Source organism: Agromyces excoecariae (genome assembly GCF_051715505.1).
In the GTDB taxonomy this organism is placed as follows: Bacteria; Actinomycetota; Actinomycetes; order Actinomycetales; family Microbacteriaceae; genus Agromyces.
In genome coordinates this window covers 1-57,671 of sequence record NZ_JBPSLA010000008.1, presented here as the reverse complement: position 1 = coordinate 57,671, position 57,671 = coordinate 1, and the positions used below count along the sequence as shown (strand labels likewise).

Here is a 57,671-nt window from a genome sequence, read left to right as displayed (position 1 = left end):
TTCAGGGATGCGCGGCGAACGCCCTTCGGCTGGGAGGCATCCGCGGCGATCGCTTCGAGTTCGGCCAGTGACATCCGCGCCCCCATGCGCTGGTGGGCCGGATGCACGGCCCCGCCGTGGTCGATGCCATCGAGCTCCGACTGTGCGGCTGCCCGGATCGTGGCATCCACATCGCCATTCGCGGCGATCCGCTGCAGGTCGTTGATCTCCTCCAAGCGGGAGTACGCGCGATTCCCGGTGACGACGCGGGCAGCTTGGGACCGGCTGTCCCCGTCACCCCGAATCGATGGTGCCGCTGATTCGGCGGCACCGTCTGCACCGTGGCCGGCGTGGAAGCGCGTCGCGGCCTGACGGCGGGCGGCTTCCTCGGCCAGCAGCACCTTCAATTCGCGGTAGAGCGTTGCCGCCTCCGTCGCGGTGAGCGGCTTGTGGAGCAGGTTGTCGTCCTGCTCGGCGAGCAGCTCGGTGAGTCGATCCGAGATCCCCGACCGGACCCAGACGTTGAGCTTGCGCACTCCCAGTTGCCGAAGCGCTGCCAGCCGGCGCGCGCCGCACACGAGGACTCCGTCGGGTGTGACGGTGATCGGCTGCAGGAGGCCCTGCTGCTCGATCGAGTTGGCGAGCGCATCGATGTCACCGAGATCGACCCGATGTCGCGTTCCGATGCGGATCGAGTCGATCGAGCGTTCCAGCTCGATGTGCGCAGCCGAACCTGTCATACCCGTGACCCCGGCAGGTTCACCACGATCTCCGACACCAGGTCGTCATCGCCGAACAGTGAGCGCAGCGACTCCCCGACAAGCAGGCGAAGCAGGATGCCGCGTCCCGCTGCGGTGTGCGCCTGCGTCGGGTCGGCGCATCCCAGCACCGTCCGCAGCATCGAGAGCCACGCACCCTTGGGCACGTCGAGCAGGGCCCGCGCGGCGTAGTCGCGACGAAGGGACTCGTATGCGGACGCGCGCGACGGTGCGTCAGCCAGCCGTCCGCAGATGTACTCGACGCTGCCACGAGCACGATCCGGCGGCCATCCGAGCAGGGTGAACAGGGAGATGGCGTCCTCGACCGCCGACTCGACGCCGGGCGGGACGGTGTCCGATTCGACGTCCGCAGGCTCGGCCCGGAAGGCGGGGTGGTAGTCGGGGAGGGCGTGCTCGCGATCGCTGAAGCGTTCGGCATCGTGGTAGCCCGAGAGGCGAGGGCGGCGTGCCTGGTGGACGGAGCAGAGGAGGCCGTGTGCGCGTTCTTCGGCGATGCAGGTCACCTGCACGGCTCGGGTGACGACGCCCCACGGGTCATCCGCTCGCAATGTGGCCGGTGCGCGCATCGCGTCGAATGCTGCGGCCGCCGCCTCCCACGGGTCGAGGCCGTGCTTGCGGGCGAGCGCGGCATAGCGGTCGGCTGCGTAGCGCATGAGCTCGGCGGCCTCGGGATCGGTGCGCCATCCGCGGCCGCCGTCGGACTGCAGTCGGTCGAGGACGGTGCGGAGGCCCTCGGAGTCACGGAACGCCTCCGGGCGTGCTCCTTCGTCGTCGATCCAGTTCATCGCGGCACCTCCCGACACGGTGATGTGCGTCTCCGCGGTCACCACGATGCGCATGATCAGTGCCGTCCGAGGTCGTGCCGGATGAAGGTGGGATGCGCCTGCGAGCGTCCGAAGGCGGAGAGGGGAGGAAGGCGGTCTGCCCGTTCGCGGATCGCTCGTCGGGTCGCGCCGGCGGTTCGTCGTACTCGGCGCGCCAGCTCGGTCTCGAGATCCAGCCCGTGTCCGGCGACCCGGCCGGTTCCGGTGTTGAGCAGGTCCGAGGCGCGGACCCAGATGATGCCGGGGTGCTCGGGGGCGTCACCGAGAAGGTCGCGTCGGACCTGCCGGTGAGGCAGCGCGGTTCTCGACGGGCGACCGAAGGCCGTTCGTTCGCCGGTGACCTGGCCCGGGTGCGTGTGTTCGCGGGGCTGCGCTACTGGCTCAGCGTCGCGTGTCTTCTCGAAGTCGTCCTCATCCATCGCTCGCGCCCTCCCTCACGGTGTTGGCCTGCACAGCAGGTGTGACGACCCGATCCCGGAACCAGCGCCCCACCGTCGACGGGTGTACGCCCAGGTGCTTGGCGATCGCCGAGTTCGACCACCCGAGCGCACGGAGCGAGGAGGCATCCGACCTGCCGCCACTGACCGGGATCGCGGTCGCCGACCTCGAAGGCGCCCCTTGTTCTGCAGCTCGCGTCGCGACCGCAGCTGGCGCCGTCGCCGTGCGCGCCACCTCGTGGCGCATCAGCACGGAGGTGAGATGCGTGATCGAGAGCAGCACGAGCGGGGGCACTGCCGAGACGGATGCCGCGAGCACGAGCGGCACGTCCGTGGCCTCGGCGACGACCGCGTGTATCGCGTTCGCCGTGACCGAGATGGCGGCGCCGGCGACGAGCAGCGCCCACGGGTACCAGGCGACGCGCGATCGAGCGAGCGCCACGGCGGCGACGCTCGCGACCACGATGATGCCGTCGACAATGAGCGGCCACACCCATGCTTGCGCCGGGTCGAGCCCCGACCGGCGGGCGAGGTCGCTGAGCGAGGTGAACGAGAGCCAGAAGGCGCCGGCCGCGATGAAGACCGTGCCGATCACCGCGGTGATCCTCGCGAGGCGTACGCCGTCGATGCGGGAGCGATTTGTCACGGCAGGCACCGTGCATCGCCTCCCGCGCGGCGCGCCACCGGCCGTCCGGCACCGGTCGGGCCCAGCGGCTCGGAGGTGTCACCCCTCGCCTGTCTGACCGCGGAGCGGATCGTCGTTGCGATCTCCCATTCGGGCAAGCCGATGCGCGCCGCTGCCGGAGCGAGCGCCGCCTCGACGTCTGCCGATCCGAATCCCGCCTCGGCCAGTCGGCACGCGGCCCAGAAGAGGCCGTGGTTCCGCTCGCCCTCCCGAAGCCGACTCACCCAGCCGGCGAGCCGCTCGGGGTCCGGCGACGCACCCGACGTGCCCCACGACACCTCGCGTTCCGGCCGCGGGTCGACGAAGTTCCGCAGCGACTCGGCGTCGACCGGTCGAGCGTCGGCGGCGGAGAGCGAGAAGAGCCGATACGCCACTCGACCGCGATCGGTACTCAGGGTCGACGGCGGCACGAGGACGTACCCGCCTTCACCGCGGAAGTCGATGTGCGCCACCGCCGACTGCCAGCAGCGTTGGGGACGGGACAGCATCGACGGGAAGTAGACATGCAGCCCACCGGACGGTGTGCGGACTCGCGCGAGACCACGTTCGACGTGGCCCGCCGCGACGGCACGCTCGAACATGTCGAACCCGGATGTCTCCGCAGCGACATCGATGTCCACGACGTCGACGCCCGACGTGCTTCCCGTGGGCAGCCCGAGATTCGCGTTCGGCCACCGTGACCACCATCCGCGCACGAGCTCGACGTCAGCACTCGCGTCGTGGAATCCGGCGCGCGTCAGGGGGCGCTTGCCATCCGCCGCGCACGGGAAGACCGGGATGCCGGCGCGCGCGAACGCCACGGCGGCCTGAGCCGGTGGCATCCGCCCAGTCGTCAGCAGCAATTCGGCGATGCTCATCGGAGGCTCCTCGACCGCAACTCACGTACGTCGGCTGGTGGCGCCGGCATGGTCGTGGATGCGTCGATCTGCCTGACGGGCGAGGGATGCTCGAGATTCCAAGGATCGGCCGCACCGGTCTGCGCGGTCGGGAGCCGGTCGAGGATCGCGACGGCAGCACGGCGCACGCGCTCGCCGGTGTCTTGGACGACCTCGACCGGCGTCCTGTCCTTCACGGATGTCGCCCATGTCGAGACGTACGGAATCGTGTAGTCGCTCGTGTCCATCCCGTGGGCCGAGGCGATCATCAACGCGACCGACTCCGCCTCGACCTCGCCGATGCCGCGATGCCGAACCGCGTCGGTCGTTGGATCGTGCATTCGGATGTGTGCGAGCTCGTGGGCCAGCGTCTTCGCCTGAGCCGCGGCATCCATGTCGGCTCGAACTTCGACGAGGCGGGCACCGAAGTCGGTGACGCCGTTCGCGCCGTTGAGTGTGGAGGCCTCGACGGTCGTGAGGCGGTATCCCTCGTCTCGGACGATGTCGGCGAGCCCGTCCCACAGTCCGACTGGCGCCTCGCCACTGAGGAGTCGTGGCTTTGGAAGCGCGGGGAGCGGAATACCGTCGGTCTGCGAGACATCCCACACATACGCAGGTCGCACGCCGATCATTCGCGGTCGCACGACTTCGCCTGGCCGCGGGCGCTCATTGCGCTCGAGCCGGCGCCAGGACGTCGGGTCGGTGGGGGAGGAGGTCGCGAACCGCGCCGTCCGAGGGGCGAGGATCATGTAGCCCGACTGGCCGGCCAGCACGCGTCGTCCGAACGACTGCCACTGCTTGAAGCCCGCGACCTGCGTCGGGGATGGCTCCGGAACCTGGCCACGGCGATAGGCCGCCTCGTGCTGCCAGCAGATCAGCATCGTGTTGTTGAACGAGCGAGTCCGAAAGCGGCCGGCGAACTCGAGAGCCCGTCGCCATTCGTCCCCTGACACGAGTGCCTCGACGGATGAGACGAGCTGGTCGTGGATCTCGTCGAGCTTCGAGTTCCAGCCTTCCTGCGGGTGCGGCTTGGTCGGCACGTCGTTCACCTTTCCCGTGGAGTCGTCACCGGTCGTGCGCGGTCGATGCATAGGTGTGCGTGCTCGGCATGTGCGTCCTCCGGGCATGACGAGGTGGGCGCCGACGGGACTGCGTTGCGGCGTGCTCGGTGCCGTTGAGTGCGGCCCGGCGATTGAGCATGCTCAAACGGCGACCTGCTTCGTTCTTAGCACCGAATTTGAGCATGCGCAACGGTTGTGTTGAGCATGCTCAAGGCGTAGATTGAGCATGCCCAACTCTGGCCCGGAGTTGGAACCGCCATGACGATGCCTCGCCTGACCCGAGCGGGTGGAAGGTGTTCCGACACATGATCGAAGATGAGAGCAACACCGCAGCCGAAGACCTCGCGAAGCGACTCCGGCTCCTTCTCGATGTCGCCGTCGCGGAGACCGGTTCAGAGCCCACGTACTCCCAGATCGCGGCGTTCCTCCAACGGCGCGGCACGAAGCTCTCCCGGTCGCGATGGACGTACATGGTGAACGGCCATCGCTACGTGCAGGACCGTGCCCTCTTCGACGGCCTGGCTGCGTTCTTCGACGTCGACGCGGAGTTCCTCATGGGCGCCGAGGGCGCTGAGACCCCGGCGAAGGTGAGCGCGCAGCTCGACCTCGTGCGTTCCATGCGGGCCGCGCGGGTCAAGTCGTATGCGGCGCGCACGTTGGGAGACATCTCGCCCAACGCGCTGCAAGCGATCAGCAAGTTCCTCGACGAGGAGATCGCACAGACGTAACAGGTCACCGGGGTGCAGCGCAGGAGGCGCCCGGTGAGGTCAAGGGGGTGGCCGAGACGATGAACAGCGAAGTGAGCGTGTCGACAGCGTTCCGCGAGCTCGCGCTCGGGGATACCTTCAACTTCGATGAACTGGTCGGCGCGGTACAGGGGCGGCGTCAGCGCGGCATCCGCATAGTAGAGCTTGCCGAACTCAGCGACCATGACGGGCTCTGCGCGATCTGGCTGATGACGGACACCGAGGACATCGTCCTGCATGCGCACAGCGATTCGGTGCTGCACCGGCAGCAGTTCGTGCTGCACGAGCTGGCGCACATGATCCTCGATCACGGAACCGACGATCACCAAGAGGCACCGGACTTCCTCCTGCCCGACATCCCGCCCGAGACTCGCCGCCGGCTGCTCCGCAGGCAGGACATCGACACCGACGACGAGATCTTCGCCGAGTCCCTCGCCGACCGGCTCGCCGCGGCGATCCGAGGCTCGGCGATGCACGAGTCGCGATTCCTGGAGATCTTCGGGTGATTCCCGTCCTGGTCTCCACGCTGATGTGGATCCTCCTGGCCTGCCTCGTCATCCTGCGCCGCGGTCGCGAGGAACGCACGATCACCTACGCCACGCTCACCATCGCGATCTCGATGACCCTCAATATCGACCCGCTGTACGAAGCGCTCGACGCGGCGTTCGGCGGATCGAACCTCGTGACGCTCCTCGCCGACCTGGCGTTGATGGTCGGCGTGTTCTTCCTCGGCCGTGGAGTGATGAAGGCGTCCGATCGACAGCCGCGCATCGTCCAGGTCGCGCTCGGCCGAATCGTGCTCGCCGCTGCGCTCGTGTGCTCGATCGTCGCGTTCGTCTTCATCGACCAGAGCGGGACGACGACGACCTTCATGCTCGACCTCGGCGACCAGCCGGCCGCCGCGACGTACTCGATGATCCACTTCGCCTACTACGCCGTCGTGCTCGCTGCGATGGCGGTGCTGGCCGCCCAGCGCATTCGCGAGGCGCGCGGCAGCCAGCGATTCCCGCCGACATCCCTGCTCATTGGCAGCCTCCTCGGCATGATCCTGAGCGCGGTCGTCATCACGATGGACGTCGCGCACATCGTCGGTAACCTCGACCTCATGGCCACCGTCTCGGCTGCCTATGGTTCGCTCTACCTGGGCACCTTCGCGTTCCTCTGCGCGGGATTCGCTTCGCAGCCGGTGCTGCGAAGTCTGGAGTCGCGATCGCGCGCTCGGACGACCCGAGCGCTCATCGATGAGCTCGAGCCGACCTGGCGCCGGGCGATCGGGGTGCGCCCGGGCATCAGCCAGCGAGCGGATGCCGCGTTCGACGCGTCCGAACCGGAGACCGTGTTGCACCGCGAGATCGTCGAGATCCGCGACGCGCTGATCGACAGCAGGGTCTCATTCGAGATCACCGCGAGGGAGCGCGAGCTGGTCGATCGTGCCGAGCGTCATCTGGTCGGCGGCGATTTCTCCGATGCGACCGCTCAGCCTGCTGAAGCCCAGTCGGCTGGCGACTCGCGGAAGCCGGCGCGATGAGGGCGGGCTGGTCGGTCGCAGCGATCGGGGCCGCTGCGGCGGTTTCCCTTGGCGGGCTTGGACTCGTCATCGCGCGACGTCTGACTGCGCCGGCCCCTCCGAGGCGTTTCGACCTGGTCATCCGCGAGGTGACGGCGAGTGGCGACGAGCGAACGGTCGTGCTGGACCGGACGCGGCAGACAATTGAGCCCGGATGGTACAGCCTGCTCCTGGAGCGCGGCGGGCTGGTGCGGCTGGGAAGCACCGTACGCGACATGGGGCTGGGCCTCGTCGGGCGAAAGGTGGTCGGTGGCGGCGGCGCGGCCGGCCTCGTGGCGGGGGATCGCGCGTCGTGGAGCGGGATCTACTACTCGGAGCCGTCCGATGCGGGCCTCAACGCCGTCGACGTCGACGTGCCGACTAGCGCCGGGCCGGCCCCTGCATGGCTCATCGAACCGGCCAGCGAGGCGTCGTCGACGTGGGCGATCCACATCCACGGGCTCGGAAGTCCCCGAGCCGGAACGCTTCGCGGGGTGCAGGTCGCGTCCGAACTCGGGTTGACGTCGCTGGTCGTCACCTATCGGAACGACCGCGAGGGGCCCTGGGTCGGGACGAGGCGGTCGACCCTCGGGGCGACGGAGATCGATGACGTCCGGTCAGCGCTGGACTTCGCCCGCGCGAACGGCGCGCGCCGATTCGTCGTCTTCGGCTGGTCGATGGGTGGCGCAATCGCATTGCAGCTCGCCGCCGACCCCAGGGTGCGGCCGGAGCTCGCCGGACTCGTGCTCGAGTCGCCCGTGCTCGACTGGGTCTCGACGATCAAGGCCAATTGCGTGCGCGCTGGGCTGCCTGGTTGGGCCGGGCTTCTCGCGATTCCTTGGCTCGACCTGCCGCTGCTCGCCCGACTTGCCGGCCTGCCGAGCGCCCCCGGCCTCGACCACTTTGACTGGGTCACGCGCGCCGCTGAGATCGCCACTCCCATACTGGTGCTACACGGCGCGGCGGACACATCCTCGCCGTTCGAGGTCGCCGCTCGCCTGGCAAGACTTCGCCCCGACCTGGTGACGCTCGAGTCGTTCGAGGCCGACCACACGATGACCTGGAATTCCGATCCGGAACGCTGGCGTCAGACCGTCCTCAACTGGCTGACTCCTCGCGTCTGAGCGCACGGCGCTCCACGGGCTCGCGCCAGCGGGCAGGCAAGGGATTCGTGCCCGGGGGAATGACTGAGCGTGAAGTGCAGCGCGAGGTCGAATGGAGCGACGCGGAGTTGGCTCACGTCGCGAAGCAGCTCGACGCAACGCTCGCTGCGCCGACGGTGGCAGACGTCCTCGCGAACGGCCTCGACTGGCAGAGGCGGCACCCCAGTCTCCGACTGTTCATCGACCGCGTGATCGTGAACGGCGGGGCCGAGGGCATCGCGCGCTCTCCCCTTCCGCGAGAAGGACGAGACCGACGAGCAGTTCGCCGAGCGTCACGATGCCCGGATGCAGGCCATCGCTGACGAGCTCGTCGAGATCGTGTGGAGCCGGAAGGCTGATAGTGGCCGCAGCAACCGCACTTTGAGGCTACTTCCGCATCTCAGCGCACAAGTGGAGCGGTTAATGCTGTGGAGCCCGGAAACTTACGATCCGCAGATGTGGATGCGCAAAGCCCCTGATCATGGCGAATTCGCTAAGACGTTTCCACACGAGTTCCGCGGCGCTCGCAGTAGCTCTACACAGGGAGAACGTCGTTTCACACGGATTGTCCACATACTTATCCACAGGCATGGTTGCAAGGTGGCGGGGGGTCCGGCGATCCTTGTTCTTAATCGACACCGAGTCGGCAGAAACGATGAAGAGGTCCGGGACTCCTACCTCCCGAACCTCTTCCAAGTCCCTCCCGCTTGCGAGCATTGGAGCAACTTTGTCCCACCCTACCCAACCTGAAGGCGGCACCGTCAAGGCCTTCCTCGCCCTCCTGAAGAAGGATCATGAGGCCCTCGATCGCCTCGATCACTACTACGTGCATCTCTCCTTCGACCGAGGCCTGATGGTCCACGAGATCGCCGAGCAGATCGGGATCGACATCCTCGAGGTACAAAGGATCCTCGCGAAGCCTCCTGCGTTCTAGTCTGCTGTGATGGCCGACCACGACCAACGCGAGATCAACGAGGTCGGCGCACCAAACTGCCCGAGAGACCTCGTGACGATGGAGGCCGTCGAGCGGCACGGCGCGCACTTCTGGCGATGTCCGCAGTGTGGCTTCATCCGGCTCTAGGTTGAAGCACCAGGTGACCTGTAGAGGCATCGAGGCCACCGGCGATTTCGGATATCGACCGGGTGCCTAGAGTGTCGAAGCGGGCGCGGCGTGGCCTACGCGGGCGCGTACGGTTCCCGTCCTTCGATAACCTGCCGACGTGACGGAAACGCAGCCTAAGAAGCGCCGGCTAAGCCTCGGCATGGAGCTAGTGGTCGCTGCTTTGGTCGGTGCCGTCCTCGGTTGGCCAATCACGAAGGCGCTCGACGGTCTCACGGCAGACAACACTCTGCCCTGGTGGCTCTATCTCGTTGGCATGGTCGTTGGCATTGCCGCCGTGCTGCTGATCATGAGCTTCTTCCTCAAAGAGTGGCGCAGCACGGTCTGGGGCGGCCTAGGGAAGATGCTCGGCTGGATGTGGTCGTGGCATCCCGTAAGCGCGCGACGCCACCAGGCCGAACTGATTGAACTTGAGCGTCGGGTCCTCGACGACCTCGACAAGGTGGTTGAGGGCTTGACGAGAAAACACATCGAGAGGGCGAGGTCCGTAGATCGCGACATCGCCCTGCTCGGCAAGATCCAGATCGATCGCGGGGCCGAAATAAGGGAGGCGGTCGCTGCCGAACTCAAACGCTCGGCGGCGGCTGCGCCCAAGGCTGCGCCCGAACTGCCTCCGCCAGATCCGCGCTGGACAATCACTCAACCGGACGAAGGAGATCGGGAGCACTTCAGGATTACCAACCACGTACTCCGAAGCGTCGCAAAAGAGGTGAGGGTAGACGGAGAGGCCGACGAGGATGGGTACACCGAGATCGACATCCTCGATGCGGCCCACTTTGAAGACCTCTCGGGAAGCAGGTCAGGAGACTTCCGTGCCCGATTCAGCGGTCAAGCTCGTCAGAATGGTGCAAGCTTTCAGGTCTCTTGGTACGACGAGAACGGAGCTCGCATCGTTGAGTCCTTGTTTCTCCGTGGCTGGGAAGAAAGGGCTCCGCGACCAAGCCCGTGGAACCAAGGGCCAAACGACGAAACGCCGTTCTAGAGCCCGTGGCAGACCCAGGCCAATCCACTTCCGCCCCAGCTTCCGAGCGGCGTCGCTGGTGCCGCAGCCGCAGGAGCGGTCAACCATGACGTCGCCTTGATCGACGCGGCGAGGATTCGCTCCATGAGACGTCGCCACTAGATCGGCACGCTTCGGCGGGGCCACGCCCCTGGCGCGACCTGGATCCGACCGGGCATCCGGCTACCATTCGGACGTGTCCGAAACCAGCGGGCCTGCATTCTGGGCCGCCTCAGCTCAGATCAGTGCCGTGCTTCTCCTAGCGATGGTGCTCGAGGTGAGGCTACTCGGCAAGCGGTGGAGTAGGAAGCGCTTTTACTCGAAGCGCGTGCTGAGGTGGGCCACGGCCCTCGGATACCTACTCGGACTAATTGGCGCGACCTTCGTGCTCTCGTACTCCCTCATCTACGTTGTGCGAGGAAGCACCACCGTGCCCGCAGGACTGGCCATCGCGATACTCACGTACGCTGCCCTGATTGTTGGCGTCGGTCCAGCGATCGACCCTCTCGCGACCGGTCTTCTTGACGCAGTTTTCTTCCTCTTCACGCCACTCATAAAGGGCTCCTTGCGCTACTACAACGCTCGCTACGAGGAATCAGAGGTCGCGCGTCTAAGGCAACAGCGCAGCGAGCGGTTGGGCGTGCTCGGGACGTACTCGGACATCATGATCATGGAAGCCCGCGCCGGCGCGGCGCTTGACCGTGACCCGACGAACCCAGATCTTCGTGAGAGATGCGAGCACATGCAGCGTGAAAGAGTCCGGGTAGAGGATCTACTGACCGCTCCCGACGAGCCCCGTGATCCTAGGAATCGACCGTATCGGGACGTAAACGAGTACCGAGCGGACTTCGATCGGATGATGAGGAAGTTTCTCGCTGATTCATGATCAGGACGACGCGTGCCACCCGTCACCGCCCCCGGCGGCGAGAGCACGGAGTCGGCGCTAAAAATCGATCGGCGATGGCGCGGCGCGTCCGATCGCGCGCGGTCGGGGGCGACTGCGACCTTGTCGTCGTGGGACGCGACGAACGGCGAGACTCTCCGCTGCGTGCAGGAGTAGGAACGGGACCCATCCGCCGAAGAGCATCTCCCGTGCACCATCCAGAACGCGTACGGCCGGTTCCGGACGAATGGACGACACTGCTCCGGAACCCTCCAGCAGTGGGGTGGTATCGCTCTCCGGCGCCGCGTGCACCGCCACCTCCTGGCGGATTTCCTCACATCGACCTGTCTGTGCAAAATTTGATGCGATCGGGCCATGCGCACGTGTGGATCGCCGCTTCTCCCCTCCGTAGAGGGCTGGCGACTTCCCACCACCAATGCCGCCACGCCTCTTGCAGATCGAGGCGCACCTTCTCGACGGCGGGGGAGGTGAAGGCGATGACGGTCTCCATGCGGGTGATGAGCGCTGGCGACGGCTTCAGATACCTGCTCCGCACCGTCGTGGCCGGCGATGGAGATCGTTTGCTGTCGACTCCACTCACCCGGTACTTCAGCGCCGAGGGCACCCCGCCAGGACGCTGGATGGGAAGCGGCCTCGCCAGTCTGGCTTCGGCCAGCGTCGTCGAGGGGAGCGAGGTCGCCGAGGAGCATCTCCAGCGCTTGATCGGTCTGGGGTGCGATCCGGTTTCGGGACAGCCGCTCGGCCGCGCATACCCCGTCTATGAGAAGTCGGCCGGCCACGAGACATCCCGCCGTCGCGCCGTCGCCGGTTACGACTTCACGTTCTCGATTCCGAAGTCCGCAAGCGTGCTCTGGGGCATTTCGGATGCGACGACGCAGGCGCTCATCGTGCAAGCTCACCATGCAGCGGTTGCAGAGTCCCTTGCCTACCTCGAGCGCGAGGTTGCAGCGACGCGTACCGGGGTTGCGGTGCGCGATGGCGCGGTTGCGCAGGTCGAGGTCTCGGGGGTCATCGCAACCGCATACGACCACTTCGACAGTCGCGCCGGCGATCCGCACCTGCACACGCACGTCGTGATCAGCAACAAGGTCATGACCGTGCTCGACGGACGGTGGCGCTCGCTCGACGGCCGGCCGCTGCATGCGGCGGTGGTTGCGATCTCGGAGCTGCACGAGGCGCTCTTCGCAGACGCACTGAGCCGCCTGATCGGCGTGCAATGGGAGCAGCGGGCGCGCGGGCGTGACCGCAATCCCGCGTGGGTCATCGCGACGGTTCACGACTCGCTGGTCGCCGAGTTCTCGACGCGATCGCGGCACATCGACCTCGAGACGGACCGGCTGATCGAAGCGCACACCGCAACGCACGGGCGTCGTCCCGGTCGGGTGACCATCATGAAGCTGCGCGCGCAAGCCACTCTCTCGACTCGACCCGTGAAGCATGTGCGTTCGCTTGCCGATCTCACGGCAGGTTGGCGTGAGCGCGCTTCGCGCGTGCTCGGTACGGATGCCACGAGCTGGGCGAGCACGGCGACGGCGAACCGATCGCGGGGCGTGCTCAGCGCCCACGATCTCCCGCTCTCTGAGATTCGAGCGCTCGGGGCAGTCGTCATGCACGGCGTGAGCGAGAAGCGCTCCACCTGGAGGCACTGGAACCTCGTCGCCGAGGCCGCGCGCCAGACGATGGGACTCCGATTCGCCTCGGCCGCCGATCGCGAGGCGATGGTGGGGATGATCGTCGATGCCGCGGAACAGGTGTCGCTGCGTCTGACCCCGCCCGAGCTTGCATCGAGCCCGGCCGGCTTCCAGCGAGCCGACGGGACCTCCGTGTTCCGACCGAAGCACTCCGCCGTGTTCACATCGACGGATGTGATGGCGGCCGAGGCGAACCTGCTTGAGCGTTCAGAACGCGAGACGGCGCCACGTGTCGCGCCAACCACGGAGCGGGCGACGCTAGGTCGCCGCCGAGGCACGTCGCTGGTCGACGCTCGACAACTCGAGGCGATCGCCAGGATCGTCGCGTCGGGACGCGTAGTCGACGTGCTCGTGGGGCCGGCCGGCACAGGGAAGACGACCACCATGAGCGCACTTCGACGAGCTTGGGAACGAGCACACGGCGCCGGCTCGGTCGTCGGGCTCGCGCCATCCGCCGCGGCAGCCCACGTGCTCTCGGAGGACCTGGGCATCCCGACCGAGAACCTCGCGAAGTGGTGGCACGACCACCTGGCCTCGGGCACATCGTTCCGGCCCGGTCAGCTCGTCATCGTCGATGAGGCATCCCTCGCCGGCACCCTGCACCTCGACCGAGTGACCGCGCTCGCCGAAGGCGGGGGAGCGAAGGTTCTCCTCGTCGGCGACCCGGCGCAACTGCAGTCCGTCGATGCCGGCGGCGCATTCTCGATGCTCGTTCACCACCGAACGGATGTCGCCGAACTCGCGGAGGTGCATCGCTTCGTGCATACGTGGGAGAAGGAGGCATCCTTGTCGCTGCGCAACGGCCAGGCCGACGCGATCGACCAGTACGTCGCACACAACCGCGTGGTCGAAGGCAGCACCGAGTCGATGGCGGATGCCGCCTATGCAGCGTGGCGATTGGATACCCGCGCCGGCAAGGCGAGCCTGCTGATCAGTGAATCGAACGAGGCGGTCCGGGCCATCAACATCCGGGCACGCAGCGAGCTGATCTTGGAGGGGCGGGTCGACGCAAGACGCGAAGTCGCGCTTCACGACGGGACCGCGGCATCCGTCGGCGACACCGTGATCACGCGCCGGAACGATCGACGCCGGCGCGCGGGCGGGGGATGGGTGCGCAACGGCGACCGCTGGATGGTTGCAGCGGTGCGCAAGGACGGGTCGATCGAAGTGCAACGGCGGGGCCGTTCCTGGAGCGGGACCGTTGTGCTGCCCGCGTCGTACGTCGCAGGTCATGTCGAGCTCGGGTACGCCGTGACCGCTCACCGTGCGCAGGGCATCACGACGGACACCGCGCACGTCGTGGTCGCGTCGGGCACGACGCGAGAGAACTTCTATGTGGGGATGACGCGTGGGCGGGAGTCGAACGTCGCGTACGTCGCCGTCGACCGACCGGATGTCGCGCATGCCGGGCCTCGACCGGGTGATGCGGAGACGGTGACGGCGCGGAGCGTCCTCTACGGGGTGCTGCAGCACGTCGGCGCCGAACCGTCGGCGCACGAGACGCTAGAGGCGGAGCAGGACGCGTGGGGGTCGATTGCGCAGCTCGCAGCGGAGTACGAGACGATCGCGGCGGCGGCGCAGCGCGATCGTTGGGCTGGGCTGGTGCGCGCGTCTGGCCTTCGCGACGACCAGGCCACTGCTGTGATCTCGTCTGAGGCGTTCGGGCCGCTCGGCGCCGAACTGCGGCGCGCGGAGGCGGCCGGCTTGGACGTCGATCAGGTGCTTTCGGCGGCCGTCGGCGCGCGGGGTTTCGATGATGCGCAGGATGTCGCGGCGGTTCTTCGCGCGCGGATCGTCGTGGCGGCCGCGCATGGTGTCGGTGCACGAGGTGGAACGTCTCGCCGGGAACCTCATTTCATCGCGGGTCTGATTCCGCCGGCGTTGGGGGCGATCGACCCCGACGCGCGGCGTGCGCTCGACGAGCGGCGCGATCTCATGGAGGCGCGCGCGGATGCGCTGCTCGATCGGGCGCTGGCAGCCGAGGAGCCGTGGGCGCTTGCCCTCGGGACACCCGGGCGCCAGGCAATGGCGGCATGGCGTCGGCAGGCCCGCTTGGTCGCCGCCTATCGGGATCGGTACGGCGTGGCGAGCGAGTCTGCCTTGGGATCGGAACCCGTCACCGACGTGCAGCAGGCGGATGCGACTCGCGCGCGGCGTGCTCTGGGTCTCGCGCGGCAACGGTCGTCGCGTGACGCCGAACTCGGACGCCAACGGCCGACTGTCCCGACACGCCTTCCGGCTGTCGGTCCGCAGTTCTAGAATGCCGCCGAAGGCGACCTCGTTTCGTTGCACCGCTCGTCGCGGTGGCATGACCTCCAATCCTCGGCGGTCCTTCCAGGTTCTCGTCGCCGAACACGTGGAGGGCTGCAGCATGTTCGGACTCATCTGGGTGATCGTCGCCCGCACTCGCCTCGCGTTCCGGCGCTTCATGCCGACGAACCTGCTGCTCGACGCCATCCACACGCGCCGCGGGCTCAAGTGGGGTGTGCCCGCGATGCTGCTTGCGGCTCCCTACGGGCTCGGAGCGCTGCTCTGCTTCGGGCTGGCCGAAGGCGGCGCTCCCGGATGGCTCAACCTCGTCGGGCTGCTCTGCATCTGGAACGCGCTCAAGTTCGTGGTCGCCGGACCAGCGACACTGATTCGGCTTGCTCGAGTGCGGACCCAGGAGGCCCGTGCGCGTCGCGCCGCGGCGGGAGTGCGCGAGGCAGATGAGCACCTTGGGTACGGCGTCCCTCCGGGCCGCACCGGCGACCGCGCGTCGGTCGAGCTGGTCAGGTAGAGATGCTCATCGCCGGATGACCGGCACGGCACTGTCGGCGCACCTGTTCTTCGCGTAAGTCTTGTGGCACGAGGATGCCGCAAGCAGGAGGTACAGCCATGACGGTCCCGCCGGAGCAGTTCGACGACCTCCTCAGCCGAACTGCGCTCGCGGCGCTGTTCTACTACCCGGAGATCGCGATCGACGATGACGATTACGACCTCCAACGGGACATCGCCTACTGCCTCGAGCCGATCGACGGACTCCCGACCGAGGACCTCGAGCGCCTCCGCACCGTCGTCGGACACGTGATCACCAATCCGTCGGCGCATCGCTCCGAGCTCCTCGCCCTGGTGATCGAGCTCGCGCCGCCACCGCGTGAGTAGGTATCTGCCGTGCCTGACCGCGATCACGACGACGAAGCCGCTCGGGCTGCAGCGAAGCGCGAACACACCCGCGAGGTGAAGCGACGCTGGCGAGAGGCGAACCTCGATCGCGTCCACGAGCAGAGCCGGGCCTGGAAGGCAGCCCACCCGGAACGCGTGCGGGAGCTGAACCGTCGCTGGCGGGAGGAACATATCGACCGTTCACGCCAGCAGAATCGCGACTCCGCTCGCCGGGCGGCCGCTCGGAAGCGCCGCGAGGCCGAAACGAGGCGGAAGGCGAGGGAACGATCGAAGCGCTGGCGTGAAGAGCATCCCGAGCGGGTCCGCACGTACCAGCGGCAGTGGGTCGAGGCGAACCGCGACAAGGTGCGCGAGTACTACAACCGCTACTACGCGACGCACCGGGACGAGGTCAGCGCTCGCGCAGCTGCCCGCCGCGACGCTCACCCGGAACGAACCAAACGCGCGTCGAAGGAGTGGGCCGAGCGAAACAAGGACCGGAGGGCGGAGCTTCAGCGCAAACGGCGGCGCGACCCTGAGATCTACAAGACGGAACTCGAGGCGAACGCGGCGGCCCGGCGGCTTGCGCGACGGCTGGCGCGAGCAGGGTTGCCGCCGAAGCGGGTTCATTCGACGACTGCGGCCGAGCGACGCGCGCACGACCGGGAGGCCGATGCATACTTTGCGAATCCAGCACTCAACGAGCACGTGCGGCAGTTCACGGTTTTCGCCGAGTCATTGACCGAGCACATGCTTGAGCATGCTCCCACAATGCGGAAGTTTGCGGAGGCGTACGCAGAGAGACGTCGGCACATCGGACTTCCGCCTCGCGATCTTGAACAGGTGGTCTACGCCCGCGCGGTAGACGTAGTGATGGCCCGCGTTCGCCGAACAGACCTATTGAGCGCACGAGACATCGCCACGGCGGTCCGCAGCACTGCCACGGTGGTTCGACAAGTTGAGCGGCAACAACAGTTCACATTGTTGGTTCAGGCGATCGTGCGCTACTCGGAGCGATATGTAGATCGGCTACTTGCCGAGGCTGAGCTGGAAAACCGCGCCCGCCGTGCGAATGAACGGCCCCCAATGCAGATCGAGCTGCTCGCATCGCAGATCGCCCTGCAGACGGTTCTGCCCAAGGTAGCGGTGGGTCGACTCGCCGTGACCGAGGTGCAAGACGCCGCGCGTGTGGCTGCAGCTCGCACCAGATGGGCCAACTTTGCGAGCACGACGCCGCAGGCACCACACGTTCGGCCCCTCGGGTGCTGACGGTTCGTCGCTGGAATGCGGTTGGCAGATCAGCATCTGATGTCGTCCCCGGTTCTCGGTCGGATGGATTCTTCGTTGGGCAGGATCCGGAGGTCGACGTTGTCCTAGTGGGAAGCCCTCCGTTGCTGCCCGTCTCGGCCGCGTTCGGTAACGCTGTTGGTACCGAAGCGCTCAGTCAGTTTCCCGGGTTCGTATGCTGGAGCCATGCATCGATCGGAGACGGGTCCCACTCGGGGGCAGGGGAAAGAAGCGCTCCTCGAGGCTACGGTGCGGGTGGTCGCTGCGAAGGGACTCCGAGGGCTGACGTTCCGAGCCGTGGCGCAGCAGGCAGGCGTGAACAACACGCTGATCGCCCACCACTTCGGATCGCGCGATAGCCTGCTGGCTGCCGCCCTAGAGTGGAGCCTCGAGCGATCGATCCGTGCAGCGGATCTCACCGATTACGCCGCTGATCCAGAGGCCTTCCGTGTCGCATTGGTGCAGAACGTCTTGGCTGAGCCCGACAGTCAGGTGTTCCAGTTCGAGATGATCATCGAGGCCAGCCGTCGCCCCGAACTCCAACCGGCGGTGAGTCAGCTGTACCGCAGATACGTCAGTGCCGTGGCCGCGGGGCTCGAAAGGCTCGGCGTCCCGATCACGCCCGGCCTCGACATCGCCCTCTTCGCTGCACTCGACGGGCTCATGCTCCAGTTCCTCAGCCGCACCATCACCGCTGATCAATTCGCCGACGCCGTCGAATCGCTCACGGAGGCGGTGTCGCAACGCAGCCGCGGTGCCCCAGTCGAATGAGCCAGGTCATCTCGCAGGGACCGACTGGGGCACGAGGACGTTGCGGGCGGCGGTGATGCCGCTTTCGATGGCGCCGTCGATGAACCCCCCCCAACCATTCGCGATGTCTGAGCTCGCCAGGTGGACTCGGCCCAACGGCTGTTGGAGGGCGGGCAACGACTTGGTGAGGTAGCCGGTTCGATGCATCGGCCAGGTCTCCTTGGCGAATTCGTCGTCCACCCAGTCGTGGGCAGCGGTCTGGAAGACGGTCATGTCGGGAATCAGCCGGTTGAGGACCTCCTGCACGGCTCCGACGTCCTTCGGGTCGATGGCGTTCGCATCGGGTCCGAATCCGACGACGAAGGTACGCCCGTCCGCCACGTACTCAGATTGGAAGAAGTTGAGTGGCCAGTCGGCCGCGCCGAGGGCGACGAACGCGGGGTGCTCGCCCTCGATCGTGAACCACACCTTCGTGCCAAGACCCACCTGGCCTCGGTCAGCCGCCTTCCGTGCCGCCTCGGGCAGCTCGGGAGTGAAGTTGATGCGCGGCAAGGTCTGCAGCGGGGCCGTTACGACAACCTTCGACGCGATGAACCGGCTGCCAGCGGCCGTCGTGACCTGCACGCGATCGCCCTTCTGCTCGATACGCCGGACGTCAGCGCCGAAACGGAACTCGGCGTCCGTGTCGCTGACGATCGCCTCGGCGAGCCGACGCGTGCCGCCCTGTACCTTGTAGGTCGCGCACGCCTCGAAGTTGACCTTCCAGTCCCCGTTGGTGAGCGCAACCCAGCGCAGTGCCTGCGTGAAGGCGGCGTCGTCGAGCCGACCGTTGAAGTTGAGCGTCCAGAAGGACTCGAGGAGTGATCGCTCCTCGGCGGAGATCGGCAGTGCTCGGATCTCATCGAGCAGCGAGATGCCGTCGAATTCCGGGAGCAGATCAGAATCGAGCGGCGAGAAGGGCTGCGGGAACACCTCGCGCGCTCGGGCGGTGAACAACTCATTCGGCCAGTCAAGCCGTTCAAGGAGCTCGTCGGGGTTGCCGGCCATCGCCCGAGAGCCATCCCACCAGTACGCGTGCTGCGGCACCGGGCTCGGTGCAAGCCCGATCCCATAGCGATGGAGTTCGGCCCAGACGTACGGCTGGGTCCAGTGCACCCACGTTCCGCCGAGTTCGAGGTCGAGCCCCATCCGCTCAGCGAGCCAGGTGCGTCCACCGATGCGGTCGCGCGCCTCCAGGACGGCGACCCGTTGGCCGCCGTGGGAGAGCTCCCGGGCTGCCGTGAGTCCGGCAAAGCCCGCCCCGATGACGATGACGTCGAAGTCCTTGCTCATGTCGATCACTTTCCCTGGCTCAGGAGTAGTCGAAGAACTCGATGGTGGGCGCCAGCACCATCCAGGTAGCGGTCATGCCCCTGTTGCTCGAGGCGGAGTCGCCGGCCTGCAATCCGAACGCTCTCCCCTCTTGGGGTTCGATCCGTAGGTGGCTTGGGAGGATGTTCACCGTCTCATCGACGTGGCCGGTGACCTCCATGGGCTCCGGGGTAAGGCCGGACGCGATGAACCGGTAGCCCGCGGATGAGTCCTTCCGCTCCCCATGGCCCGGGCGACGGTTCCACTGAACCGTCGCGACCTCAAAGGGTGCCGCGGCATCACGATTGAAGGTTCCTGCAACGGTGGATACGTCACTGGACATCATCGTCCTCCTTGGGATTGGCTCTCGCCCTCAGAGCGCAGCAGTATCTAAGCAAACGCTTAGTTCAATTGCAAGGGATGTGTCGCGGCCGGTACCCGGCTCCGGAGAGGCGCGCGAGGATCGCTCGGTGATCGCCGCGCGCAGCTGCTGCTTCTGCTCAGCGGCAAGACTGACCGAGGAGCGACGGGGGCATCCAGGACGAGGTCTTGACGGGCCGTGGAACGCGGCGTAATCTCGACCTAAGCAAGTGCTTAGCAATGTCGAATCACGAGTCGGCGGCCCTACGTGTCGACGCCCCGGCGAACGAATCCTCGCTTCCCCCACGCGAACCCAGGTCCAAAGGAGGACCCCGTGAGCAACACGACAGAACACACCTTGACCGCTCCACAGATGGGGCAGACCAGTCTGAAGGCGAACAGCTTGGGCTTCATCGGGGTGGCGTTCTTCGTCATCTCCGCTGCGGCGCCGATGGCGGCGTTCGTCGGGGCCAGTCCCGTCATCTTCTCGATCATCGGCCCGGGTGTGCCGCTCATCTACGTTCTGGTGGCGCTCGTCGTCGCGGTCTTCGCGGTCGGCTATCTCAAGATGAGTCATCACGTCGTGAGCGCCGGCGGGTTCGTTGCCTACATCTCGCGCGGTCTGGGCAAGCATGCCGCCACGGGGGCAGCAGGCATCGTCATCGTGACGTACATCTCGCTGCAGGTGGGGCTCTGGGCTCAGTTCGGCGTGTTCGCCCAGCAGCTCGCTGCGGATCTGCTTGGCATCGATCTTCCTGTCTGGGTGTGGATTCTCGCCTTCCTCGCGATCACCACGGCGCTCACGATGCTCGGAGTGGACCTGAACCTTCGAATCCTCGGAGTGCTTCTGGTGCTCGAGATGGTCGCGGTCGCCGCCCTAGTGATCGGGGTCTTCCTCAACGCCGGGGGCAAGGACTTGTCGCTCATCAGCTTCGCGCCCTCGCAGCTGGCGCAGCCCGGACTCGGCGTCGCAATCCTCTTCGTATTCGCCTGCTTCACGACATTCGAGGCCACCACGGTGTTCAGCGAAGAGGCGCGTGAACCGCGTCGAACCATCCCGCGCGCACTGTTCGCCGTGATCATCTTCGTCGGCCTGTTCTACACCATTGCGACATGGGCGGTGAGCGTAGCGGTCGGTCCGGACAACGTGCAGGAGGCAGCGGGCAACGACCTGGCAGGAATCATCTTCGGCGTAGCTCGTGAGTACGTCGGACCGTGGCTGGACATCCTGATGCAGGTGCTCGTCGTGTCGAGCTTCATCGCGATGCTCATCGGCGTTCAGAACATGTTCTCGCGGTACGTCTTCGCGCTGGCTCGCGCCCGGGCACTTCCTCGGCAGTTGGCGCGGGTCTCGAAGCGGTCGCAGGTGCCGGCCACGGCTGCCCTGGTGATCGGCGTGCTCATCGCGATCATCATCATGGCATTCCTCTGGTCCGGCGCCGACCCGATCACCGTCGTCTTCGCATGGTTCGTCGCCCTGGGGACGATCGGCTTCATCGTCATGATGGCCTTCGCGTCAATCTCCATCGTCGTCTTCTTCTTCCGGGAGAAGCTGGAAAAGGGCTTCTGGAGCACGAAGGTCGCGCCAATCGCCGCGGTGATCCTGATGGTGACCATTCTGTTCATCTCGATTCAGAACTACGACGCCTTGCTCTTCGACGATGGAGTGATCGCGCGGGCACTGCTGTGGTCCATCCCACTGGCGTTCACCATCGGGGTGCTCCTCCCCGTGTTCAAGAAGGACGTCGACTTCAAGACCGTGATCTCGGCGGGCAACTGAGCAGTTGCTCGCGCCTTGAAAGGAAGAACATGTCAAGCACACACGAGCAGCTCGCCCCGACCGAACAGGGATACGTCCCTACCGACGAGTGGCCGGACGTGACCGCGATGCTCGAGGGCTTCGGTGAGCCGAGTCTGCCTGCGAGCGCGAAGCTCGAGGGTGCCCCCCTCGACGTGCGGTTCGAGAACGGCTGGACGATCCGTCACACCTTTGCAGGCGGTCAGATCACCTGGGAGATCCTCGAGGGCGAGGGCGCCGGAATGACCGGGACCCACCCGTATCGCGCAGTCGAGGTCCGCCCAGGCATCTTTTTCGTCGACTTCATCAAGGGCGAGGGTATTCGTTCCAACGACGTCTCGATGGTCATCGACACCTCCGATGGACGCATCACAGTGGCGGATTCCTCGTTCGTCGATCGCGACGGACGCGTGCGGATGAACACCGAGTTCCTCTCGGGTCGAGAGACAGGCAAGGGTGAGATCGAGCCCCGGCCTCGGACGAGCGAACTCGTGGGCAAGCGGATCTACTACCGATACAGCCCAACCGAGCACTACGAGCACATCTACCTCAATTCGGGAACGTTCGTCTGGCACTGCGTGCGCGGCGCCGAGGTGGGGCTCGCGTGCGCGGACCCCGTGCAGGTGTTCGAGCTGGCCGACGGGATCGTCCTGCTCCACTGGAGCGAGACCGTGATGCCGGTCGAGTCGATCGTCACGATCGACCTGACGAACAGGCGGTCGGTCGGCCGAATGTTCTGCTGGGACGGGCCGACCCTCGACACCGTTCACATCCCATTCGACAGTCAGTTCACCATTCTCGATGACACCCCCTACCCGATCGACTGAGGCATCGAAGCCCCTTGTCGACGAAGGAGACACCATGACCACCACCACCACCATCCTCGAGGCGATCACTGTCCCCGAGAGTGAAGGCCGCGCGATACTGGATGCGGCGACACGTGACGTGATCGGCCATGTCCCGGTCCACACGGTCGATGACCTGGAAGCGACCATTCGGGCGGCGCGCGCAGCACAGCCGGCATGGAACGCACTGGGCCATTCAGAGCGCAGCCGCATCCTCAATGCGATCGCCGACGACCTCGAAGCCAATACCGAGGAGCTGGCGCAGATCCTGTCCCGTGAGCAGGGCAAGCCCCTCGACGGCCCGAACGCACGCTTCGAAGTCGGCGCGTGCGCGGCGTGGACGCGCAATGCGGCAGACACGGTCCTCGAGCCCGAAGTCGTGTTCGAAGCCGGCGCCTCACGCGCCGAGGTGCACTATGACGCGCTCGGCGTCGTCGGTGCGATCGGCCCGTGGAACTGGCCCATGATGATCACCGTCTGGCAGATCGCTCCATCCCTGCGGATGGGCAATACGGTCGTCGTCAAGCCCAGCAGCTACACGCCCTTGTCTGTGCTCGCGCTCGTCGAGGTGTTCAATCGGCACCTCGCCGAGGGGGTGCTGACGGTCGTCTCAGGGGACCGGCACGTCGGCGCGGCGATGGCTGCGCACCCCGATCTGGACAAGATCATGTTCACCGGATCGACGGAGGCCGGACGTCGCATCGTCGAGTCCTCGGCCCGGAACCTGGCCAGGCTGACGCTCGAGCTCGGCGGCAACGACCCGGGCATCGTACTTCCGGGCACCGACGTTTCGGCTATCGCGGAGAATCTGTTCTGGGGCTGCTTCATCAACACCGGCCAGACTTGCGCGGCACTGAAGCGTCTGTACGTCCACGAGTCGGTGTACGACGAAGTCGTCGAGACCCTGGCCGGCATGGCTCAGGCGATGCCCATGGGGCGCGGACTCGATGAGGGCAACCTCCTCGGCCCGCTCCAGAACCAGGGCCAGTTCGACATCGTCAAGGACCTCGTCGATGACGCGCGAGCGCGAGGTGCCCGGATCGTGGCGGGTGGCGAGCCTGCCGCGGACCTCGGGCCGCTGTTCTATCGCACGACGGTCGTCGCCGACATCGATGACGGCGCGCGCCTGGTGGATGAGGAGCAGTTCGGTCCCGCGATCCCGGTGGTCAAGTACAGCGACGTCGATGACGCCGTGCGGCGAGCGAACGCATCTGAGCAGGGGCTGGGTGCGTCGGTGTGGTCCAGCGATGTGGGTGCCGCGGTCGAGGTGGCCAAGCGCATCCAGGCTGGCACGGTGTGGATCAACCAGCATGGTGCGCTGAACCCGGTCGTGCCGTTCGGCGGCACGAAGCAGTCTGGATACGGTCAGGAGTTCGGCGTCGCGGGGTTGAAGGCCGTCGCCGCGCCGAAAGTCATCACCTACTGACGACCGAGCGATCCGATCCGACCGGCGGAGCTCGTGCGGAACGGTGGGTCCATGGCGTCTCGCCATGTGGACCACCGTTCCCATCGAACCCGCACAGCGGTATCGGGTGAAGAGAGCGAAGGGAACTGACGATGCCATACGCGGGTTCGCAGGTCGACGACGACGTCGTCGTGGTTACCGGTGGGGGTACGGGTATTGGGGCCGCCATTGCGGAGAGGTTTGCGAACGAGGGTGCACGCGTGGTCATCGTAGGCCGCCGCTCGGCGCCGCTCGAGGAGGTTTCCCGAAGGACCGGTGCCGTTCCAATGGTCGCGGATGCCGGAGACCCCGCCGAAGTACGGCGGGTGCTGCAGTCAGTGCTCGACCTATACGGACGGGTCGACACGCTCGTGTGCAACGCTGGTGGGGCTGGTTTCGCGCCTGTCGGGGACACCACGGATCAGGACTGGAGTGATGCCCTCCACGCCAACCTGACCACGTCGTTCGTCATGGTTCGAGAGTTTCTTGTTGCCCTTACGGGCTCCGCGGCGCGCGTGGTGATCATCTCCTCGCTCTCCGGGCTCTTCGCCGGGCCGGCCATGGCCGGCTACACGACCGCCAAGCACGCACTGATCGGACTGACCAGGTCCCTCGCCCGCGACTATGGCGAGCGCGGCCTCCGCGTCAACGCGGTGTGTCCGGGCTGGGTTCGCACGCCGATGGCCGACGACGAAATGGCCGAACTCGTTGAACACGGCACGTTCGTGTCGCGCGATGCGGCGTACGCCGCGGTCACGGCAGACGTTCCGTTGCGGAGGGTCGGTTCGCCGGCGGAGATCGCGGCGGTCGTCAGGTTCCTCGGATCGGATGAATCGTCCTACCTGACGGGAACGACGATCGTCGTGGATGGGGGAGCGCACATCGTCGATCTGCCGACGATCGCTTTCGAGAAGGCTCGTCGTCGTGCGGGCGCACCCGAGGAAAGGTGAGGTCAGCATGGACCTGGAACTGAGTGATCGCGTCGCGCTGGTTACCGGCGGTGCTTCAGGCATCGGGCGTGCATGTGTCGATGCACTCATCGCAGAGGGCGCGTCGGTGGGCATCGTCGATCGTTCCACCGACGGTGAAGCGCTTGCCAAGGAACTGCGTGAACGCGACGCAAGGGTCGTCTTCAGCCAGGCCGACGTGACCGTCGAGAGCGATGTGATCCGGGCCGTCGACGAAATCCACGGCGAGTTCGGCAGGATCGACCTTCTGCTCGGCTGCGCCGGGGTGTCCGGCCCTGTGGGTACACCCCTGGGGAGCGTCGCTGTCGCCGAGTGGGATCAGGTGATGGCGGTGAACGTGCGCGGCAACTTCCTGGTCGCGAAGCACTCGATCGCACACTTGGAGCGGAGCGACGTTCGCACGATCGTCTTCCTCGCGTCGGATTCCGCGTTCGTGGCTTTCGACGGGATGGGACCGTACACCGCGTCGAAGGGAGCCGTGGTGGCGTTGGCGAGGGCGTTTGCCGTCGATCACCCGTCGGTCCGCACCAACGCCTTGTGCCCGGGCGTGGTCGATACTCCGATGTCGAGGGGGGACATGGGGCGCCCGGATGGCTTCGCGGGGAGCGGACTCCCTGTGATGTCTGCGGATCAGCTGGCCAAGCAGGCCGTGTTTCTCGCCTCGCCCGCGAGCTACCCCATGAGCGGGACCACTCTCGTCTCGGACTTCGGCTACCTCGCGCGATCGGCACTCGGCGCGCTCGATTTCGCGAACAACGCGTGAAACGGGTGACACGTCTCGCTCCGACCCTGTCCCCGTCAGGAGCGTTGCAGGACCACGCCGGTCACCATCGCACCGGGCTACCGAGCGACCTTCGCCGTGCTCGATCGCGACCTCTTCGCCATCCCGGCGGCTGAGATCCACGGCACGAAGGTGCGCGAACATGCGCGTCCGGAAGGCTCGTGCATATGCACGATTCCTGACCAGATTCAGATGCAGATCGGGCCATCGATTGGATGCTTACTGAGCCACCCCGCGGTCGAAGGTGCCCAGGAGTCCCTCATCTTCGCGTAGTGCGCCATGGTCTCCTCACGGCCTCCCGACCGGGAGCTCGGCGCTCACCGACTCTCGAGGAGAGTCGACGGTTCATCACTCACATTGCCGACCGCCACGCCGAGTGACTCAACGGCGTCCGTGAGCTGTTCCGCAGAGATCGCACGACTCAAGTACTGCAGCATGAGCCCATCGAGGGCGGCGAACATCCCAAGGTTCAGACCGTCATTGGTCGGTACCCCGAGCTGCGCACGGCCCTTCGCAAGCGACGCGACGTACCGCTGGTACAACCCCCGCACTGCCGGCTGCAGTTCCGGACGCCGGCTCGACTCCAGGATCATCTCGAACTGGAAGACTTCGACGTCCGGCTCGGACAGCACGTTCTTCACGAGTGCATCGCGGAACGAACGGGCATCGGTCGCGTACTCGGAGAGGTCTGCAGCGCCGACTGAGCGATCGGCGGTCCACTCGAGGGCCGCTGCGAGGAGCCTGTCTCGGGACCCGAAATGGTGTGCGATGAGCGTGTTGTTGACGCCCGCTTCCTCGGCGACTGCCCGGAAGGTGAGACCCCTCAGTCCCTTTCGGGCGACGACGCGGACAGTGGCATGAAGAAGGGCCTCGCGACCCTCGCCGTGATTGCGCGCTCTCGACCCCACGCTCTAGAGCATAGGCACCCCTCGCCGCTCATGGCACGCCTACTAAGCATTTGCTCAGGCTTGGCGAACAAGGGCGAATTCTCCCTATCAACCGTTGACCAATCACTAAGCACACGCTTAGGCTTGCTCAGCAATCGCCGGTCATGACCGCCATCTCGGAGTCGTCGGCGCGCGCGCATCGTTCCCTGAGGGGCCGAACGGAGGCAGCGGGGCCGCCTTCACCGCACCGCTCACGTCACACCTGCCGGAGTACGGGAGCCGACATCCATTCGACGCGAGAGCGCATCTGATGACACGGAGGAATCTCATGGGTAGTAGTCAGGAGTCGCGACTTCTCGCTGCGGTGCCGGATGGCTTGTTCATCGGCGGCGCGTGGCGAGCCGCCGCGGGAGGAAACTCGCTCGACGTGTGCGACCCCGCGACCGGTGAGGTCGTCAAGACGATCGAGGACGCGTCGCCGTCGGACGGTGTCGCGGCGCTCGACGCCGCCGTCGAAGCATTTCCTTCATGGTCGCGAACGCCCGCCCGCGAGCGCGCGGAGCTCCTGCGACGGGCCTTCGACCTCCTCCAGGAACGCAAGGAGGAGTTCGCGCTCCTCATGACCATCGAGATGGGCAAACCGCTTGCCGAGGCACGCAGTGAAGTTGCCTACGGCGGGGAGTTCCTTCGCTGGTTCGGCGAGGAGGCCGCTCGGGTGCAGGGACGCTACGGAGCAAACCCCGAGGGGACGGGGCGCATGATCGTGTCGCAGCATCCGCTGGGGCCATGCTTCCTGATCACGCCATGGAATTTCCCACTCGCAATGGCGACGAGGAAGATCGCTCCGGCGCTTGCAGCCGGCTGCACCGTCGTCATCAAGCCCGCAGAGCTCACACCGCTCACCACGCTCTACTTCGCGAAGCTCCTCGAGGACGCTGGGTTGCCCAAAGGGGTCGTCAACGTCTTCACGACATCGTCCTCCGGTGCGGTGTCCGAGCCAATCATTCGAGATCCTCGGTTGCGCAAGCTCTCGTTCACGGGGTCCACCCAAGTCGGACAAAGGCTCCTCGAGCAGTCTGCGCAAGGAGTCCTTCGAACGTCGATGGAGCTCGGCGGCAACGCGCCTTTCGTCGTGTTCGACGACGCGGACCTGGACCGTGCAGTGGCAGGTGCGATCGCGGCGAAGTTCCGAAATGTCGGACAGGCATGCACCGCTGCCAACCGCTTCATCGTCCACCGGACGGTGGCCGACGAGTTCGCGCAGCGTGTTACCGCGCGTGTGAACGAGTTCCGGGTCGGCCGGGGGACTGTGGACGGCGTGGCGATCGGCCCACTGATCGATGGGAAGGCAGTCGCGAAGGCAACGTCACTCGTCGCCGATGCTCTCGAGCGGGGCGCGCGCGTGTTGACCGGCGGCGCCGCCATCGATGGACCGGGCACCTTCTATCAGCCCACGGTCCTGACCGACGTCGCGCCCGGGAGTGACATTCTCCGAGAAGAGATCTTCGGTCCTGTGCTTGCCATCGCGCCCTTCGACTCGGAAGACGAGGCGGTCCGGCTCGCGAACGACACGCAATACGGACTGGTTTCGTACGTCTTCACCGAGAACCTGGCGCGCGGCCAGCGCATGATCGAGCAGCTCGAGACCGGCATGATGGGGCTGAACGTGGGCGCGGTGTCGAACGCCGCGGCCCCGTTCGGAGGCTGGAAGTCGTCGGGTCTCGGCCGGGAAGGCGGTGCCGAGGGCATACACGAGTATCTCCAGACCAAATACACCCTTTCTGCCAACCCATTCGACTGAAGCCGCCCGGGTGAAAGGCCCTGTCGGTCCGGCACGCCATCTACGGGTAGTCCCGCGACTAGGACAACGACGAGTGGCGTGGTCTGGGCAGGCTCACGGGTTCACTCGAGCGGATCGCAAGGAACCGAATCGGAACTTCGAGGAGTTCAATCGGCCCGTGTGACGCCTCGCCGTCGAGCAGCAACGAATCGCCGGGGCTCATGTCATACTCGTAGCCGCCGTGAATGTACACCATGCGACCTTCGAGCATGTGGAGGAACTCGGTGCCAGGGTGCTGGAACAGCGGAAACACGTTGGATGCGTCGGTGAGCGTGACCAGCGTTGGCTCGAGCGTGTTGGGGGTGTCCTTGAGCACGCCGAGCATCTGGTATTGGTGGCCGTGCTGAGTGCCGCTGCGCACGCTGACGCTGCCGGCGCCTGACTTGGTGAAGGAGGCCTCACGGTCACTTGCCGACCCGCGGAACAGCGCGGTCACGGGGATACCGAACCCGTCGGCGAGTCGTTGCAGCGTCGTCAGCGAGCACGACGTGTTGGCCGACTCGATCCTTGAGATCATGGCCTTCGACAGTCCCGTGCGTGCGGCGAGGTCGGCCGCCGAGATCGCCTGCTCGGCGCGGTAGCGGCGCACCTGCTGGGCGATGACCGCCTCCAAGGCTCCGCCGTGTGAGTCGGCGTCGCCACTTTCCTGCATTCCCGGACTCACGTCGCCATCATAGGCCCGGTGCTCCCGCGAGTTCGGCGATCACGGCGGCCAGCGCCACGGCGCCCGCCTCGGCGTCTGCGTCTTGGACGAGCTCCTCGGGCGAGTGCGACACGCCGGTGGGGTTGCGGACGAACAGCATCGCGGTCGGAATGGAGGCAGCAAGCACGCCCGCGTCGTGACCAGCACCCGTGCCGAGCTCCGGTGCGGCGGGCAGGGCTCGTCGGAGGGACGCGCGGAGCCCGAGATCGAAGTCGACGGTCGGACTCAGCGACTCCTCGCGCACCTCACCGCGACAGCCCTCGGCATCCGCGTGCTGCGCCACGAGGTCACGAACGCCGGTGACGAGTGCCGCGGTGACCAGGTCGTCGGGGTGCCGGATGTCGATCCAGAAGCTCACCCGCGAGGCGATCACGTTCGTGCCGCCGGGCACCGGCTCGATTCGGCCAACGGTCGCGCGGGCGTCGTCAGTGGCTCGCGCGAGGTCGCGGATTGCGACGATCACCTGCGCGGCGGCGACCATGGGGTCGCGGCGGTCCGCCATGAGGGTGGTCCCCGCGTGGTTGCCCTGCCCGTCGATCACGACCCTCCAGCGTCCGTGTCCCAGGATCGACGACGCGATGGCGACCGGATGACCGAGGTCGACGAGCCCACGACCCTGTTCGACATGCAGCTCGACGAACGCACCGATGCCCGCCAGCGTGTCGGGGTCGGCGCCCATGTGCGCGGGGTCCAGCCCGTCGCGTTGCGCCACGTCCGCGAAGGTGTCGCCGTCGGCGTCCCTCAATGCCAGGGCGCGATCGAGACCGATCGCGCCGCCGAGCAGTCGCGAGCCGAGGCACGCGACCCCGAACCGCGACCCTTCCTCCTCTGGGAAGACCGCGATGGAGACAGGACGGCGCACCGACCACTCGCTCGCCTGGAGCAGGTCGACGGCCTCGAGCGCCGACGCGACGCCCAGCGGGCCGTCGTACCCGCCCCCGCCCGGCACGGAGTCGAGATGGCTGCCGGTCACGATTGCGGGTCCGTTGGAGCCTGGTGGCGTCCACTTCGCCCAGAGGATGCCGTTCCGGTCGCGCTCGACGGCGAGGCCGCGTCGATCGGCGTGGTGCATGAACCATTCGCGCAGGTCACGGTCGGCCTTCGAGTAGCCGGGCCTGCTGTACCCACCGCGCGTGCGGTCCCGCCCGATCGGCGCGATCTCGTCGAGCAGTCCGGCGACGCTCATGCGTGCGCCACCGCTCGCAGCGGGCGGAAGCGCTCAGGCACGCCGCCATCGTCGGCGACGAGACGTGCCGCGAGTTCGCCGATCAGCGGTGCGAACTTGGCGCCGTGACCCGAGCACGGTGAGAGGATCGTCAGGCCGTCGACGCGGTCGATCACGAAGTCGTCGTCGGCCGTGCTCGTGAACAGGCAGGTGGTCTCGGCGTACGGCTCGGGCACGAGGCCGGGCAGGGTCCGGCGCACGTACTCGACAAGCCGGTCGCGGCCGACCGGGTCGACCACGCGGTCGTGATCGAGGGCCGAGCGGATGACGCGACCGCCCTGGTACTGCGCCACCTTCTGTCCGCGGTGGTCCGCGTCGCGGCCGCCGGGCAGGGCGTACACCTGGATGTCGTCGCGCTTGTGGATGAGCGTCGGCCACGGCTCGCTGCCGTCGCGGTATGGGAAGTGCAGCGCTTGCTCCTGCCATACCGTGAGCGCGGGCATACCCGCCAGCACGGAGTCGGGCAGACTGAGCCGGTCGAGGAGGTCGGGCAGCCAGCCGCCAGCGGCGACGACGAGCTGCGACGCACGGATCACCTCGCCAGACTCGGACTCGACGAGATAATCGTCGCCGTCGCGTGAGACCGCGGCCGCGATCCATCCAGTCCGGAGCTCAGCGCCGGACGCCTGCGCGAGCTGAACCATCGCCTCGACAGACCGTTCGGCATCGATCACGCCGGCGGCCTCGTGCCAGAGCACGGACCCCCCGAAGTCGATTCCGGGCCACCGCGCGGCGGCCTCGGCCTCGGTGAGGAGCTCGTGCGGGATGCCTGAGGCCTCGAGCACGGGCGCGAGCGACGCGGGATCCCGGCGGGCGCCGAAGTCCAGTGACCCGGTCGGCGTGATGAGCCTCTCACCCGAGAGCGACTCGAGCTCGTCCCAACCGGTTCGCGATTCCTGCACGAGTCGGGTGTAGAACGGGTCGGGGTAGGCATAGCGGAAGATGCGGGCCGAGCCGTGCGAGCTGCCGAGCGGACCGGCTGGCACGCTGCGCTCGAGGATGACGACGTCGTGCCCGTGCTCCGCGAGCTTCCATGCTGCGGCGGCACCGGCGAGGCCGGCGCCGAGGACGACGATCGGGTGGACGGACATGCGGGGGAACCTCTCGATCAGGTATCGGTGGACGTGATGTCGAATCGGGCGACGAGTGCCTCAGCGCACGCGACGCTGCGGGAATGAGTGGCCGGCAGCAGGGTCGTGCCCGCCGGGAGGGCGAGCCCGCCGGTCGCGGTTGTCGCCGAGAGGACGACGGCGGCTGCAGCTGAGGGCGGCACGGGGATGAACCCCCGATGGGAGGAAACGTGCCACGAGACATCCGCGAGCCCGCGCCGCACCATGAGGTTGACCACAGAGACCGCCCGACCGCCGGTGGAGGGCAGCACGCGCGACTCGCCCGCGAATCGGACCCCATGCCCCGGCTCGACGTGGTGCCACCGGCCGTCGATGTTCAGTGGCAGTGGATGGTCGCCGAGAGGGATGAGCACCCGGTCGACGCCCGGCAGGCTGGAGAACCGCATGCGTCCGCGGATCTCGGCGATGCTGAGTCGCCAAGCCAGCCGTCTCGCCATCACGCGGGTGATCCCCAGCCCATTCGCCCAAAGCTCGGCCGTGACGTCGGATGGCACGACCACATCGGGCTCGGCGGCCACCTCGGGTGCGCTGCTCATCCGGTCAGCCTCGGCCGGGGATCCAAGACGTACCCGCGAGTGGGACACCCGCCATCGCTGCTGACTCCACGGTCAGTGCCACGAGATCCTCGGGCTCGAGGTTGCGCACGTGAGACTTGCCGCAGGCGCGGGCGATGGTCTGCGCCTCGAGGGTGAGCACCCGAAGGTAGTTCGCGAGCCGATGCCCGGCGGCGATCGGGTCGAGCCGCGCCGACAGCTCGGGGTCCTGCGTTGAGATGCCGGCAGGATCGCGCCCGTCCTGGAAGTCGTCGTAGTAGCCGGCTGCCGACCCGAGCTTCGCGTACTCGTCGGCGTACCGCGGGTCGTTGTCGCCGAGGGCGATGAGCGCGGCGGTGCCGATCGCGACCGCGTCTGCGCCGAGTGCGAGCGCCTTCGCGACATCCGCCCCCGAGCGGATGCCGCCCGAGACGATGAGCTGGACGCCCGTGCGGTGAACGCCGAGTTCCTGCAGGGCCGCCACGGCCGGGCCGATCGCCGCGAGAGTCGGGATGCCGACGTGCTCGATGAACACCTGCTGAGTCGCCGCGGTGCCGCCCTGCATGCCGTCGAGCACGATGACATCGGCGCCGGCCTTCACCGCCAGTGCGGTGTCGTAGTAGGGTCGCGAGGCGCCGATCTTCACGTAGATGGGCGTGCGCCAGTCTGTGATCTCGCGGAGCTCGGCGATCTTGATCGTGAGGTCGTCGGGTCCGGTCCAGTCGGGGTGCCGGCTGGCCGAGCGCTGGTCGATGCCGACCGGGAGCGTGCGCATCCCGGCGACGCGCTCGGTGATCTTCTGGCCGAGCAGCATGCCGCCGCCGCCGGGCTTTGCGCCCTGCCCGAGGACGACTTCGATCGCGTCCGCCTTGCGCAGGTCGTCGGGGTTCATGCCGTATCGCGAGGGCAGGTACTGGTAGACGAGCTTCCGCGATTGGCGGCGTTCCTCGGGCGTCATGCCGCCATCGCCGGTCGTGGTCGAGGTACCCGCTTCGGACGCGCCCCGCCCGAGCGCCTCCTTCGCATTGGCCGAGAGTGCGCCGAAGCTCATGCCCGCGATGGTCACGGGGATGTCGAGGTGGATCGGCTCGAGCGCGTGCCGGGTGCCGAGAGTGACGTCCGTTGCGCAGCGTTCGCGATAGCCCTCGAGGGGATATCGCGACATGCTCGCGCCGAGGAAGAGCAGGTCGTCGAAGTGGGGAAGGGCGCGCTTGGCGCCCCAGCCGCGGATGTCGTAGATGCCCGTGGCGGCGGCGCGCTGGATGTCGTTGATCGTCGCCCGGTCGAAGGTCGCGGATTCGCGGAGGCCGAGGGAGGCGAGGTCGTGGGTCATGGGATGCTCCGTGGTTGGACAGTGTCGCTGGTCAGTACGCGCCGGCGTTGTCGACGTGGAAGTGGTAGAGGTTGCGGGCTGAGCCGTAACGGCGGAACTCGGAAGGGTCCTCGGTTCGCCTCGCGCGGGCCAGCAGATCAGCGAGTTCGGCGAGGTGTTCGGCGCGCATGGGCTTCTCGACGCAGTCGGCGCCGAGCGAGGCGACCTCGCCGCGCACGTAGATGCGGGCCTCGTAGATCGAGTCGCCGAGCGCCTCGCCCGCGTCGCCGCACACCACGAGTCGGCCGGCCTGGGCCATGAACGCCGCGGCGTGGCCGATGCTGCCTCCTACCACGATGTCCACGCCCTTCATCGAGATGCCGCACCGGGCACCCGTGTTGCCGTCGACGACGATGAGGCCGCCGTGGCCTGTCGCACCGGTCGCCTGCGAGGCGTCACCCGTGACGTGCACGACGCCGGACATGATGTTCTCGGCCAGACCGACGCCTGCGCTGCCGTGAACCGTGACGGTGCCACGCTGGTGCATGCCCGCTGCGAAATAGCCGACGTTGCCGTGCACTGCGACCTCGACCTCCCGGTCGATGCCGACGGCGATGTTGTGCGCGCCGGCGGGCGATTCGACGACCCATGATGTGCCGGGCTCGGCGTCGTGCAGCCGCCGGTTCAACTCGCGAACCGAACTGCTGGCGAGGTCGACGCGCGCCGTGGCCTCAGTGCGCGTAGGTGCGGTGATCGTCATCGGGTTGCTCCTTCCAGGGCGGCGGCCTCGAGCCGCCAGGTGTAGACGACGCCCGGCGAGGGCTCGAAGATGCGGGCGTCCTCGATGCCCGGCAGGCCGGCGAGCGCGCGGTACTCCGACGCCATCGCGACCCAATCGTCGGTCTCGGCGATGACGGCGGGCTTGCAAGCGATGGGGTCGCGCACGACGGCCATACTGTCGGCCGTGGTGACGACGAGCGTGTAGAACCCGTCGAAGACCTCCATCAGCCGCTCGAGCGCGACCGTGAGGTCGTCCCCCTGCGACATCCGCACCGCGATGAACCGCGCCGCGACCTCGGAGTCGTTCTCGCTGTCGAACTCGACGCCCTCGGCGCGCAGCCGGCGGCGAATCGAGGCGTGGTTGCTGAAGGATCCGTTGTGGACCAGGCAGAGGTCCTCTGCGACCGTGAAGGGGTGCGCGCCGACTGCGGTCACGGCCGACTCCGTCGCCATCCGCGTGTGCGAGAGCGCCTGGGTGCCCCCGATCTCGGTGAGGCCGTAGGTTGCGGCGAGCTCGACCGGGTGGCCGACGCCCTTGAGAACCGCGACGTGCTCGCCGCGGCCGATGACGTGCGCTTCAGGCGCGGCGGCCCGTGCGGCCGCCTCGAGGACGGATGGCGCGACGTTCGCATTGACGAGCACCGACTCGGCGTAGACGACGACGGAGGCCTTCGCGCCATCCGGGAGCGCCTCACGCAGTCGCAGGAGCAGCGCATCGGGATCGACGTCGCCGATGACTGTGAGTGTCGACGTGCCCGACGGGGTCATGCGCTCGGAGCCGTAGAGCGCCAGGCCGGCCGAGTCGGGGCCGCGCTCGACGATCTCGCACAGCATGCCGCGCATGTAGGTGCCGAGCTCGCCGCGGAGGGCGGGGTTGCGGATCTGGAGTGCTGCGATGCCGCACATGTGGAGGTCCTTCCTTCGGATGGGGGATTCCGGCTCAGAACGCCGTGAGGTACTGGTCGATCTCCCAATCGGAGACGGTGTTATGCCACCGGAGGAACTCGTCCTCCTTCGCATCGGCGAAGTACGTGCCGACGCCACGGCCTCCGCCGATCGCCTCGAGGAGAGCGGGGTCCTGGCGCAGCGCCTGGACGGCATGCAGCAGCGTGGGTGGCAACGGGGCAGAGGTCGTGCGCGACTCGCCGGGCCCGCACGGGTCGCCCGGGTCGGCACCCTGCTCGATGCCGGAGAGCCCGGCGAAGAGCACCGCGGCGAGCGCCAGATAGGGGTTGGCGGAGCCATCGCCCGCACGGAGTTCGATGCGCGTCGAGTCGGGCACGCGGATGAAGTGCGTGCGGTCATTGCCGCCGTACGTCGCATGCTTCGGAGACCAGGTCGCGCCCGAGGCACTGCTCGTCGCGCCGCGACGTTTGTACGAGTTGACACTCGGTGCGAGGAACAACTGGAGCCCCGGCGCATGGTCGAGTACACCACCGACGAACGAGTACGCCAGCTCGGAGAGCCCGAGCCCGCGCGGATCCCCTGTCGTGGGAAACACGGGGGAGTCTCCGTCCCAGAGCGAGACGTGGAAGTGCAGACCGTTGCCCGAGCGGTCGGTGAACGGCTTCGGCATGAACGTCGCGGTCATTTCGCGCTGCTCGGCGAGCATGCCGATGAGATAGCGCAGGGTGATGACCCGATCGGCGGTCACAAGGGCGTCGTCGTACTTGAAGTTCTGCTCGAACTGACCGGGAGCGTCCTCATGGTCGTTGGCATAGTTCGACCAGCCCAGGAGGTTCATCGCATCGCTGACCGCCGCAAGGTGGTCGTACATCCGCGTCACGCCGCGCGCGTCGTAACAGGAGCGCGCCCCGTCGTCGCGGGTGTCCGCGGTGCTGAGCCGGCCTTGTTCGTCGCGGTCGACGAGGAAGTACTCAACTTCCGCGCCCACCTTTCCGCTCAGGCCGTGCTCGGCCAGGGCCGAGAGGGCGCGCTTCAGGATGACACGGGGCGCGAACGGCCACGGCTCGCCGTCGACGTATGGGTCGCAGTGCACGATCGCGAGTCCCTCTCGCACGAAGGGGATCGGCGCGTACGAGTCGAGGTCGGGCACGGCGAGGAGGTCGGTGTCCTCGGGCTTCTGCCCGATGAGGCCGGCGGCGAAGCCGGCGAATCCAAGTTCGCCGGCCTCGAGCTCGTCAGCGGCGGAGACCGGTACGAGCTTGGCGCAGGGCTTGCCGTTGAGGTCGACGAAGACAGCAAGGATGAAGCGGACGTCGTCGGCGTGCGCTCGCTCGCGCAGGGACAGCCGCGTGGTCGGCAGCGTAACGACGTCGCTGCCTTCCATGAGGGGAAGGGACATGAGCGGAACTCCTCGGAGTTGAATGCCGGTGAAGTGTGTTGAACGACAGTAACAAGTCGGTTGAGGCGAACAGGTCACGCCAGTGTTTCGAACTCGTAAATCTCCGGCCCAGGGATGTCACGGGATCTTCACCGCACTGAAACGCGCCTCAGGTTCCCTCTCATGAAAATCAGTTGCACGACAGTCACCACTCGAGAGAGGATCCCCATGGATCAGGGCAACACCACATTCGTGCTGCTGTCGGCAGCACTCGTTCTCCTCATGGCCCCCGGGCTCGCGTTCTTCTACGGCGGCCTCGTGAAGGCCAAGAGCGTCATCAGCATGATGATGATGACCTTCGGCGCCGCTGGCCTCATCGGCGTGCTCTGGGTCCTCTACGGCTACGCGATCGCCTTCCCCGGCAGTGATGGCCTCGTCGCCCCCTGGTCGATCGACTGGTCGGCACTCGGGCTCACGAGCATCCTCGAGATACCCGAGGATGCGAGCTATCCGCCGCTGGCCTTCGCCGCGTTCCAGGCGACCTTCGCGATCATCACCGTCGCGCTCGTCTCCGGCGCCATCGCAGATCGGGCCAAGTTCGGGGCCTGGATGGTGTTCGCCGGCCTCTGGGCGACCGTGGTCTACTTCCCGGTGGCGAGTTGGGTGTTCAACTTCGGCGTCGCTGACGACGGCTCCTTCGCATATGGCGGCTGGATCACCTACGGCCTGCAGGAGGCGTTCGGCGTCGGCGTGATCGACTTCGCCGGGGGCACGGCGGTGCACATCAACTCCGGCGCAGCAGCGCTCGCGCTCGCCCTGGTGCTCGGCCGCCGCGTCGGATTCGGCAAGGGCGCCCACATCCCGCACAACCCGCCGTACGTGCTCCTCGGAGCCGGGCTCCTCTGGTTCGGCTGGTTCGGATTCAACGCCGGCTCGGAGCTCGCCGCCGACGGCACAGCCGCCATGGCATTCGTCAACACGCTCGCGGCACCCGCCGCCGCGCTCCTCGCCTGGCTCGTCGTCGAGAGGATCAAGGACGGCAAGCCCACTTCGATCGGCGCCGCATCGGGCGCGGTCGCCGGCCTCGTCGCGATCACGCCTGCATGCGCGGCGCTCACCCCGGTCTGGGCGATCGTCCTCGGCCTGGTGGCCGGCGGGGTCTGCGCGCTCGCGATCGACCTCAAGTTCAAGCTCGGCTTCGACGACTCGCTCGACGTCGTCGGGATCCACCTCGTCGGCGGACTCATCGGAACTCTCTACCTCGGCTTCTTCGCCAACGGCACCGGCCTGTTCATGGGCGGGGACGGCACCCAGCTCGTCGTGCAGGCGATGGCGGCCTTCTCGGTGCTCGCCTACTCGTTCGTCCTCACGCTCGTCATCGGCTTCGCCATCGAGAAGCTGATGGGGTTCCGCGTGAAGAACGAGGACGAGGTCGCCGGCATCGACCTCGCAGAGCACGGCGAGGAGGGCTATGTGCTCGAGGGGCAGGTCGCTGCCGCGAGGACCTAGGGATTGGCTCGGGCGCCCGGCCGGCCTCGCCCCGCCGGGCGCTCCAAACCACTGCGATTCGGGCCAGGGTGCTCACGGACGCTCAAGCGCAGGGGAGGCAGGTCGCTCCTACGGGATCTTAAGCAGGATGGAGTGCTGCAGTCGGAGCGAAGCGCCCCGGTCCTTGGCGGCGTGCTGCCGGGGACCGGGGCGTCGCGTCTTCTCGAAGCGGATGCGGTCCATGCGCGAACGCGTCGCTGGCGGCGTGTCGGGATCCATGGGCAACGATTCGAGCGTTCCCGCTCTGTATCCCCTGCCGAGCTGCGTCTTCACGCGATGGGTCCCCCCAGGGTCTTACCTCGGAAGACCTTCGGTACATATGAAGTTATTCCAGTTTTGTATGGGATGTACCACAGGGAAAACTACAGGGGGTCGCAACGACACACGACGATGTGGAGCACCAGTGGGAACGCGGGCACGTGACTCAAGGCTGTGCGTCCCTTCCGGTGCGCCGATTCCGCATCCCACGTCAGACCGCGGCTGCATCCAGCTGCGCCGCCGCCGGCGTTCCCTGCGTCGTGGAACCGCGCGGCGCCCGGGCGACATCGAGTCGATCTCCTCAGTCATGGGTCCAGTGCATCGCGAGTTCGCATGGAGATGAAGCACCTCGACTACTTCCTGGCGGTCGCCGACCACGGGAGCTTCACCGCGGCCGCTTCCGCGCTCTACGTGAGTCAGCCGGCGCTGTCCCGATCGGTGCATCAGCTCGAGAACGACCTGGACGCGCTCCTGTTCCTCAGGGTGGCGCGCGGGGTGCGCCTGACACCAGCCGGCGAGGCGCTGGTACCCGTCGCTCGAAAGCTTCGCCGGGACATGCAGGCGGGACTGGCGTCCGTGCAGGGCGTCACGGGACTTCGGACTGGGCGGCTTGACGTCGCCTGTCTTTCGACGCTCGTCATCGAACCTGTCGCGCCGATCATCGGGCGCCTGCGCGGTCGGCATCCGGGAGTCTCTGTTCGACTGGTGCAGCCTCAGGAGGATCGGGACGTACGCCAACGCGTGCTGACCGGCGACTGCGAGATCGGCTTCACCGATCTGCCGACGGACGGCTGGCCCCTGGGATCCGAGGTGATCGACCGACAACGGCTGATGGGCGTGCTTCCTCCCGGGTCGACGCCGTCCGGCACCGACCTGTCCCTGGACGAGCTCACGGATCACGACCTGATCCTCGGCCCAACGGGAACGCCCGCGCGTCAGCTCGTGGAGGATCACCTGAGGGACCGAGGCAGCACGCCTCGGATATCCGTGGAAGTCACCCGACGCGACCCGATGGAGCATCTCGTGCTGGCTCATGCGGGCGCGACGCTGTTGCCCGAACCTCAGGCCCGATACGCCGAACGGCATGGAGCGGTCGTCCTGCCGCTCACGCCCGCCCTCCACCGCGAGGTGTCACTCTTGACACGAGGGGACGAACTGACTCCTGCCGCGTCCGCCTTCGTCGCCGAGGCAAGCGGCTACGCACAGAGCGGGGGCGTGCAGAAGCACGCCCCCGCCTGACTCGCGCGATCAGCGAGCGATGGTGATGCTGCCCTTGCTCGGCAGGTCCACCTCGTCGCCGCCCGCGGTCGTCTGCCCACCGTACGCGGCTTCGATCGTGACCTCAGCTGTCGCCGGGATATTCAGCATGCACTTCGCCACGCCGTCCGCGTCCGTCGTGCTGGTGCACGACGCACCGTCGGCGGTGAAGGTGATCTCCTGGCCCTCGAGCACCTCGAAGGCATTCGAGAGCCGGGCGCCGACCGCCACCAGCGAGGCGCTGCCCTGCGCCTTGGCGTTCACGAACTCGGCTGCGTAGACGTCGGTGTCCGTCATGCGCCAGATGGGGTTGCTCGCCGCTTCGTCTCGCGCTGCGACCTGCGAGGCGGCGCACTGGCGGAGCACGTAGAACGACTGGAGCACCGTGTCGTTGCCCTGGATCATCGGGTTCGAGTCCTCGATACCACCGTTGGCGATGATCTCGAGGATGCGATCCTTCGACTGGTCGAAGAAGGTGTGCGAGTTGATGCTCGAGTCAGCGCCGGTCGCCCAGATGAGCTCCCACATGCGACCGGCCGACTCCATATAGTCGAGCGCGTTCTGCAGTGACGCCCCCGCGGGCAGTCCCGATCCACCCCACAGCGCGAGCGGGTGCGATGCTCCGCCGTAGGTGGTCGGGAGGATGTAGCTGACGGTTCCCGGGGTGTGGCCAGGCGAGGACAGCGCGGTGATCGTCGTGCCGCCGACCGTGATGTCCACCGGATCCAGCTCATCGGAGTCGATCAGGGTCGGCGAATAGCTCTTGCCCCCCGCGTCGGCAGAGCCGATGTAGACCGGCACGCCGAACTCGTCCTGCAGATCTGCTGCGGCACCATCGTGGTCACCGTGACCATGCGTGACGAAGACCGCGCGCAGTTCGGCAGGGTCGAGGCCGAGCTCGACGAGTCCTGGCTTGGTCAAGTTCTCGACGTCACCCTCGTTGTACATGGTGTCGAAGAGGACATACCCTCCGTCGGCGGTCTGCAGCACCGTCTGGCCGACGGTCACCATCCCGACGTACGCGGCGTCGTCCATGAGCCACGCGGGACCGAGTTCACTCCGATCGCTGAGCTCCGGGGGGCGCTGCGTGTTGAAGCACCAGTTCGGATAGTGGATGCCTTCGCCGCCTGCGGCGGCCAGGCCGATCTCCGCGAGCGCGAACTGACGTTCGTACTCGGTGGCGTCCGCCGGGATCGGCTCCGCAGACGGCTCGAAGATCGGCGGGGCCGGCAGGAGGCCGTTCGCGGCACCTCCGCTCGGGTCAGCGTGCGCCACGGCCGCAGGAAGCGCGATCGTGCATGCCGCTGCGATGGCTAGAGCGCCGGTGGTGAGGCGTTTCTTCATGCGTGGGTTTCCCTCCATTGGGTGTGCTCCCATCGGTGTTCTCGACGACTCGGTGTCGCCGAGTCGAGGTGCGCTCGAGAGCGAGATCCGGGCGGGAACGGGAACAGTGCGCTCGCTTCGGAGCGGGTCCCACGATCCAGCGTTCCCGGGCTCTCCTCCACATCTCCGTCATCACACTGCGTCATGCTCGGCGATACATCCAATGCGCGAATCGAGGCGGTCCCATGCGCGGGCCGAATACTTCGATGCCGCACGCCGCCGGCGAGACCGGGGGCTCAGCGACGTGTCACGCCGGCTTGATGCCGTCGAGTCGTCGGAAATGCTCGACACAGTGCTGCTCGAATGCGAGCAGCCGGGCATTCATCCGGCGGTCTCGCAGAATCCCCAGGGAGACATCGCTCGATGCGATGGGCTCGGCGATCCGGAGGGTCACGAGGGGGCGGTTCTCGTAGCTGAGCTCGATCGGAGGCCGATGGATGAGAAGCGCCCATCCGAGATTCCTGGCGACCAGCGAGCGCACGGTCTCGAAGACGGTGGTCCGCCACCCGATCCGGGGTTCGATCCCCACTTCGGCGAGCATCGGAAGGAGGGTCTCACGGACGGCCGGCAGATCGAGGAGGACCATCGGTTCGTCTGCGAGATCGCGCAGGGAGATCGACTTGTTTCGAGCGAGCCGATGATCCGCCGAGAGAATCACCTTCGGCTCGCCGGTTCGCAGCGGTCTCGTCTCGACGCCTCGGATGGCCTGTCGTCGCTGAAGCAGTACGCAGTCGAGCTTGCCTTCGACCAGCCGACCCTGGAGGTCGTACGGGTCCCCCTCGACGACCGTGACGTCGAGCCGTGGATGCGGCATGGCGAAGTCGTCGATGATCGACGGAACGATGAACGGCGAGAGCGTGCTGTAGCAGCCGATGCGCAATGGCCCCGAGAGCTCGGAGCGCAGTTCGTCTGCGGCGACGGACACCTCGGTCGCATGGTCCAGCAGCGAGCGCGCGAGCACGAGCAGGGCCCGTCCTTCGGATGTCGGAGTCACTCCGCGGGAACGCTGCCTGATGAAGAGCGTCTGGCCGAGCGACTTCTCCAGGTCGGTGACGCTCTGCGCCAATGCGGTCTCCGTCACGCGACACTCGGCCGCGGCTGCACGGAACGACCCCAGCTCGGCGGTGGCCGCGAAGTACTCCAACTGGCGGAGCGTGAACGGCACTACCACGGTAGAGCCTTTGTAGATCGGAACATATTCCAGTTTTACACATCAAGTACCACCCGGAAGACTCGAACCCAGTTACCGACACGACGATGTGGAGATGCCAGTGGGAATGCGCGTGATCACCTTGGGCACCGCGGGTGGGCCGAGGTGGTGGTCCGGCCCCGAGCAGGGGCGTCGCGCCGGCATCGCCACCGCGATCGAGGTCGACGACGCGCTCTACCTCGTCGACACCGGACTCGGAGTCGGCCGCCAGCTGATGATGTCGGGCCGTGACCTCTCCAACCTTCGCGGGATCTTCCTCACGCACCTGCACTCAGACCATGTCATCGACCTGCCGTCGATTCTCCTGTTCGGTTCGATCGTCCTGACGGGACTCGATCGCCGGGTTCCCGTGATCGGCCCGGGTGACCGCGGGGTCCTTCCTCCGGTATCGCCTCGAGCAACGGTTGCCCCGACCCCGGTCGCGGCGGACTGCCCCACGCCCGGTACCAAGGTGATGGTGCAGCGGATCATCGAGGCCTTCGCGACCGATGTCAACGACCGCGTGCTCAATGCGCTCCGGCCGAGCCCGGAGAGCCTGTTCGATCCTCGTGAGATCGAAGTGCCCACCGACTCCGGGTATCACCCCAACGACGACCCGTTTCCGGACATGGAACCGCTCGTGGTCTTCGAGGACGAATGGGTGCAGGTCAGCGCCATCCTCGTCGCGCACGCCCCGATGACGCCGGCGTTCGCGTTCCGATTCGAGTCCCGATATGGATCCGTGACCATCTCCGGTGACACGGCCCCCTGCGACAACGTCGTGCGCCTCGCGAGGGGCAGCGACCTCCTGCTGCACGAGGCCATCGACTTCGACTGGGTCGATTCGCTCTACCGCGGCCACCCCGCAGAGTTCGCTGCGGCCTCCGTGGATCACCACCGACGTTCGCACACGAGCGTCCGTGAAGCCCTTCAGATCGCGGAGCGTGCCGACGTCGGGGCGCTCGCGATCCACCATCTCGTGCCTGGCGCCAAGCCGTCGGAGGAGTGGCGCAGTGCGGGGAACGGCGGCGTCAAGGAGTTCCTAGTACCTGACGACCTCGACGTCATCGAGATTCCGAGGGGTGTGCGATGAAGAAGCTCCGCTCGTTCCTGACGCCTGGGCGTCTGCTCGGTTGGGTGGCGCTCCTCGTCGTCATCCTCTTCTACTTCGTGCCCGTCCTGATGCTCGTCGTCGGCGCCTTCCGGGATGCTCCGCCCGGCCAGCCCGGATCCTGGACTCTGGCCGGCTTCGGGCAGGCGTTCGGTGACCCGTACACCTGGCGTGCGCTCGGCCAGTCTCTCTGGCTGGCGATGATGGTCGGAATCATCGCCACCGTGGTCGGGGGAACCATGGCCGCCATCGCCGCCTCCCGGGCCCCGGTCGCTCGGTTGGTCGTCCCCGTGATGGTCGTCGCTCTCGCCATGCCCCCGCTGTTCTTCGCCCTCTCGTGGGATCTGCTCGGAGCCCCACGGCTCGGGCTGATCAATGGTGTGCTGTGGGATCTCTGGGGCATCCCGGGCCTCAGCGTCGGTGGTGCGTGGGGCACCGCGATCTTCCTCGGACTCAAGGTGTCCACGCTGGTCTTCTTCATCCTCTTGGGCCCGTTCCGCGCGATGGACCGGCGGCAGCAGGAGGCGGCGGTGGTGTCCGGTGCCGGCAGGTTGCGCGTCGCAGTCACCGTCACCATCCCGGCTCTGGCGCCGGCGCTCCTGGGCGGATTCCTCATCGCGTTCATCATCGGGGTGACCGCATTCGACATCCCGCTGATCCTCGGGCGTCCCGACGGGTTCACCGTCTTCTCGACGCAGATCTACACCGCACTCGCCGACAGCAGCCCGCCCGACTATGCGGTCGCAAGTTCGCTCGCGATGGTGCTGATCGCCATCGTGCTCGCCCTCGTCGCGTTCCGGTGGCTGGTCCTGGACCGTCGGAGTTTCACGACCGTCGGAGGAAAGGCCACCGGATACGCCCCCGAGCCCACCAAGCTGTCCATCGCGGCGAGCACCATCGCGTTCGCGGTCTTCACCATCGTCGTGCTCCTGCTGCCTGCGGCGCAGATGGTCGTCGCGTCCCTGCAACCGATCTTCGGCGCGGGAACGCTGAGTCTCGCCAACTACACCCGCGTGCTCGAAGATCCGCAGATCCGGTCATCACTGGCCAACACGGTCCTGGTCGCCGTCGTCGGCGGAGCGCTCGCCGTGGTGGTGGCGTTCGTGCTGGCACTCATCGGCCGATACGGCGTGGCCGCCATGCGCCGGACCTTGGACCTCGCGACCTGGCTGCCGTGGGCGGCGAACGGGGTGCTGCTCGGACTCGGCCTGGTATGGACGTTCATCGTCATCGTCCCACTGCGCGGGATGTTCGGGACGATCTGGATCGTCTTGCTCGGACTCGTCATTGCCTCGACACCATTGGCCGGACGTGCGATCGACGGAGCAATCGCGCAGATCGGGCGAGAACTCGAGGAGTCCGGTCGGGTCTTCGGTGCGGGCGCGACGAGAGTCGCCGTCGGGATCGTGCTCCGGCTCATGGCCCCGGCCGTGCTCGCGGCGTGGTTCATCTCAGCGATCCACATCGTCGGCAACCTCGAGGTGCCGATCCTGCTGTCCCTTCCGACCAACCGCGTGATGGCGGTGTCCGTCTATCAATATTGGGGCAACGGGCAGGGCACCACGGCTGCCGCCCTGTTCTGCCTGGTGATCGGAACCGGAATCGTGGTCGGGCTGATCGGTGCCCTGCTCATGTGGGTCGGCGGGCGACTCATGGACCGACGCAGGCGATTCAGCGCCGCATCTCTCATCGAGCAGGCTTCCGCGTCTGCAGCCGAGACGCCCGAAGTGCGCACCGAGCGTTCGTCGCGGGCTCTCGCGCACTCCCAAGGAAGGTGAACCGCAGTGGTTTCCGTCAACATCAGCAATCTGCAGAAGTCCTACGGGGACGCCACGATCCTCCCCGGGCTGGACCTGACCGTCGAGGAAGGTGAGTTCGTCACGCTGCTCGGGCCCTCGGGCTGCGGCAAGACCACGACCTTGCGCTGCGTGGCCGGTCTCGAGCGCGCGAACCGGGGCGAGATCCGCCTCGGCGACAGGGTGGTCTCCGGCGACGGCACCTTCGTTCCGCCCGACAAGCGCAAACTCGGCATGGTGTTCCAGAGTTACGCGCTCTGGCCGCACATGACCGTCTTCGGCAACGTGGCCTACCCGCTGCGGACGGCCGGCGTCCCGCGTTCCGAGAGGCCGAGCCGCGTGAAGGAGGCGCTGGAGCGCGTGGGGCTCGCGCACGTGGCGTCGCGCAGCGTCGGCACGCTCTCCGGTGGGCAGCAACAGCGTGTGGCACTTGCCCGAGCCATCGTCGGACGCCCGCAGCTGATCCTCTTCGATGAGCCGCTCTCGAACCTCGATGCGAAACTCCGATCCACGATGCGCACGGAGCTGCAGCTCCTGCATCGCCGGCTCGGAACCACATCCATGTACGTCACGCACGACCAGACGGAAGCGATGACGCTCAGCGACCGGGTCGTCGTCATGAACCACGGCGAAATCCAGCAGGTCGGAGCGCCCGAGGAGGTGTACTCCGCCCCGGTCAACCCATTCGTCGCCGACTTCGTCGGCTTCGAGAACATCCTCACGAGCACGGCCGTCGACGTCTCCGGCACCCGCGGCGTCGTTCGCCTGGGCGACGGCTCCGTGATCGAGGGGCGCGTCATGGAGCCGATTCTCGAGGGCCGATCGGCGCAGGCGGCGTTCCGTGCCAACGCCGTCGAAATCGAAGCGCAGCCCGACGCATCGGCGGCGGTACTCGCTGCCACCTTCCTCGGAGACCAGCGCGAATTCCTGATCGACCTGAGCGGGCAGCAGGTTCGCGCTCGCGTCGACGTGCACTCCCCGGCCGCGATGACGATCCGTCCGGGTGACCGGGTCGCGATCAAGCCGCGCCAACAGGCGGTCCTTCTCTATTCCGGAGAAGCGAGCCCCTCCACGTCATCGGTCGCGATCGGTTCACTCGCGGCCGAGCTCTGAACCCCAGCAAGACACACCACCAGGAAACAGGAGGAGATCCGATGAGACTCAAGCACACAGGCAAGGTCGCCGTAGGTGTTGCGGTCTTCGCCGTCGCGCTCACGGGATGCGCCGCCGGAGGCGACTCGCCCGATGAGCAGCCGAGCGATGTTGCTTCCGGCGCGGAGGCGCTCGGCGGCGAGGAGATCGCGGCGCAGATGGACGAACTGTACGCCGCGGCCCAGGAGGCGGGTGAGACCACGGTGGTCGCCTACGGCCCCGGGGAACAGCTCTACGGAGCGGCCTACCAGACCTTCATGCAGCGCTATCCCGACATCTCCGTCACCGGGGAGTACATCTTCGGGGCCGAGCTCTCGACCAGGCTCGAGCAGGAGTTCACTTCCGAACAGCACGTCGGATCCATCCTGACCGCGGGCCCGCCCGCGGTGAACGCGGCGAACAAGGCTGGACAGTGCTCCGCCTACGAGCCCTTCACCGAGGATTACCTGGACGGCGACCTCATCGCCGAGGGCGGGACGTACCGGGCGCTCGTGGGCTACCCCTTCGGCATCGGATACAACACCGACCTCATCGCCGAAGAAGACCTGCCCCAGACGTACACGGATCTCTCCGACTCGGCGTACTCCGGGCAGTTCGTGCTCAACGACCCCACGACGGTCAACGGGACGACGAACACGATGGCGGCGATGTGGTCGGACGGACTGATCGACGAGGAATGGGTCGCTGATGTCGCGGCCAACGAGTCCCTCTTCCGCACCAATGCCGCGCTCGCCACGCAAGCGGTCGCGACCGGTGAGGCGGCGTTCGATCCGTTCACGCAGTACGTGACGTTCAAGCAGAGCATCGATGATGGTCTGCCCGTCGACTTCTACTTCCCGCTCGAGAATGCGCGCATCGAGTATCACTACAGCTGCGTGCTCGAGGATGCGCCGAACCCGAACGCAACGGAGCTGTTCTTCAACTGGCTCTTCACTCCGGAGGGGCAGGAGGCGCTCAGCACGACGGGTGTCTACGGTGTGCGCCCCGAGACGCCCGCGCCGGAAGGGCTGCCGGCGTTCGAGGAGGCAACGGCCGATCTGATGCCTTCCCCCGCTGTGGCGGATGCGGGCGCTACGACGCAGCAGTTCCTCGAGGTCTCACGGGAGTACTTCCAGCCGTAAGGACGGGTTCCCGGTGCGTGCTGCGGGATGGGCGGGCATCGCGGTCGGCCAGGCCGGAGCCTGGCCGACCGGTCGCCGGCGCAAGACGGGCCTGCGAGTGGTCGAAGTGACCGAAGAAGATGGAGAAGAGCCTGTGGGCTTGCAGGAAGAGATGCTCGAAGCACTTCGTGCGGCGCTCCCGGACGGGGTGGACACCGACGAGGCGGCCAGGACCGCGATGTCGACCGATAGGTCGGGGACGCGCGGCGACGGCGTCGCCGAGGCGGTGCTCCACCCACGGAGCACTGCAGAGGTGCAGGAGATCTGTCGCATCGCCACGCGGTTCGGCGTCCCGATCGTGCCACGGGGAGCCGGCACAGGGCTCGCGGGCGGGGCCGTCGCGGGGCGCGGGCAACTCGTCCTGTGCACAGACCGCATGACCGACATCCTCGAGATCTCGGTCGAGAACCAACTCGCCGTCGTGCAGCCGGGTCTCATGAACGGCGATCTGAATCGCGTGCTCGAACAGCACGGGCTCTGGTGGCCGCCCGACCCAGCATCCAAGGCGATCTCGACGGTCGGTGGCAACATCGCCATGAACGCGGGCGGGCTGCTCTGTGCGAAATACGGGGTCACCCGAGACGCGGTCCTGGCCCTCACGGTCGTGCTGCCGGACGGTGATGTCCTGGAGGTCGGCCACAGGACGGTGAAAGGGGTGACCGGGCTCGACCTGTGTGCGCTCATGATCGGATCCGAGGGAATCCTCGGGATCATCACCGAGTGCACGCTGAAGGTGCGTCCGGTCGTTTCGGGAGCAGTGCCGACCATCGGTGCATACTTCCCTGAAGCGGCGGCTGCCGCCGCTGCCGCCTCGGCCGTGATGGCGGCGGGTGAGCGGCCCGCGATCATGGAGTTGATGGATCGCAACATGCTCGTTGCGGTGTCCGAATACAGCGGTACGGACTTCCTGAGCGCAGGAGCTGCGTTCCTCCTCGTCCAGACGGACGGCCCGAACGCCGGACCGGAGTCCGAGCGCATCGCGGCGCTCCTGGAGGTCGCCGGCGCGTCGACGGTGCAGGTCACCAGCGATCCCGAAGCGGCACAGTCGCTCGTCGACGTGCGCCGCTCGGGATTCCTCGCGATCGAGGCCCGAGGCACGATCCTCGTCGAGGACGTCGCCGTACCGCGCGACCGGATCGCCGACATGTACCGACACATCGACGAGGTCGCCGATCGCTACGGGCTCTTCATCGCGACGCCGTGCCACGCCGGCGACGGGAACCTGCACCCCACCGTCGTCTTGGAGCGCGGGGCCACTTCAGTGCCGGAATCCGTTTGGGAGGCCGCCGGAAACATCTTCGAGTACGCGCTCGCCGTGGGAGGAACACTCAGCGGCGAACACGGTATCGGACTGCTCAAGAGCCGGTGGCTGGGCGCGGAGCTCGGGGAACGTCAACTCCGACTGCAACGCGCGATCAAGGACCTCTTCGACCCGCAGGGCATCCTGAACCCGGGCAAGGTGTTCCCCGTCGACAGCGCTGCCGATCCCCGGAACAAGGAGTAACACGCAATGACAGATTCCCAGGAGTTCTTCCGCAGCGCCGGCGAGGCGATCGTCGACGGATTGATCGCGCACGGGGTGGACACGGTCTTCGGCATCCCCGGCGTGCAGACGTATCCGCTGTTCGACGCGCTTGCTCAGGCGGATGACCGCATTCGCACCATCGGTGCACGGCACGAGCAGGCCTGCGCCTACATGGCGTTCGGGTATGCACAATCCACCGGCCGTACAGGGGTGTTCTCGGTCGTGCCGGGCCCCGGCGTCCTCAACGCGGGGGCGGCCATGCTCACCGCACTGGGAGCGTCCACTCCGCTCGTGGGCTTGACGAGCGAGGTGCCGAGCATCTACATGGGCCGCGGGCTCGGGCATCTGCACGAGATGCCGGACCAACTCGAGACGTTGCGGTCGTTCACGAAATGGGCGGCGAACGTAGGGACGCCGTCACAGGTGCCCGAGGTGCTCGCAGAGGCCTTCTACCAGGCGAACAGCGGCCGGCCGGGCCCCGCAGTGGTCGCCACGCCTTGGGACGTGCTCGCGCAGCGAGGCCCGGTCGAGGCGCCACACGTTCGCCGGACGGGGACGCCGCCGCTGGACCATGCGGGCTTCGAGCGTGCCGCGACCTTGCTGGCGGACGCGCAGAACCCGCTGATCATGGTTGGCGGTGGGGCGCGACACGCGAGTACGGAGATCATCGCCCTGGCGGAACGGCTGCAGGCACCGGTCGTCTCCTTCCGCAGCGGACGGGGCATCGTCCCGCAGGACCACCCGCTCGGATTCACCAGCGCGGAGGGCTTCGAACGTTGGGCGGAAACCGACGTTCTGCTCGCCATCGGCACGCGCCAGGAGCTCGCGTGGTTCCGATGGCCAGACCGCCCCGACGACCTCGTCTCGATCAACCTCGATATCGATCCCCTCCAGCACGTGCGGCTGACGCCCACCCTCGGGCTGGTGGCCGACGCTCGCGAGGGCGCAGCGCGTTTGGGTGAGCTGCTCGCGGGAGAATCCCATCCGAGCCGAGCGGAGGAATTCGCTCAGCTGCGCTCGGAGGTGGCTCGCCGTGTTCAGGAGCTTCAGCCGCACCTCGACTACCTCGGAGCGATCCGCGAGGCGCTTCCCCGAGACGGCTTCTTCGTCGAAGAGATCTCGCAGATCGGTTTCGCGTCGTACTTCGGGTTCCCGGTGTACGAGCCGAGGCACTTCGTGACGAGCGGGCATCAGGGCACGCTCGGCTTCGGGTTCCCCACGGCACTCGGCGTCAAGGCGGGCAACCCCGACAAGCCGGTCGTCTCCGTGACCGGCGACGGCGGCTTCCTCTTCGGAGTGCAGGAACTCGCGACAGCCGTGCAGTACGGCCTCGGGGTGATCACGATCGTGTTCAACAACAACGCGTACGGGAACGTCAAGGTCGACCAGCTGCGACTGTATGACCGTCCGTTCGGGTCAGACCTCGTCAATCCCGATTTCGTGGCGCTCGCTGAGTCCTTCGGCGCTCGAGGCCACCGCGCACACAGCCCCACGGAGCTCCGCGACACGCTGCGGCGGGCGATCGACGCCGATGAGCCGGCGGTCATCGAAGTCCCGATGCCCCTCGACCCGGATGCGACTCCGTGGCGCTTCCTCATGCCTGCCACCCGACGGGATGCGAGCGAATCGTGAACTGATCGAAAGGAAGCGGCAGCCCGACGGAACGGGCTCATGACCGAAGTCGCGCACACGGCGACCAGCGCTGGAGGCGCACGGAAACGACAACGGGGTATCCACCCGCCGCGGTGCGCCCCTGAACGATGAAGGAGACCGAGATGACCGACACACCCCGTAGCAGCAGACTTCTCGACCGCGTGCAGGCATCGGCCGGAGAAGGTCGCGAGATCCTGGACGCGGCCACTCGCGAGCCCATCGGCCGCGCGCCGGAGGCCACCGTCGCCGACCTGGACGCCGCGATCGCCCGCGCCAAGGCGGCTCAGCCGGAGTGGGAGGCGCTGGGTCACGAGAAGCGCGCCGATCTGTTGCTCAAGGCAGCCGACGCGATCGACGCGAATGCGGAAGAGCTCGCGCAGCTGCTGTCGCGAGAGCAAGGCAAGCCGCTGAACGGGCCGAACGCGCGTTTCGAGCTCGGCGCGTGCTCGACCTGGCTGCGGGACGCCGCCACCACGCCCGTGCAACCGGAGACGCTCGTCGATGACGAGTCGGGCCGCGCCCACCTGCGCTATCGGGCGGCGGGCGTCGTCGGCGCGATCGGGCCGTGGAACTGGCCGCTGATGATCGCGATGTGGCAGATCGCGCCATCCCTGCGGATGGGGAACACGGTCGTCGTGAAGCCGAGCGAGTACACACCCTTGAGTGTCTTGGCGTTGCTCGAAGTCATGAACGAGGCGTTGCCCGAGGACGTGCTGATCGGTGTCGCCGGTGGCCGCGATGTCGGTGCACGGCTGGCGTCCCATCCCGACATCGCGAAGATCATGTTCACCGGCTCGACGGCCACCGGCCGCAAGATCGTCGAGGCATCCGCGGGCAACCTCGCCCGCCTCACGCTGGAGTTGGGCGGCAACGACGCCGGGATCGTCCTCCCTGACGCGAACCCCGCCGAGATCGCCCAGGACCTGTTCTGGGGAGCCTTCATCAACACCGGCCAGACCTGCGCCGCCCTCAAGCGCCTCTACGTGCACGATTCGATCTATGACGACGTACTGGACGCGCTCAAGAACCTCGCGGAGAACACGCCCATGGGTGTCGGCCTGGACGAGCGGAACGTGCTCGGTCCGCTGCAGAACCCTCAGCAGTTCGACATCGTGTCGCGTCTGGTCGCGGACGCGAAGGATCGCGGAGCCCGTGTGGTGACCGGTGGCGAACCGGCGACAGAACTCGGCGAACTCTTCTTCCCGGTGACGATCGTCGCGGACGTCGAAGACGGCACCCCGATCGTCGACGAGGAACAGTTCGGTCCGGCCTTGCCCGTCATTCGCTACAGCGACATCGAAGAGGCGATCGCGAACGCCAACCGCCTCGACGCAGGCCTCGGCGCCTCAGTGTGGTCGTCGGACCGCGACGCGGCCATGCGGGTCGCCGAGCGCCTGGAGGCCGGCACGGTGTGGATCAACGGTCATGGCGGACTGCACCCCAAGGTCCCGTTCGGTGGCGTCAAGAGTTCAGGCTACGGTCTCGAGTTCGGCATCGAGGGACTCAAGTCCGTGTCGGTGCCGCAGGTGATCAGCGGCTGAGATACGCGGGATGGCGTCGCCTCGAGGGAAGTCGGGGTCGGCTGCGCCGGGCCGCGTCGAGGAGCCGTGGTCGCCGAATGTGATGTAGATCTCCTGGCCGGTGATGCCGTAGGTGCCGTCGGGGCGCTTGACGGCCTTCGTGGTGAGCGAGACCTCCGAGCCGGCGGGCGGCGCCGGGAGGTTCATCGTGCCAGCCCACTCGCCGGTGACCATCTCGAGCAGCCGGGTCTGCTTCTGCTCGTCCCCGCCATGGTGGAGGCAGGCCTCGATCGCGCCATGCGTGAGCTCGTCAGGTCGTTTACGGCGACGACGACCAGACCTCGTTCGACAAGACCGCGGCTTTGCTCCAGACCGACCCGGAGCTGAAGGGCATGTTCTCGCCCATCACGGTCGGCATCGCGGCCGCGGCCCGCTCCCTCTCGACCTCTGAGTACAAGGGCCAGGTCGCGCTGACCGGCTTGGGCACCCCGAACGGTTCGGGAGGGCCGCACCTGGGCGGATGATCGCCGAGATGGCCGACGACCTCGGGCTGCCGGATCGATGGATGATTGTGGCGAGCACCCCGTGCAACGTGGTGGCCGACACCGGCGGCACGATCACGGTCGCGACCGTCGAGGAGCTGGTCACGATGAAGATGGCCGCCGGTCGGGCGCAGGACCTCGCCGACCTTCGCATCCTGGCCCGCCACCTCTGCATCACCCACCCGGAAACGGCTCGTCGAGATCGCATACGACCTCTACGGCGAGGACTTGCCCGACTCGGCGACCCCCGCGAGTCGTACGAACTCTTCGCCCGCGACGTCCTCGTCGACCGTCGTCGGAGGTGACCAGAAACGTGCAGAGAACGCCTTCGGAGGCCAGATTCGGCCCGTATGACTCCGTAGCAGCACGTACACTAGAGCCCATGAGATCCGCGGAATTCCGCGGAATTCCGCTCCTCGCGGGCCGGCCCCGAATCGCCGAGATCGACTTCAGTTGTTCTTGGTTCGAGTCCAGGTACCCCAGCAGTGAAGAACCCCCGGTCATCCGGGGGTTTTCGTGTTTCCACGGTTCGGGTGAGTCCTCGGCCGCCGCCACCTCGGTTCCGGCGCTGCCGCCGGTGTCCTTCCATCTTGAGCCGTGCCCGAATCGCGTAGAACGTCTTTCGAGCGATGCCGTGCGCCAGGCAGATCGCCGTCACCGCCCCGCGCGGAGCATCGAGTGCCCCGGCGAGTCGGAGACATGATTCCGTGAGGGATCGTGCAACGTGTGCACCGATCGAGAGGGGCCGGCCAGGCAGTGGTGCCGATGGTCATCCTGCACGATTTTGAGTTGAGGATATAATCGGTGCATGGGTGATCTGATCCGTACATCGCGTTCGCGGGCTGGCCTGACCGGTTCGGAACTTGCCGAGCGTCTGGGGATAACGGTCGGTGCGGTGTCTCACATGGAGCGGTCCGAGCGGCGCGGCACGATCCAGCTCGACACGCTTCGCCGGGCGCTCGCGGCAATGGGGCAGGACCTTCGACTGGACGTGGTTGCCACAGATCCGTACGCGCCATTCACTCCGGCGAACGTGACCGATAAGATCAACCAGGCGATCGATGATGACCGCCCTGAGCTCGCGCTTCGGCTGATGACGCACGCCGCGCAGATGATCGCGGAGAACCCGGAACGGTTCAGTCGGGAGTCGCTGGAGCGTCGGCCGTCGGAGATCGGTGATCGCCGGTGGGAGCAGCTGTTTCGAGCGCTCATCGATGACGCGATCCCGCAGGATCGTGCGCGCCCGAGTTGGGCTGCGCCGACTCGGCTCGCTCGGGCGTGGTATCCCTTCGGTCAGTACGCGTCGCTCAAGCGTCGTGCGAAGGAGAGCACGCCAGAACGGCTTCGAAAGCTGAACATCATGATCGACGAGCGATCGTTGAGCCGCGCGTGAACGACGGTCTGGTCTTGACGCCGGCGCGGGCGAAGGAGCTGATCGGGGAGCTGGAGCGGCGCCTGGCCGCGCGTGGCATCCGTGGTTCGGTTCGGATCGTGGGCGGTGCAGCGATGGCGCTCCGGTTCCCGGATGATCCTGAGGTGCGGGTCACCATCGACGTGGATGCCGCGTACGAGCCGCGCCCCGAGATCGACGAGGTCATCGCTGAGATGGCCCGCGATTACGGGTTGCCGGAGCGCTGGATGAACGGTTCGAGCACCCCGTGGAACGTCGTGGCCGACACTGGCGGCACGATCACGGTCGCGACCGCCGAGGAGCTGGTTGCTATGAAGATGGCGGCCGGACGGGCGCAGGACCTGGCGGATCTGAGAATCCTCGCCCGGCACCTCGACATCAGGAGCTCCGAACGGTTGGTGGAGATCGCGTACGAGATTTATGGCGAGGACTCGCCGGCGTTGAGCGACTCCCGAGAGTCGTACGAACTGTTCGCTCGGGACGTCCTCGCCGACCGCCGGCGGCGATGACCGGAAATGTGCCGAGAACTGCGCCGGGGACCAGGATCGGCCCCGTATCCCTCCGTACCTGCACGTACACTGGACCCGACGAGATCCGCGGAGATCCGCGGGATTCCAACCCTCGGCGCAGGGGCTCGGGACGGCGAGATCGACGTCAGTGTTCTTGGTTCGAGTCCAGGTACCCCAGCAATGAGTAACCCCGCTCAGGCGGGGGTTTTCGCGTTTCTGGCGGTGGGGAGATCGCAGAGTCGGATGTCCGCTGATCGCTCGCGCGTGAGGAAACGACCAGCGACTCTCACGCGGAAAACCGAGGCTCTCCGCGAGGGAGCGACGAGCGATCCGTGCACTCGTCGCTGATCGCGCCAGCCGCTCTCGAGGCGTGGCCCGCGGCTTGGACCTGCGGTCGCCGTAGCGTGTCCACCACCCGTAATCGCGAAGGTCTCACCTGGTGACCGCTCCCTCGACGGAACCACGGGCGCCGCAGCCGGCGACACCGGCCACCGAGCCCCACCACCCCGTCGTGGCCGACATGGATGATCCGCGGGACCCGATGGAGGATGCGGTGGCACTGGAGGGGCTGTCGTTCCGGCGTCCTTAGCATTCCCACGTCGGTCCACCGCGACGTCGAAGCTCGACCTCGCGAGCAGACGCCGGCGATGCATCCCGCGAAGCACGACAGCGAGGGCGTAATTCGTCGATCATGGGCCCCACCGACCTGGCATCGGTGCTGCAGACCGAGCGCGGGTCGCCGAACGGATGATGCTGATCTGGACCGGCGGCGAGTACGCCGACCTCGCGATGCCGTGGCCCGGGGCCTTCTCCTCGGCCTGGCGTGCCCGGCGCTGCGGCATCGTCCGGATTCCGTAATCCCCTTGACATTCGACTGTGGTGCTTGCGAGTGTAGAACGGTCAACAAAGTGTAGATCGATCTACGGATCGATACCTCGAGGAAGAGGAATTCCCACCATGAAGTTGCCCATCACCCCACGACACGCGCGTGATCGTGAAACGAATCAATCCCCGGGGGCGGTGACCGTCCCGACCTCCGCTCGACGTCGCAGGGGCGTGGTCGCGGCGCTCGCGGCATCCGCCCTCGCCGTACCGGCGCTCTTCACGGTCGCCGCACCGGCGGCGGCGGAGGAGGTCGACTGTTCGACCGTGCCGTGGATGGACACGTCGCTGACCGCGGCAGAGCGAGCGGACGCGCTGCTCGACGCGAGCAGCCAGCACCAGAAGTACCGCTGGCTCGTGGAGCAGCCCGCGAACGACCCGACCCGGACGACCTGGAACCCCGCATTCTCGGGCGAGGCCAACGTGGTCTACCCGGCGCAGCTGCCGTGCACCCCCGTCGTCATCTACGCCAACGGACCTGACGGCGTCTACCTCTCGGCGGGCACCACCGCATGGCCGGGCCCGATTGCGGTGGCCGCGACCTGGAACCTCGAACTCGGCGAGGAGAAGGCGATCGCGCACGGCAGCGAGTCGTTCGACAAGCGCAGCGCCGTGGTCCTCGGACCGGGCATCGCCTCGGGCCGCACCCCGCTTTCGGGCCGCGGCTCGGAGTACTTCGGCGAGGACCCCGTGCTCTCCGGCCTCATGGCCGCCGCCAACGTGCGCGGACTCGAGGACGGCAACCCCGATAAGCCCGTGATCGCGAACCTGAAGCACTACGTCGCGAACGAACAGGAGGAGGCCCGCCAGTCGAGCTCGTCGAACATGGACGAGCGCACCTTCAAGCAGATCTACGACCTGCCATACGAGATCGCCGTCCGCGAGAGCGACCCCGGCAGCCTCATGTGCTCGTACAACCAGGTCAACGGCGTGTACGCGTGCGAGAACGACATGCTGACCACGAGCCTGCGGCAGGACTACCCGTTCGAGGGCTACGTGATGAGCGACTTCGGGTCGGTGCACTCGACCGCTCCGTCGCTCAACGCGGGCCTCGACCAGGAGCTCAACCGGCCGCGCTGGTTCAGCCCCGCGCGCCTCGACGCGGCGCTCGCCGCGGGTGAGATCACCCAGGAGCGGATCGACGACGCCGCCTTCCGGGTCGTGCACTCCTACATCGCCGGCGGGCTCTTCGACCACCCGGTGCCCGCCACTCCGGTCGCGAACGTGTCGACGCCTGAGCACAAGGCGCTCGCCAAGGAGATCGCCGAGCAGAGCACCGTGCTGCTGAAGAACGACGGCGTGCTGCCGCTCGCTGATGGCGACCTCACCGTCGCCGTCATCGGCCAGACCGCGTCCAGCACGCCGACCGATGGCGTGAGCGCCAAGACCGGCTGCGCGTGGGACTTCCCGTTCGGCCCTCCCGGAAATCAGGCGCTGAACTGCAACGCGATGGTGGACCCGCTCACCGCGCTCACCGAGCGCGTCGGCGACGCCGGCGGATCCGTCGTCTACGACAACGGCGCCGACCCGACGCAGGCAGCGGATGTCGCGGCGGCGGCCGACGTCGCCATCGTGTTCGGTCACTACACCATGGGCGAGACCGAGGACCTGCCCGACCTGCGACTCGACGGCAACGGCGACGAGCTGATCGAGGCGGTGGCCGCCTCGGCGCCGAAGACGGTCGCCGTGCTCAACGCGGGCTCGGCGGTCGAGATGCCGTGGATCGACGACGTCGACGCCGTGTTCCACGCCTGGCACTCGGGCGAGCAGTTCGGCCCGGCGCTCGCCGAGCTCGTCTACGGCGACGTGAACCCCTCGGGCAAGCTCCCGATGACGTTCCCGGTGTCCGTCGAGGACACGCCCACCGCCCAGTCCGAGGCCCAGTACCCCGGCATCGCCGACGCCGAGGGCACCCTCCAGGTCGACTACAGCGAGGGCCTGAAGGTCGGCTACCGCTGGTACGAGGCCGAGGGCATCGAGCCGCTGTTCGAGTTCGGACACGGCCTCAGCTACACCGAGTTCGCCTACGACAAGGTCAGTGTCACGCCGAAGTCGACCTCGGGCGACACGGAGATCCGCGTGCGGTTCCGCCTCACCAACACCGGTGACGTCGCGGGCACCGAAGTCGCGCAGGTCTACCTCGAGCTGCCGAGCTCGACCGGTGAGCCCTCGAAGCGCCTCATCGGCTGGGAGCGCGTGAGCCTCGAGCCCGGCGAGCACCGCAACGTGCAGGTGACCCTGACGGCCGAGGACCTCGCCGACCTGCACCTGCTCGAATACTGGGACACCGCGGCCGGCGGCTGGGCGACCGCTGCCGGCACCTACCAGGTGACCGTCGGCGGCTCGGTCGACGCGGACGCCGCGGCATCCTTCGCCGTGAAGTAGGAGTTCCTTCCGACGCCGAGTGGGGCGGGCCGTGAGTCTCCCGCCCCACCCGGCTTCCCGCTGGGAGCCCCCTCCCCAGTGGGGAAACGCGAGAAGTGGGGGGGGGGGGGGGGGGGGCCCCCGCCCCGGGGGGGGGGGGGGGGGGGGGGGGGCGGGGGGGCGGGGGGGGGGGCGCGCGCC

At 67.3% G+C, this 57,671-nt stretch carries 51 protein-coding genes and 2 pseudogenes (1 of these 53 running past the window's edge); 33 read left to right on the top strand and 20 right to left on the bottom strand.

Features of this window, described 5'->3' with window-relative positions; genetic code table 11:
* The 6 genes in view from ACSJD1_RS08410 to ACSJD1_RS08385 are tightly spaced (at most 56 nt apart) and all read right to left on the bottom strand, a layout consistent with a single transcriptional unit that may run on beyond the window.
* Positions 1–719, bottom strand: partial view of a ParB N-terminal domain-containing protein gene (locus ACSJD1_RS08410; RefSeq protein WP_438854863.1) — the 5' portion only. It extends 364 nt beyond the left edge of the window; 719 of the gene's 1,083 nt are visible here — the first part of the coding sequence; the start codon lies at positions 717–719; its stop codon lies off the left edge, out of view.
* Positions 716–1,543, bottom strand: coding sequence for a hypothetical protein (locus tag ACSJD1_RS08405; protein ID WP_438855042.1), 828 nt, complete (start codon positions 1,541–1,543; stop codon positions 716–718). The genes ACSJD1_RS08410 and ACSJD1_RS08405 overlap by 4 nt, the downstream gene beginning before the upstream one ends.
* 56 nt (positions 1,544–1,599) lie before the next feature.
* A complete protein-coding gene (locus ACSJD1_RS08400; protein WP_438854862.1) occupies positions 1,600–2,001 on the bottom strand; it encodes a hypothetical protein in 402 nt (133 codons plus the stop codon).
* On the bottom strand, positions 1,994–2,665 hold the full coding sequence (locus ACSJD1_RS08395; RefSeq protein ID WP_438854861.1) for a DUF2637 domain-containing protein: 672 nt from the start codon (positions 2,663–2,665) through the stop codon (positions 1,994–1,996). Before ACSJD1_RS08395 ends, ACSJD1_RS08400 begins: the two co-directional genes overlap by 8 nt.
* Complete coding sequence (locus ACSJD1_RS08390) at positions 2,662–3,561, bottom strand: bifunctional DNA primase/polymerase (RefSeq protein ID WP_438854860.1); 900 nt, start codon at positions 3,559–3,561, stop codon at positions 2,662–2,664. Before ACSJD1_RS08390 ends, ACSJD1_RS08395 begins: the two co-directional genes overlap by 4 nt.
* On the bottom strand, positions 3,558–4,619 hold the full coding sequence (locus ACSJD1_RS08385; protein ID WP_438854859.1) for an ArdC-like ssDNA-binding domain-containing protein: 1,062 nt from the start codon (positions 4,617–4,619) through the stop codon (positions 3,558–3,560). The genes ACSJD1_RS08390 and ACSJD1_RS08385 overlap by 4 nt, the downstream gene beginning before the upstream one ends.
* A gap of 326 nt (positions 4,620–4,945) precedes the next feature.
* On the opposite strand from ACSJD1_RS08385, the gene ACSJD1_RS08380 reads away from it, so the two are divergent.
* The 13 genes from ACSJD1_RS08380 to ACSJD1_RS08320 all read left to right on the top strand — a co-directional run bounded on the left by ACSJD1_RS08380 (position 4,946) and on the right by ACSJD1_RS08320 (position 17,991).
* Positions 4,946–5,368, top strand: a complete 423-nt coding sequence (locus tag ACSJD1_RS08380; protein WP_438854858.1) for a hypothetical protein — start codon at positions 4,946–4,948, stop codon at positions 5,366–5,368.
* Between the two features lie 47 nt (positions 5,369–5,415).
* Complete coding sequence (locus tag ACSJD1_RS08375) at positions 5,416–5,892, top strand: hypothetical protein (RefSeq protein WP_438854857.1); 477 nt, start codon at positions 5,416–5,418, stop codon at positions 5,890–5,892.
* A complete protein-coding gene (locus ACSJD1_RS08370; protein WP_438854856.1) occupies positions 5,889–6,914 on the top strand; it encodes a hypothetical protein in 1,026 nt (341 codons plus the stop codon). Before ACSJD1_RS08375 ends, ACSJD1_RS08370 begins: the two co-directional genes overlap by 4 nt.
* Complete coding sequence (locus ACSJD1_RS08365) at positions 6,911–8,056, top strand: alpha/beta hydrolase family protein (RefSeq protein ID WP_438854855.1); 1,146 nt, start codon at positions 6,911–6,913, stop codon at positions 8,054–8,056. Before ACSJD1_RS08370 ends, ACSJD1_RS08365 begins: the two co-directional genes overlap by 4 nt.
* Before the next feature lie 745 nt (positions 8,057–8,801).
* A complete protein-coding gene (locus tag ACSJD1_RS08360; protein WP_438854854.1) occupies positions 8,802–9,008 on the top strand; it encodes a hypothetical protein in 207 nt (68 codons plus the stop codon).
* Between the two features lie 9 nt (positions 9,009–9,017).
* On the top strand, positions 9,018–9,155 hold the full coding sequence (locus ACSJD1_RS08355) for a zf-TFIIB domain-containing protein (protein WP_438854853.1): 138 nt from the start codon (positions 9,018–9,020) through the stop codon (positions 9,153–9,155).
* Between the two features lie 139 nt (positions 9,156–9,294).
* Positions 9,295–10,176: an AtpZ/AtpI family protein gene (locus ACSJD1_RS08350; protein WP_438854852.1), complete on the top strand. Its 882-nt coding sequence runs from the start codon at positions 9,295–9,297 to the stop codon at positions 10,174–10,176.
* 214 nt (positions 10,177–10,390) lie between these two features.
* Positions 10,391–11,080, top strand: a complete 690-nt coding sequence (locus tag ACSJD1_RS08345) for a hypothetical protein (RefSeq protein ID WP_438854851.1) — start codon at positions 10,391–10,393, stop codon at positions 11,078–11,080.
* A 494-nt stretch (positions 11,081–11,574) separates the two neighbouring features.
* Positions 11,575–15,048, top strand: coding sequence for a MobF family relaxase (mobF, locus tag ACSJD1_RS08340; RefSeq protein ID WP_438854850.1), 3,474 nt, complete (start codon positions 11,575–11,577; stop codon positions 15,046–15,048).
* A 112-nt stretch (positions 15,049–15,160) separates the two neighbouring features.
* On the top strand, positions 15,161–15,568 hold the full coding sequence (locus ACSJD1_RS08335; protein WP_438854849.1) for a sulfate permease: 408 nt from the start codon (positions 15,161–15,163) through the stop codon (positions 15,566–15,568).
* 98 nt (positions 15,569–15,666) lie between these two features.
* Positions 15,667–15,933 carry a hypothetical protein gene (locus ACSJD1_RS08330; RefSeq protein WP_438854848.1) on the top strand — a complete coding sequence of 89 codons (267 nt, stop codon included), beginning with the start codon at positions 15,667–15,669 and terminating at the stop codon, positions 15,931–15,933.
* A gap of 9 nt (positions 15,934–15,942) precedes the next feature.
* Positions 15,943–17,202 (top strand): hypothetical protein, encoded by a 1,260-nt coding sequence (locus tag ACSJD1_RS08325; RefSeq protein ID WP_438854847.1) that lies wholly within the window; start codon positions 15,943–15,945, stop codon positions 17,200–17,202.
* 204 nt (positions 17,203–17,406) lie between these two features.
* On the top strand, positions 17,407–17,991 hold the full coding sequence (locus tag ACSJD1_RS08320; protein ID WP_438854846.1) for a TetR/AcrR family transcriptional regulator: 585 nt from the start codon (positions 17,407–17,409) through the stop codon (positions 17,989–17,991).
* A 6-nt stretch (positions 17,992–17,997) separates the two neighbouring features.
* Here the strand turns inward: ACSJD1_RS08320 and ACSJD1_RS08315 are convergent, their stop codons facing one another.
* Together ACSJD1_RS08315 and ACSJD1_RS08310 are read right to left on the bottom strand one after the other, a co-directional pair.
* Complete coding sequence (locus ACSJD1_RS08315; RefSeq protein ID WP_438854845.1) at positions 17,998–19,302, bottom strand: flavin monoamine oxidase family protein; 1,305 nt, start codon at positions 19,300–19,302, stop codon at positions 17,998–18,000.
* A gap of 19 nt (positions 19,303–19,321) precedes the next feature.
* Positions 19,322–19,663, bottom strand: coding sequence for a cupin domain-containing protein (locus ACSJD1_RS08310; RefSeq protein ID WP_438854844.1), 342 nt, complete (start codon positions 19,661–19,663; stop codon positions 19,322–19,324).
* Positions 19,664–20,014: 351 nt separating this feature from the next.
* Between ACSJD1_RS08310 and ACSJD1_RS08305 the strand changes: the two genes are divergently transcribed.
* The 5 genes from ACSJD1_RS08305 to ACSJD1_RS08285 all read left to right on the top strand — a co-directional run bounded on the left by ACSJD1_RS08305 (position 20,015) and on the right by ACSJD1_RS08285 (position 25,498).
* Complete coding sequence (locus ACSJD1_RS08305) at positions 20,015–21,460, top strand: APC family permease (protein ID WP_438854843.1); 1,446 nt, start codon at positions 20,015–20,017, stop codon at positions 21,458–21,460.
* 29 nt (positions 21,461–21,489) lie between these two features.
* Entirely contained in the window at positions 21,490–22,305 is an 816-nt protein-coding gene (locus ACSJD1_RS08300) for a MoaF C-terminal domain-containing protein (RefSeq protein WP_438854842.1), read from the top strand.
* Between the two features lie 34 nt (positions 22,306–22,339).
* A complete protein-coding gene (locus tag ACSJD1_RS08295) occupies positions 22,340–23,749 on the top strand; it encodes an aldehyde dehydrogenase family protein (RefSeq protein ID WP_438854841.1) in 1,410 nt (469 codons plus the stop codon).
* Between the two features lie 131 nt (positions 23,750–23,880).
* A complete protein-coding gene (locus ACSJD1_RS08290; RefSeq protein WP_438854840.1) occupies positions 23,881–24,717 on the top strand; it encodes an SDR family NAD(P)-dependent oxidoreductase in 837 nt (278 codons plus the stop codon).
* Positions 24,718–24,724: 7 nt separating this feature from the next.
* Positions 24,725–25,498, top strand: coding sequence for an SDR family NAD(P)-dependent oxidoreductase (locus ACSJD1_RS08285; RefSeq protein ID WP_438854839.1), 774 nt, complete (start codon positions 24,725–24,727; stop codon positions 25,496–25,498).
* A 335-nt stretch (positions 25,499–25,833) separates the two neighbouring features.
* On the opposite strand, the gene ACSJD1_RS08280 is transcribed toward ACSJD1_RS08285, so the two are convergent.
* A complete protein-coding gene (locus tag ACSJD1_RS08280; RefSeq protein WP_438854838.1) occupies positions 25,834–26,424 on the bottom strand; it encodes a TetR/AcrR family transcriptional regulator in 591 nt (196 codons plus the stop codon).
* Between the two features lie 307 nt (positions 26,425–26,731).
* Between ACSJD1_RS08280 and ACSJD1_RS08275 the strand changes: the two genes are divergently transcribed.
* Positions 26,732–28,204: an NAD-dependent succinate-semialdehyde dehydrogenase gene (locus tag ACSJD1_RS08275; RefSeq protein WP_438854837.1), complete on the top strand. Its 1,473-nt coding sequence runs from the start codon at positions 26,732–26,734 to the stop codon at positions 28,202–28,204.
* Between the two features lie 58 nt (positions 28,205–28,262).
* Here the strand turns inward: ACSJD1_RS08275 and ACSJD1_RS08270 are convergent, their stop codons facing one another.
* The 8 genes from ACSJD1_RS08270 to glnT are packed head-to-tail and all read right to left on the bottom strand — an operon-like array spanning position 28,263 to position 36,231.
* Positions 28,263–28,907: a helix-turn-helix domain-containing protein gene (locus ACSJD1_RS08270; RefSeq protein ID WP_438854836.1), complete on the bottom strand. Its 645-nt coding sequence runs from the start codon at positions 28,905–28,907 to the stop codon at positions 28,263–28,265.
* Positions 28,908–28,914: 7 nt separating this feature from the next.
* Positions 28,915–30,132 carry an allantoate amidohydrolase gene (locus tag ACSJD1_RS08265; protein WP_438854835.1) on the bottom strand — a complete coding sequence of 406 codons (1,218 nt, stop codon included), beginning with the start codon at positions 30,130–30,132 and terminating at the stop codon, positions 28,915–28,917.
* The gene (locus ACSJD1_RS08260) at positions 30,129–31,262 is read right to left on the bottom strand and encodes an FAD-dependent oxidoreductase (protein ID WP_438854834.1); all 1,134 of its coding nucleotides are present in this window, start codon (positions 31,260–31,262) and stop codon (positions 30,129–30,131) included. The genes ACSJD1_RS08265 and ACSJD1_RS08260 overlap by 4 nt, the downstream gene beginning before the upstream one ends.
* 17 nt (positions 31,263–31,279) lie before the next feature.
* A complete protein-coding gene (locus ACSJD1_RS08255) occupies positions 31,280–31,819 on the bottom strand; it encodes a HutD family protein (RefSeq protein WP_438854833.1) in 540 nt (179 codons plus the stop codon).
* A gap of 22 nt (positions 31,820–31,841) precedes the next feature.
* Entirely contained in the window at positions 31,842–33,167 is a 1,326-nt protein-coding gene (locus ACSJD1_RS08250; protein ID WP_438854832.1) for an FMN-binding glutamate synthase family protein, read from the bottom strand.
* Between the two features lie 31 nt (positions 33,168–33,198).
* Positions 33,199–33,906, bottom strand: coding sequence for a protein glxC (locus ACSJD1_RS08245; protein WP_438854831.1), 708 nt, complete (start codon positions 33,904–33,906; stop codon positions 33,199–33,201).
* Positions 33,903–34,832 carry a class II glutamine amidotransferase domain-containing protein gene (locus ACSJD1_RS08240; RefSeq protein WP_438854830.1) on the bottom strand — a complete coding sequence of 310 codons (930 nt, stop codon included), beginning with the start codon at positions 34,830–34,832 and terminating at the stop codon, positions 33,903–33,905. Before ACSJD1_RS08240 ends, ACSJD1_RS08245 begins: the two co-directional genes overlap by 4 nt.
* A 34-nt stretch (positions 34,833–34,866) precedes the next feature.
* A complete protein-coding gene (glnT, locus tag ACSJD1_RS08235) occupies positions 34,867–36,231 on the bottom strand; it encodes a type III glutamate--ammonia ligase (RefSeq protein WP_438854829.1) in 1,365 nt (454 codons plus the stop codon).
* 207 nt (positions 36,232–36,438) lie between these two features.
* Here glnT and ACSJD1_RS08230 point away from each other — a divergent pair, with 207 nt between their 5' ends.
* Positions 36,439–37,719, top strand: coding sequence for an ammonium transporter (locus ACSJD1_RS08230; protein WP_438854828.1), 1,281 nt, complete (start codon positions 36,439–36,441; stop codon positions 37,717–37,719).
* Positions 37,720–38,349: 630 nt separating this feature from the next.
* Positions 38,350–39,255, top strand: a complete 906-nt coding sequence (locus ACSJD1_RS08225; RefSeq protein ID WP_438854827.1) for a LysR family transcriptional regulator — start codon at positions 38,350–38,352, stop codon at positions 39,253–39,255.
* Positions 39,256–39,264: 9 nt separating this feature from the next.
* Here ACSJD1_RS08225 and ACSJD1_RS08220 read toward each other — a convergent pair whose 3' ends face one another.
* Positions 39,265–40,617, bottom strand: coding sequence for an MBL fold metallo-hydrolase (locus ACSJD1_RS08220; protein ID WP_438854826.1), 1,353 nt, complete (start codon positions 40,615–40,617; stop codon positions 39,265–39,267).
* A gap of 286 nt (positions 40,618–40,903) precedes the next feature.
* On the bottom strand, positions 40,904–41,827 hold the full coding sequence (locus tag ACSJD1_RS08215; RefSeq protein WP_438854825.1) for a LysR substrate-binding domain-containing protein: 924 nt from the start codon (positions 41,825–41,827) through the stop codon (positions 40,904–40,906).
* Between the two features lie 94 nt (positions 41,828–41,921).
* Here ACSJD1_RS08215 and ACSJD1_RS08210 point away from each other — a divergent pair, with 94 nt between their 5' ends.
* From ACSJD1_RS08210 to ACSJD1_RS08170, 9 genes and pseudogenes are all read left to right on the top strand, one after another.
* A complete protein-coding gene (locus ACSJD1_RS08210; RefSeq protein ID WP_438854824.1) occupies positions 41,922–42,938 on the top strand; it encodes an MBL fold metallo-hydrolase in 1,017 nt (338 codons plus the stop codon).
* Positions 42,935–44,734, top strand: coding sequence for an ABC transporter permease (locus ACSJD1_RS08205; RefSeq protein ID WP_438854823.1), 1,800 nt, complete (start codon positions 42,935–42,937; stop codon positions 44,732–44,734). Before ACSJD1_RS08210 ends, ACSJD1_RS08205 begins: the two co-directional genes overlap by 4 nt.
* Positions 44,735–44,740: 6 nt before the next feature.
* Positions 44,741–45,865, top strand: coding sequence for an ABC transporter ATP-binding protein (locus ACSJD1_RS08200; protein WP_438854822.1), 1,125 nt, complete (start codon positions 44,741–44,743; stop codon positions 45,863–45,865).
* Between the two features lie 41 nt (positions 45,866–45,906).
* Positions 45,907–47,025: an ABC transporter substrate-binding protein gene (locus tag ACSJD1_RS08195; protein ID WP_438854821.1), complete on the top strand. Its 1,119-nt coding sequence runs from the start codon at positions 45,907–45,909 to the stop codon at positions 47,023–47,025.
* Between the two features lie 13 nt (positions 47,026–47,038).
* Positions 47,039–48,568 carry an FAD-binding oxidoreductase gene (locus ACSJD1_RS08190; RefSeq protein WP_438854820.1) on the top strand — a complete coding sequence of 510 codons (1,530 nt, stop codon included), beginning with the start codon at positions 47,039–47,041 and terminating at the stop codon, positions 48,566–48,568.
* Positions 48,569–48,574: 6 nt separating this feature from the next.
* Complete coding sequence (locus tag ACSJD1_RS08185) at positions 48,575–50,221, top strand: thiamine pyrophosphate-dependent enzyme (protein WP_438854819.1); 1,647 nt, start codon at positions 48,575–48,577, stop codon at positions 50,219–50,221.
* A 143-nt stretch (positions 50,222–50,364) separates the two neighbouring features.
* Complete coding sequence (locus ACSJD1_RS08180) at positions 50,365–51,783, top strand: aldehyde dehydrogenase family protein (RefSeq protein WP_438854818.1); 1,419 nt, start codon at positions 50,365–50,367, stop codon at positions 51,781–51,783.
* Positions 51,784–52,073: 290 nt separating this feature from the next.
* Positions 52,074–52,256: pseudogene (locus ACSJD1_RS08175) on the top strand (rhamnose ABC transporter substrate-binding protein); the annotation flags it as partial.
* Positions 52,257–52,294: 38 nt separating this feature from the next.
* Positions 52,295–52,609, top strand: coding sequence for a hypothetical protein (locus ACSJD1_RS08170; RefSeq protein WP_438854817.1), 315 nt, complete (start codon positions 52,295–52,297; stop codon positions 52,607–52,609).
* A gap of 213 nt (positions 52,610–52,822) precedes the next feature.
* Here the strand turns inward: ACSJD1_RS08170 and ACSJD1_RS08165 are convergent.
* Positions 52,823–53,040 (bottom strand): annotated as a pseudogene (locus tag ACSJD1_RS08165) (hypothetical protein); the annotation flags it as partial.
* Between the two features lie 72 nt (positions 53,041–53,112).
* Between ACSJD1_RS08165 and ACSJD1_RS08160 the strand changes: the two are divergent.
* The 3 genes from ACSJD1_RS08160 to ACSJD1_RS08150 all read left to right on the top strand — a co-directional run bounded on the left by ACSJD1_RS08160 (position 53,113) and on the right by ACSJD1_RS08150 (position 57,491).
* The gene (locus ACSJD1_RS08160; RefSeq protein ID WP_438854816.1) at positions 53,113–53,697 is read left to right on the top strand and encodes a helix-turn-helix domain-containing protein; all 585 of its coding nucleotides are present in this window, start codon (positions 53,113–53,115) and stop codon (positions 53,695–53,697) included.
* Positions 53,694–54,224: a DUF6036 family nucleotidyltransferase gene (locus ACSJD1_RS08155; RefSeq protein WP_438854815.1), complete on the top strand. Its 531-nt coding sequence runs from the start codon at positions 53,694–53,696 to the stop codon at positions 54,222–54,224. The genes ACSJD1_RS08160 and ACSJD1_RS08155 overlap by 4 nt, the downstream gene beginning before the upstream one ends.
* Positions 54,225–55,244: 1,020 nt before the next feature.
* A complete protein-coding gene (locus ACSJD1_RS08150; protein ID WP_438854814.1) occupies positions 55,245–57,491 on the top strand; it encodes a beta-glucosidase family protein in 2,247 nt (748 codons plus the stop codon).
* The last annotated feature ends 180 nt before the right edge of the window (positions 57,492–57,671 follow it).

Excerpts from the sequence above, each read along its gene's own strand:
- ACSJD1_RS08405 (WP_438855042.1), bottom strand. The coding sequence starts at position 1,543 with ATGAACTGGATCGACGACGAAGGAGCACGCCCGGAGGCGTTCCGTGAC.
- ACSJD1_RS08275 (WP_438854837.1), top strand. The coding sequence starts at position 26,732 with ATGGGTAGTAGTCAGGAGTCGCGACTTCTCGCTGCGGTGCCGGATGGC.
- ACSJD1_RS08335 (WP_438854849.1), top strand. The coding sequence starts at position 15,161 with ATGTTCGGACTCATCTGGGTGATCGTCGCCCGCACTCGCCTCGCGTTC.
- ACSJD1_RS08225 (WP_438854827.1), top strand. The coding sequence starts at position 38,350 with ATGGAGATGAAGCACCTCGACTACTTCCTGGCGGTCGCCGACCACGGG.
- ACSJD1_RS08245 (WP_438854831.1), bottom strand. The coding sequence starts at position 33,906 with ATGACGATCACCGCACCTACGCGCACTGAGGCCACGGCGCGCGTCGAC.
- ACSJD1_RS08300 (WP_438854842.1), top strand. The coding sequence starts at position 21,490 with ATGTCAAGCACACACGAGCAGCTCGCCCCGACCGAACAGGGATACGTC.
- ACSJD1_RS08185 (WP_438854819.1), top strand. The coding sequence starts at position 48,575 with ATGACAGATTCCCAGGAGTTCTTCCGCAGCGCCGGCGAGGCGATCGTC.
- ACSJD1_RS08330 (WP_438854848.1), top strand. The coding sequence starts at position 15,667 with ATGACGGTCCCGCCGGAGCAGTTCGACGACCTCCTCAGCCGAACTGCG.
- ACSJD1_RS08260 (WP_438854834.1), bottom strand. The coding sequence starts at position 31,262 with ATGTCCGTCCACCCGATCGTCGTCCTCGGCGCCGGCCTCGCCGGTGCC.
- ACSJD1_RS08250 (WP_438854832.1), bottom strand. The coding sequence starts at position 33,167 with ATGACCCACGACCTCGCCTCCCTCGGCCTCCGCGAATCCGCGACCTTC.
- ACSJD1_RS08285 (WP_438854839.1), top strand. The coding sequence starts at position 24,725 with ATGGACCTGGAACTGAGTGATCGCGTCGCGCTGGTTACCGGCGGTGCT.
- ACSJD1_RS08310 (WP_438854844.1), bottom strand. The coding sequence starts at position 19,663 with ATGTCCAGTGACGTATCCACCGTTGCAGGAACCTTCAATCGTGATGCC.
- ACSJD1_RS08180 (WP_438854818.1), top strand. The coding sequence starts at position 50,365 with ATGACCGACACACCCCGTAGCAGCAGACTTCTCGACCGCGTGCAGGCA.
- ACSJD1_RS08195 (WP_438854821.1), top strand. The coding sequence starts at position 45,907 with ATGAGACTCAAGCACACAGGCAAGGTCGCCGTAGGTGTTGCGGTCTTC.
- glnT (WP_438854829.1), bottom strand. The coding sequence starts at position 36,231 with ATGTCCCTTCCCCTCATGGAAGGCAGCGACGTCGTTACGCTGCCGACC.
- ACSJD1_RS08390 (WP_438854860.1), bottom strand. The coding sequence starts at position 3,561 with ATGAGCATCGCCGAATTGCTGCTGACGACTGGGCGGATGCCACCGGCT.
- ACSJD1_RS08290 (WP_438854840.1), top strand. The coding sequence starts at position 23,881 with ATGCCATACGCGGGTTCGCAGGTCGACGACGACGTCGTCGTGGTTACC.
- ACSJD1_RS08170 (WP_438854817.1), top strand. The coding sequence starts at position 52,295 with ATGGCCGACGACCTCGGGCTGCCGGATCGATGGATGATTGTGGCGAGC.
- ACSJD1_RS08295 (WP_438854841.1), top strand. The coding sequence starts at position 22,340 with ATGACCACCACCACCACCATCCTCGAGGCGATCACTGTCCCCGAGAGT.
- ACSJD1_RS08265 (WP_438854835.1), bottom strand. The coding sequence starts at position 30,132 with ATGAGCGTCGCCGGACTGCTCGACGAGATCGCGCCGATCGGGCGGGAC.
- ACSJD1_RS08365 (WP_438854855.1), top strand. The coding sequence starts at position 6,911 with ATGAGGGCGGGCTGGTCGGTCGCAGCGATCGGGGCCGCTGCGGCGGTT.
- ACSJD1_RS08380 (WP_438854858.1), top strand. The coding sequence starts at position 4,946 with ATGATCGAAGATGAGAGCAACACCGCAGCCGAAGACCTCGCGAAGCGA.
- ACSJD1_RS08355 (WP_438854853.1), top strand. The coding sequence starts at position 9,018 with ATGGCCGACCACGACCAACGCGAGATCAACGAGGTCGGCGCACCAAAC.
- ACSJD1_RS08160 (WP_438854816.1), top strand. The coding sequence starts at position 53,113 with ATGGGTGATCTGATCCGTACATCGCGTTCGCGGGCTGGCCTGACCGGT.
- ACSJD1_RS08240 (WP_438854830.1), bottom strand. The coding sequence starts at position 34,832 with ATGTGCGGCATCGCAGCACTCCAGATCCGCAACCCCGCCCTCCGCGGC.
- ACSJD1_RS08220 (WP_438854826.1), bottom strand. The coding sequence starts at position 40,617 with ATGAAGAAACGCCTCACCACCGGCGCTCTAGCCATCGCAGCGGCATGC.
- ACSJD1_RS08210 (WP_438854824.1), top strand. The coding sequence starts at position 41,922 with ATGCCAGTGGGAATGCGCGTGATCACCTTGGGCACCGCGGGTGGGCCG.
- ACSJD1_RS08320 (WP_438854846.1), top strand. The coding sequence starts at position 17,407 with ATGCATCGATCGGAGACGGGTCCCACTCGGGGGCAGGGGAAAGAAGCG.
- ACSJD1_RS08205 (WP_438854823.1), top strand. The coding sequence starts at position 42,935 with ATGAAGAAGCTCCGCTCGTTCCTGACGCCTGGGCGTCTGCTCGGTTGG.
- ACSJD1_RS08315 (WP_438854845.1), bottom strand. The coding sequence starts at position 19,302 with ATGAGCAAGGACTTCGACGTCATCGTCATCGGGGCGGGCTTTGCCGGA.
- mobF (WP_438854850.1), top strand. The coding sequence starts at position 11,575 with ATGACGGTCTCCATGCGGGTGATGAGCGCTGGCGACGGCTTCAGATAC.
- ACSJD1_RS08400 (WP_438854862.1), bottom strand. The coding sequence starts at position 2,001 with ATGGATGAGGACGACTTCGAGAAGACACGCGACGCTGAGCCAGTAGCG.
- ACSJD1_RS08230 (WP_438854828.1), top strand. The coding sequence starts at position 36,439 with ATGGATCAGGGCAACACCACATTCGTGCTGCTGTCGGCAGCACTCGTT.